The sequence below is a fragment of the Pseudomonas sp. 300 genome, from assembly GCF_055803035.1.
Window position 1 is genome coordinate 33,422 of record NZ_JAVLRV010000003.1, and the last position, 57,671, is coordinate 91,092.

Annotated in this window: 46 protein-coding genes; 33 read left to right on the forward strand and 13 right to left on the reverse strand. The window is 58.0% G+C overall.

What is annotated here, in order from left to right; all coding sequences use genetic code 11:
• Window positions 1-297 precede the first annotated feature (297 nt).
• Window positions 298-927 carry a response regulator gene (locus tag Q7W83_RS25555; protein ID WP_003210977.1) on the reverse strand — a complete coding sequence of 210 codons (630 nt, stop codon included), beginning with the start codon at window positions 925-927 and terminating at the stop codon, window positions 298-300.
• Window positions 928-3,327, reverse strand: a complete 2,400-nt coding sequence (locus tag Q7W83_RS25560) for a PAS domain-containing sensor histidine kinase (RefSeq protein ID WP_150634276.1) — start codon at window positions 3,325-3,327, stop codon at window positions 928-930.
• A 71-nt stretch (window positions 3,328-3,398) separates the two neighbouring features.
• On the opposite strand from Q7W83_RS25560, the gene Q7W83_RS25565 reads away from it, so the two are divergent.
• Entirely contained in the window at window positions 3,399-4,391 is a 993-nt protein-coding gene (locus Q7W83_RS25565) for an alpha/beta hydrolase family protein (RefSeq protein WP_150654015.1), read from the forward strand.
• 52 nt (window positions 4,392-4,443) lie between these two features.
• Here the strand turns inward: Q7W83_RS25565 and Q7W83_RS25570 are convergent, their stop codons facing one another.
• From Q7W83_RS25570 to Q7W83_RS25580, 3 genes are read right to left on the reverse strand one after another with little or no spacing between them, the layout of a single operon-like run.
• On the reverse strand, window positions 4,444-5,211 hold the full coding sequence (locus Q7W83_RS25570; RefSeq protein WP_150634287.1) for a DnaJ domain-containing protein: 768 nt from the start codon (window positions 5,209-5,211) through the stop codon (window positions 4,444-4,446).
• Window position 5,212: 1 nt separating this feature from the next.
• Window positions 5,213-5,884 (reverse strand): N-acetylmuramate alpha-1-phosphate uridylyltransferase MurU, encoded by a 672-nt coding sequence (gene murU / locus Q7W83_RS25575; protein WP_150634278.1) that lies wholly within the window; start codon window positions 5,882-5,884, stop codon window positions 5,213-5,215.
• Window positions 5,881-6,900, reverse strand: a complete 1,020-nt coding sequence (locus Q7W83_RS25580; protein WP_150634279.1) for an aminoglycoside phosphotransferase family protein — start codon at window positions 6,898-6,900, stop codon at window positions 5,881-5,883. Before Q7W83_RS25580 ends, murU begins: the two co-directional genes overlap by 4 nt.
• Window positions 6,901-7,030: 130 nt before the next feature.
• On the opposite strand from Q7W83_RS25580, the gene Q7W83_RS25585 reads away from it, so the two are divergent.
• The 11 genes from Q7W83_RS25585 (at window position 7,031) to Q7W83_RS25635 (ending at window position 21,221) form a co-directional block, all read left to right on the forward strand.
• A complete protein-coding gene (locus Q7W83_RS25585) occupies window positions 7,031-9,829 on the forward strand; it encodes an LPS-assembly protein LptD (protein ID WP_150634280.1) in 2,799 nt (932 codons plus the stop codon).
• Complete coding sequence (surA, locus tag Q7W83_RS25590; RefSeq protein WP_150634281.1) at window positions 9,810-11,126, forward strand: peptidylprolyl isomerase SurA; 1,317 nt, start codon at window positions 9,810-9,812, stop codon at window positions 11,124-11,126. Before Q7W83_RS25585 ends, surA begins: the two co-directional genes overlap by 20 nt.
• Complete coding sequence (gene pdxA, locus Q7W83_RS25595; RefSeq protein ID WP_473657761.1) at window positions 11,123-12,112, forward strand: 4-hydroxythreonine-4-phosphate dehydrogenase PdxA; 990 nt, start codon at window positions 11,123-11,125, stop codon at window positions 12,110-12,112. Before surA ends, pdxA begins: the two co-directional genes overlap by 4 nt.
• A complete protein-coding gene (gene rsmA, locus Q7W83_RS25600) occupies window positions 12,109-12,927 on the forward strand; it encodes a 16S rRNA (adenine(1518)-N(6)/adenine(1519)-N(6))-dimethyltransferase RsmA (RefSeq protein ID WP_150634283.1) in 819 nt (272 codons plus the stop codon). Before pdxA ends, rsmA begins: the two co-directional genes overlap by 4 nt.
• A gap of 123 nt (window positions 12,928-13,050) precedes the next feature.
• Window positions 13,051-13,431 (forward strand): Co2+/Mg2+ efflux protein ApaG, encoded by a 381-nt coding sequence (gene apaG, locus Q7W83_RS25605; RefSeq protein ID WP_150634284.1) that lies wholly within the window; start codon window positions 13,051-13,053, stop codon window positions 13,429-13,431.
• Entirely contained in the window at window positions 13,431-14,312 is an 882-nt protein-coding gene (locus Q7W83_RS25610; protein ID WP_150634285.1) for a symmetrical bis(5'-nucleosyl)-tetraphosphatase, read from the forward strand. The genes apaG and Q7W83_RS25610 overlap by 1 nt, the downstream gene beginning before the upstream one ends.
• A 33-nt stretch (window positions 14,313-14,345) precedes the next feature.
• On the forward strand, window positions 14,346-14,675 hold the full coding sequence (gene glpE / locus Q7W83_RS25615; RefSeq protein WP_150634286.1) for a thiosulfate sulfurtransferase GlpE: 330 nt from the start codon (window positions 14,346-14,348) through the stop codon (window positions 14,673-14,675).
• Between the two features lie 296 nt (window positions 14,676-14,971).
• Window positions 14,972-16,894 carry a PrkA family serine protein kinase gene (locus Q7W83_RS25620; protein WP_084318392.1) on the forward strand — a complete coding sequence of 641 codons (1,923 nt, stop codon included), beginning with the start codon at window positions 14,972-14,974 and terminating at the stop codon, window positions 16,892-16,894.
• Between the two features lie 203 nt (window positions 16,895-17,097).
• Window positions 17,098-18,369 (forward strand): YeaH/YhbH family protein, encoded by a 1,272-nt coding sequence (locus Q7W83_RS25625; protein WP_007980218.1) that lies wholly within the window; start codon window positions 17,098-17,100, stop codon window positions 18,367-18,369.
• Window positions 18,366-19,928 (forward strand): SpoVR family protein, encoded by a 1,563-nt coding sequence (locus tag Q7W83_RS25630; protein ID WP_150654011.1) that lies wholly within the window; start codon window positions 18,366-18,368, stop codon window positions 19,926-19,928. The genes Q7W83_RS25625 and Q7W83_RS25630 overlap by 4 nt, the downstream gene beginning before the upstream one ends.
• Before the next feature lie 63 nt (window positions 19,929-19,991).
• Window positions 19,992-21,221 carry a multifunctional CCA addition/repair protein gene (locus tag Q7W83_RS25635; protein WP_150654010.1) on the forward strand — a complete coding sequence of 410 codons (1,230 nt, stop codon included), beginning with the start codon at window positions 19,992-19,994 and terminating at the stop codon, window positions 21,219-21,221.
• 95 nt (window positions 21,222-21,316) lie between these two features.
• Here the strand turns inward: Q7W83_RS25635 and folK are convergent, their stop codons facing one another.
• Together folK and folB are read right to left on the reverse strand one after the other, a co-directional pair.
• Window positions 21,317-21,835: a 2-amino-4-hydroxy-6-hydroxymethyldihydropteridine diphosphokinase gene (gene folK, locus Q7W83_RS25640; protein WP_150633677.1), complete on the reverse strand. Its 519-nt coding sequence runs from the start codon at window positions 21,833-21,835 to the stop codon at window positions 21,317-21,319.
• Window positions 21,826-22,182: a dihydroneopterin aldolase gene (gene folB, locus Q7W83_RS25645; RefSeq protein ID WP_008027044.1), complete on the reverse strand. Its 357-nt coding sequence runs from the start codon at window positions 22,180-22,182 to the stop codon at window positions 21,826-21,828. The genes folK and folB overlap by 10 nt, the downstream gene beginning before the upstream one ends.
• A 74-nt stretch (window positions 22,183-22,256) precedes the next feature.
• On the opposite strand from folB, the gene plsY reads away from it, so the two are divergent.
• Window positions 22,257-22,826 carry a glycerol-3-phosphate 1-O-acyltransferase PlsY gene (gene plsY, locus Q7W83_RS25650; protein ID WP_150654008.1) on the forward strand — a complete coding sequence of 190 codons (570 nt, stop codon included), beginning with the start codon at window positions 22,257-22,259 and terminating at the stop codon, window positions 22,824-22,826.
• A 23-nt stretch (window positions 22,827-22,849) separates the two neighbouring features.
• Here the strand turns inward: plsY and tsaD are convergent, their stop codons facing one another.
• Complete coding sequence (gene tsaD / locus Q7W83_RS25655) at window positions 22,850-23,875, reverse strand: tRNA (adenosine(37)-N6)-threonylcarbamoyltransferase complex transferase subunit TsaD (RefSeq protein ID WP_150633679.1); 1,026 nt, start codon at window positions 23,873-23,875, stop codon at window positions 22,850-22,852.
• A 199-nt stretch (window positions 23,876-24,074) separates the two neighbouring features.
• On the opposite strand from tsaD, the gene rpsU reads away from it, so the two are divergent.
• The 9 genes from rpsU (at window position 24,075) to Q7W83_RS25700 (ending at window position 41,147) form a co-directional block, all read left to right on the forward strand.
• Window positions 24,075-24,290, forward strand: a complete 216-nt coding sequence (gene rpsU, locus Q7W83_RS25660) for a 30S ribosomal protein S21 (protein WP_002551877.1) — start codon at window positions 24,075-24,077, stop codon at window positions 24,288-24,290.
• 481 nt (window positions 24,291-24,771) lie between these two features.
• Window positions 24,772-26,751, forward strand: a complete 1,980-nt coding sequence (gene dnaG / locus Q7W83_RS25665; RefSeq protein ID WP_150639137.1) for a DNA primase — start codon at window positions 24,772-24,774, stop codon at window positions 26,749-26,751.
• Between the two features lie 67 nt (window positions 26,752-26,818).
• Window positions 26,819-28,666, forward strand: coding sequence for an RNA polymerase sigma factor RpoD (gene rpoD, locus Q7W83_RS25670; RefSeq protein WP_473657774.1), 1,848 nt, complete (start codon window positions 26,819-26,821; stop codon window positions 28,664-28,666).
• A gap of 121 nt (window positions 28,667-28,787) precedes the next feature.
• Window positions 28,788-32,534 carry a bifunctional diguanylate cyclase/phosphodiesterase gene (locus Q7W83_RS25675; RefSeq protein ID WP_150639136.1) on the forward strand — a complete coding sequence of 1,249 codons (3,747 nt, stop codon included), beginning with the start codon at window positions 28,788-28,790 and terminating at the stop codon, window positions 32,532-32,534.
• Between the two features lie 675 nt (window positions 32,535-33,209).
• Window positions 33,210-34,625, forward strand: a complete 1,416-nt coding sequence (locus Q7W83_RS25680) for a tyrosine-type recombinase/integrase (protein WP_473657777.1) — start codon at window positions 33,210-33,212, stop codon at window positions 34,623-34,625.
• A complete protein-coding gene (locus Q7W83_RS25685) occupies window positions 34,618-37,860 on the forward strand; it encodes a hypothetical protein (RefSeq protein WP_473657779.1) in 3,243 nt (1,080 codons plus the stop codon). The genes Q7W83_RS25680 and Q7W83_RS25685 overlap by 8 nt, the downstream gene beginning before the upstream one ends.
• On the forward strand, window positions 37,857-38,525 hold the full coding sequence (locus tag Q7W83_RS25690; RefSeq protein WP_473657782.1) for a hypothetical protein: 669 nt from the start codon (window positions 37,857-37,859) through the stop codon (window positions 38,523-38,525). The genes Q7W83_RS25685 and Q7W83_RS25690 overlap by 4 nt, the downstream gene beginning before the upstream one ends.
• The gene (locus Q7W83_RS25695; protein WP_473657784.1) at window positions 38,512-38,985 is read left to right on the forward strand and encodes a hypothetical protein; all 474 of its coding nucleotides are present in this window, start codon (window positions 38,512-38,514) and stop codon (window positions 38,983-38,985) included. Before Q7W83_RS25690 ends, Q7W83_RS25695 begins: the two co-directional genes overlap by 14 nt.
• Window positions 38,982-41,147, forward strand: coding sequence for an AAA family ATPase (locus tag Q7W83_RS25700; protein ID WP_473657787.1), 2,166 nt, complete (start codon window positions 38,982-38,984; stop codon window positions 41,145-41,147). Before Q7W83_RS25695 ends, Q7W83_RS25700 begins: the two co-directional genes overlap by 4 nt.
• 501 nt (window positions 41,148-41,648) lie before the next feature.
• Here the strand turns inward: Q7W83_RS25700 and Q7W83_RS25705 are convergent.
• The 3 genes from Q7W83_RS25705 to Q7W83_RS25715 all read right to left on the reverse strand — a co-directional run bounded on the left by Q7W83_RS25705 (window position 41,649) and on the right by Q7W83_RS25715 (window position 43,496).
• Window positions 41,649-41,954: a helix-turn-helix domain-containing protein gene (locus Q7W83_RS25705; protein ID WP_150633683.1), complete on the reverse strand. Its 306-nt coding sequence runs from the start codon at window positions 41,952-41,954 to the stop codon at window positions 41,649-41,651.
• Window positions 41,947-42,312, reverse strand: a complete 366-nt coding sequence (locus Q7W83_RS25710) for a type II toxin-antitoxin system RelE/ParE family toxin (RefSeq protein WP_473657790.1) — start codon at window positions 42,310-42,312, stop codon at window positions 41,947-41,949. The genes Q7W83_RS25705 and Q7W83_RS25710 overlap by 8 nt, the downstream gene beginning before the upstream one ends.
• Window positions 42,313-42,848: 536 nt before the next feature.
• Complete coding sequence (locus Q7W83_RS25715; RefSeq protein ID WP_150639153.1) at window positions 42,849-43,496, reverse strand: zinc metalloprotease; 648 nt, start codon at window positions 43,494-43,496, stop codon at window positions 42,849-42,851.
• A 239-nt stretch (window positions 43,497-43,735) separates the two neighbouring features.
• Between Q7W83_RS25715 and Q7W83_RS25720 the strand changes: the two genes are divergently transcribed.
• The 10 genes from Q7W83_RS25720 to Q7W83_RS25765 all read left to right on the forward strand — a co-directional run bounded on the left by Q7W83_RS25720 (window position 43,736) and on the right by Q7W83_RS25765 (window position 54,696).
• On the forward strand, window positions 43,736-44,197 hold the full coding sequence (locus Q7W83_RS25720) for an Lrp/AsnC family transcriptional regulator (protein WP_008067391.1): 462 nt from the start codon (window positions 43,736-43,738) through the stop codon (window positions 44,195-44,197).
• A 218-nt stretch (window positions 44,198-44,415) separates the two neighbouring features.
• The gene (locus tag Q7W83_RS25725) at window positions 44,416-46,098 is read left to right on the forward strand and encodes a flavin monoamine oxidase family protein (RefSeq protein WP_150633686.1); all 1,683 of its coding nucleotides are present in this window, start codon (window positions 44,416-44,418) and stop codon (window positions 46,096-46,098) included.
• A gap of 12 nt (window positions 46,099-46,110) precedes the next feature.
• A complete protein-coding gene (locus Q7W83_RS25730) occupies window positions 46,111-46,905 on the forward strand; it encodes a carbon-nitrogen hydrolase family protein (protein ID WP_473657792.1) in 795 nt (264 codons plus the stop codon).
• Between the two features lie 48 nt (window positions 46,906-46,953).
• On the forward strand, window positions 46,954-49,380 hold the full coding sequence (gene pqqF, locus Q7W83_RS25735; RefSeq protein ID WP_473657794.1) for a pyrroloquinoline quinone biosynthesis protein PqqF: 2,427 nt from the start codon (window positions 46,954-46,956) through the stop codon (window positions 49,378-49,380).
• 155 nt (window positions 49,381-49,535) lie between these two features.
• A complete protein-coding gene (gene pqqA, locus Q7W83_RS25740) occupies window positions 49,536-49,610 on the forward strand; it encodes a pyrroloquinoline quinone precursor peptide PqqA (protein WP_473658389.1) in 75 nt (24 codons plus the stop codon).
• 72 nt (window positions 49,611-49,682) lie between these two features.
• The gene (pqqB, locus tag Q7W83_RS25745; protein ID WP_150639131.1) at window positions 49,683-50,594 is read left to right on the forward strand and encodes a pyrroloquinoline quinone biosynthesis protein PqqB; all 912 of its coding nucleotides are present in this window, start codon (window positions 49,683-49,685) and stop codon (window positions 50,592-50,594) included.
• A gap of 138 nt (window positions 50,595-50,732) precedes the next feature.
• Window positions 50,733-51,485 (forward strand): pyrroloquinoline-quinone synthase PqqC, encoded by a 753-nt coding sequence (gene pqqC / locus Q7W83_RS25750; RefSeq protein WP_150633690.1) that lies wholly within the window; start codon window positions 50,733-50,735, stop codon window positions 51,483-51,485.
• Window positions 51,482-51,757 carry a pyrroloquinoline quinone biosynthesis peptide chaperone PqqD gene (gene pqqD / locus Q7W83_RS25755; RefSeq protein ID WP_150633691.1) on the forward strand — a complete coding sequence of 92 codons (276 nt, stop codon included), beginning with the start codon at window positions 51,482-51,484 and terminating at the stop codon, window positions 51,755-51,757. Before pqqC ends, pqqD begins: the two co-directional genes overlap by 4 nt.
• Before the next feature lie 4 nt (window positions 51,758-51,761).
• Window positions 51,762-52,904 carry a pyrroloquinoline quinone biosynthesis protein PqqE gene (gene pqqE, locus Q7W83_RS25760; protein WP_191623747.1) on the forward strand — a complete coding sequence of 381 codons (1,143 nt, stop codon included), beginning with the start codon at window positions 51,762-51,764 and terminating at the stop codon, window positions 52,902-52,904.
• Window positions 52,870-54,696, forward strand: a complete 1,827-nt coding sequence (locus Q7W83_RS25765; protein WP_473657798.1) for a S9 family peptidase — start codon at window positions 52,870-52,872, stop codon at window positions 54,694-54,696. Before pqqE ends, Q7W83_RS25765 begins: the two co-directional genes overlap by 35 nt.
• A 104-nt stretch (window positions 54,697-54,800) precedes the next feature.
• On the opposite strand, the gene Q7W83_RS25770 is transcribed toward Q7W83_RS25765, so the two are convergent.
• Both Q7W83_RS25770 and Q7W83_RS25775 read right to left on the reverse strand, forming a co-directional pair.
• Window positions 54,801-54,959 carry a YqaE/Pmp3 family membrane protein gene (locus Q7W83_RS25770; RefSeq protein ID WP_007904205.1) on the reverse strand — a complete coding sequence of 53 codons (159 nt, stop codon included), beginning with the start codon at window positions 54,957-54,959 and terminating at the stop codon, window positions 54,801-54,803.
• A 207-nt stretch (window positions 54,960-55,166) separates the two neighbouring features.
• Complete coding sequence (locus Q7W83_RS25775) at window positions 55,167-56,450, reverse strand: aspartate aminotransferase family protein (protein WP_473657802.1); 1,284 nt, start codon at window positions 56,448-56,450, stop codon at window positions 55,167-55,169.
• 169 nt (window positions 56,451-56,619) lie between these two features.
• On the opposite strand from Q7W83_RS25775, the gene Q7W83_RS25780 reads away from it, so the two are divergent.
• Complete coding sequence (locus tag Q7W83_RS25780; protein ID WP_150633695.1) at window positions 56,620-57,540, forward strand: LysR family transcriptional regulator; 921 nt, start codon at window positions 56,620-56,622, stop codon at window positions 57,538-57,540.
• The last annotated feature ends 131 nt before the right edge of the window (window positions 57,541-57,671 follow it).

Genomic DNA, 57,671 nt, shown 5'->3' on the forward strand with positions numbered 1-57,671 from the left:
GGAGAGAATCGCCTCAGCCGGATGGAAGGTTGGGGGTAGGGATTGCCCTACAAGGATGGCGGGAATGGATAGGTCGACGGCGAGTGTTCAGCTGCAAGCCACAGGAACGGGTAAAAGCTGCTTTTAAGGATGTCGCAAATGGACATGTCACCGCGGTCCTGTGGGAGCGAGCTTGCTCGCGATTGCGGTGTGTCAGTCGACCTGCGCTTTGAATGATCCATCGTCATCGCAGGCAAGTCGAATCGTCGCACCGCCGCTCCCACAGGGATTTGCAGTGAGGTGATGGAATCGGGTGCGTTAGAGCAGTTTGTGTTCCATCGCGTATTTCACCAGTTCGGCCAGAGAGGTGATGTTGAGCTTCTGCATCAGCCGCGCCTTGTGGGTGCTGATGGTTTTGCTGCTCAGGGCCAGTTGCTGGGCGATGTCGTTGACGTTGGCGCCTTGGGCCAGGCGTTCGAACACCGAGAATTCACGCTCCGAAAGCAACGAATGCAGCGGACGCGAATCGGTCAGGCCGACCTCGAAAACCATGCGGTCGGCCAGGTCCGGGTCGATGTAGCGACCGCCCGCCGCGACCTTGCGGATTGCCGTCAGCAACAGCGCCGGGTCGCTGTCCTTGGTCGCGTAACCTGCCGCGCCGACCTTCAACGCCCGGGCGGCCATTTGCGCTTCGTCGTGCATCGACAACACCAGGATCGCTGGCGGATTGTTAAGGGCGCGAATCCGCGGAATCGCTTCCAGTCCGTTAACCCCGGGCATGGAAATGTCCAGCAAGACCACTTCGCAGGGAACATGGCGCAGGGTTTCGAGCAACTGCTCGCCATTGCTCGCCTCCCCTACCACCAGCAAATCCTTGGCGAGCCCGATCAATTGCTTGATGCCTTCGCGGACGATGGTGTGGTCTTCGGCTACCAGTACACGGATCACTTACTTCTCCTCATCCAGCGGAACTCGCACGCTCAGGGTCGTGCCTTCACCAGGTTCACTCTCAAGCGACAATTGCCCGCCCATGATCAACACCCGTTCGCGCATGCCGACTACCCCAAAGGATGTCGACCTACCCGTCGCGGGGACAAATCCTACGCCATCATCGCTGACGGTCAGGCACAACTCGTCGCCTTCCAGCGTCAACGTCAGTTCGACAGTATGCGCCTGGGCATGGCGCATGACATTGGTCAGCGCTTCCTGAAGGATCCGGAACAGGCCAATCGCCTTGGCATCACTGAGTACCGGCAGGTTCTCCGGCACCTGCACCAGACACGGGATCTGCGTGCGAGCCTCGAATCGGCGAGCCTGCCACTCGATGGCCGAGGCGATCCCGGCATCGAGAATCGGCGGCCGCAGCGCCGTGGCCACGTCGCGTACCAATTGGAACAACTGCGCGATCAATCGCTTCATGCTGTTCAAGCGTTCGTTCAGACCGGGGTCGAGCTGGGCGTAGGCCAGTTCGCACATGGAGGTTTCCAGTTTGAGCACGGTCAACATCTGACCCAGTTCGTCGTGAACTTCCCGGGCGATGCGGGCCTTTTCCTCTTCCCGCACGCTCTCAAGGTGCGCAGACAACTCACGCAACTGCTCGCGAGAGCTGGCCAGTTCCAATTCGATGCGTTTGCTCTCGCTGATGTCCCAGACGATCCCGTCCCAGACATAGGCGCCGTCTTCAAGTCGACGGGTGATGGCCTTGATTTCGGCCCAGCGTTGTTCGCCGGCCCGGGTGAGAATCCGCCCCTGCCACGACCAGTCACTGTCGGTGTCCAGCGCATGGTCCTGGGTTTGGTGATAACTGGCCTTGTCGTCCGGGTGCACCAGGCTGCGCAGGCCTTTGTCGCGATGGGCCAGGGTGGCCGGTGAGTAACCGACCAGGCTCTCGCTGCCTTCACTGATGTAGGCAAAGTCGATCTGCCCCGTCACCGGTGCCCGCTCCAGACGAAAGACCAGTCCTGGAACGTTGGCGGCGATCCCTTGCAGACGCGCTTCGCTTTCCTGCAGCGCGGCCAATGCACGCCGGCGGTCGGTGACGTCATTGAGGTAGACCACCAGGTATTCGCTGTCGCGAAATCGCAAAAAGCTCAGCGAAACATCCACCGGCAAATTGCTGCCATCCGCCCGTACACAGTTGGTTTCGAAACTTTGCGGGCCATCCTCGCTGGCCCGGGCGCGTTTCCACAGGTTCAACCAGCGATCCATGTGCAAGCCGGGCTCGAAGTCGATCAGCGGCCGATCAATGATCCCGCCCGCCGGATAACCCAGCATGGTTTCGGCCGCGCGATTGGCGTAGCGCACATGGCTGTCCCAGTTGACCCAAAGGATGCCGACAGTGCTCTGATCGATGGAAAACTGGGTGAGGCGCAAGGCTTCTTCGCTGGCGGCACGCAGGGCAATGTCTTCGCGCGCGGCCCGCAAACGATGCTCAAGACTGTGCTGCTGCCGACGCTGCCAGAACACGATGGCCATGCTGCTCAGCATCAGCACCGCCAACAACAGACAGAGGTTTTGCCAGAAACCCGGGGATTCGGTGAGGCGCGGGTACTTGGGTTGCAGCCATTGGTTGTGCAGCTGCTCCAGGTCCTTGGCCGGGATCGCCCTCAGCGCGCTTTCGACGATGCCGGCCAGTTCCGGCCAATCCCGGCGCGTGGCCACCCGCAACAGTTGCGGCAAGCCGATATCACCGACCACCACCAACCCGGCAAACTCCGGTTCGACGGATAAACGTCCCAATTGCGCTTCGTCGACCACGGCGTAACTGGCTTGCTGACTCAGCAACAATTGCAAGGCCTGGCGCTCGACCGGCACGCCCTGGAGGTTCAGGTGCGGGTAATTGCTGCGCAGGTAATCGGCGGTGGCGCTGGGCATGCGCACGGCGACGCGGGTCTGGCTGTCGAGTTTTTCCAGCTCGACCACGCCGGCGCCCTTCTGGTCGCTGACCACCAGTTGCGGCACCCGCATGTACGGATCGGAAAACTGCCACAGGCGCAGGCCACCGGGGGTTTGCGCCAGTCCCGGGGCGATGTCGATTTCACCTTCGCGCGCAGCGGTTTCCAGTTGCGCAAGGTCTGGATAGTTACGCCAGCTCAGCTCGACCTTGAGCGCTTTGGCCAGCCATTTCATCAGCTCGACGTTAACCCCGGACAGCCGCTGCAATCGGCGATCATATTGAGCATAGGGCACTTGCAACACCAATCCGACGCGCAGTTCAGCATGTTGCGCCAGCCATTGCTGCTGGCTCGCAGACAACTGCGCGACATGCACCGATGGCGCAGGCGCCGCCCAGCCCATCAAGGGAAACCACAAACAGCCGATAACCCACAGGCAGCAAAAACGCATCATTGAAGTCTCACACTGACAAATACTGACCAACCCATTAGGCTGCCGGAACCACTTCTGGCCTGGAATATCCGATGCCCCCTGTCTACCGCCTGGCACTGCCAGCATTGTGCCTGTCGCTGATCCTGCCTTGCGCCTTTTCCGTCAAGGCCGCTGACCCGGCACCGGCTGCCGCGGAAAAATCCGCAGGCGAAAAACCGGTCGAACGTCAGCCACTGCTTGAGCGTAGTCAGGAAGAAGCGACGGCACTTGAGCGAAAAATTCCCGCTCAGGAACAGCAACAGCTCCAGGCCGGCAGCGACACTTTTCTGGCCTTGTGGAAACCGGCCAATACCGCTGACCCCAAAGGTGCGGTGATTATCATCCCCGGCGCTGGCGAAACTGTTGACTGGCCGCAGGCAATCGGCCCTTTGCGGCGCCAATTGCCAGACGCCGAGTGGAGCAGCCTGAGTATCACCTTGCCAGACGTGCAAAGCGATGCCATTGCGCCACGTATCGTCGCAGTGACGCCGTCGCCCAAAGCGCCTGATGCTGGCAGCAAGGATTCGACCACGGCGGCCCCCATCGAACAGGCGGCGGGCGGTGAAGCGGAGGTGGTCGACAAGGCCATTGCCGAAACCAGTGATGAACAGGCCAAAGCCGACGCTGAACGAATTTTCGCACGCATAGATGCGGCTGTTGCCTACGCCGAACAGCAAAGCGCTCGCAGCATCGTGGTGCTGGGTCATGGCACCGGCGCTTATTGGGCCGCGCGGTATCTGAGCGAGAGGCAGCCATCGCAAGTCGAGAAGTTTGCGATGGTCGCCGCGCAGACGCCCGTGGCAGCAAAGCCTGGCCTGGCTGAATTGACGCCGACACTGAAGCTGCCCACCGCCGACATTTTCTATAAGGACAAGCCGCTGGACCGCAACGCGGCACTGGAGCGCTTGCAGGCCAGCAAGCGCTTGAAGGCTTCGGCGTTCAGTCAGGTATCGCTCAAGGCGTTGCCGGGTAACTCGCAAGCGGAGCAAGAGCAGCTGGTGCGTCGGGTGCGGGGTTGGTTGAATCCCAAGCCCGAGGCGAACTGATAGATCGAGTTGCCCGCGAAGGCGTCAGCGCTGTGGATACATCACTCACCGGCTAGCGAAAATCCCGCCGCTGACGAATCAACGTATAGGCGTTATGCAATTCGCGCGTCTTGTCCGTGGCCTCGCGCACCTGCAACGCCGTCGCACCGCTGCCGGCAATTTTGTCCGGATGATGACGACTCAGCAGGCGTCGATAGGCGCGCTTGATCTGCGCCGGTTCCGTGGTGGCGGACACCCCCAGCAGCGACAACGCTTCCTGATAAGAGATGGCAGTGCCAACCGATGGTCGCTTGTGCGGCTCATAGTCAGCCGCCAGCGCCTGCACCTGATACGACGTCCAACCCAACCATTTACCCCATTGGCCAATCAGTTCGCGCTCGGCGTGACCCGCTCGACCATCGGCCCAAACCATTCGCCAACAGGCGCGCAACACGCCTTCCGCCGCATGGGGTTGCGCGCTCAAGCGTCGCAGATAACCGCGCAACCGGTCGTGGCCCGATTTGCCGCGGTTGAATGCGGCAATCGCCCGGCGCTTGGCCGGCTCGGTCATTTCCAGTGCCTGCATTTCCTGGCGCGCCTGCAGGATATGCCCCTCAGCCACTCGTCCATCGCATTTGGCCAACCTCCCCAGCAACACAAACAACAGCTCATCGTTGCGCAGCATCGGTTTACCACCGAGCTTTTCCCGCAGATGCCCCCACGTCTGCAATTGCAGACGCCGATCCAGCGCCTGCCCTAGCAAGGCGCCGAGCATGGCCCCCGGAATGCTGGCAATGGCAAAGCCCGCTCCGGCTCCAATCAGAGTCCCTGGCCACAGCATCTCAGCGACTCGCTTCAATCAGAGTTTCAACTTCCGCCAGACGCTCGTGAGTTCCGACATCCACCCACCGACCGTTCAGCCGTTCACCCGAGACCTGTCCATCGGCCATGGCCCTACGCAGCAGCGGTGCCAGCTTGAACGCTCCGGCCGTGCAACCGTCGAACAACTGCGGATGCAACACCGCTATGCCGCTGTAAGTCAGAGTCGGCGTATCAGGCTGGCCATCGTGCACTTGCCCGCCGACCAGCGTGAAATCGCCCGCTGGATGGTGGTTCGGGTTATCCGCCAACACCAGGTGCGCAAGACCGTTGATGGGCTGATGCAACACGCTGAAGTCGTAGTCGGTCCAGATATCACCGTTGACCACCACAAACGCCTCATCGCCCAACAACGGCAATGCGCGGAAAATCCCCCCACCGGTCTCCAGCGGCTCACCTTCGGGCGAGTATTGGATACTCACGCCAAAACGCGAACCATCGCCCAGATAGTCTTCGATCTGCTGCCCCAACCAGGCATGGTTGATCACGATGTCGGTAAACCCGGCCGCGGCCAGCGCGCGCAGGTGATACTCGATCAGCGGCACACCTCCAGCGCGGACCAGCGGTTTTGGCGTGGTCAGGGTCAGCGGACGCATGCGCTCGCCTTTGCCTGCAGCCAGAATCATCGCCTTCATGCATTCGCTCCGGCACGCAGACTCAGCAGCAACACATCCAGCTCAGCCAGTTCAGGACGGCGGGCGATCACGGCATCTATATAAGCAAAGAAGCGCGGCACGTCGGCGAGGTAACGCGGTTTGCCATCGCGATGGCAGATGCGGGCGAAGATGCCGATGACTTTCAGGTGACGCTGCACGCCCATCAGGTCGCTGGCGCGCAGGAAGTCGTCGAAGTCCGGTTGAACCGGAATGCCCAGATCGCCCGCTTGTTGCCAGTAATCTTCCAGCCAACCGCGCACACGCTCCTCGGGCCAGCTCAAGAAAGCGTCCTTGAACAGGCAGGTCACGTCGTAGGTCACCGGGCCGTAAACCGCGTCCTGGAAATCCAGAACGCCGGGATTCGGCTCGCTGAGCATCAGGTTGCGCGGCATGTAGTCGCGATGCACCAGGACTTTGGGCTGCGCCAACGCGCTGTCGATCAACAGCTCCGTCACGTTCTGCCAGAGCATTTGCTGTGCCGAGTCGAACTCGACGCCCAACTCACGCTTCACAAACCACTCGGGGAACAATTCCAGCTCGCGACGCAACAGCGCCACGTCATAACTCGGCAGCGGTGCAACCATCGGCAACTGCTGAAAAGCCAACAGTGCCTGTAGGGCATCCTTGAACAAATCGTCGGCATTTTCGCTGTCGATGACGTCCAGATAAGTCTGGCTGCCCAGGTCATTGAGTAAAAGAAAACCGCGATCGAGGTCTTCGGCATAAATTTTCGGCACATTTATTCCGGATTTCGCCAGCAAAAAAGCGATATCCACGAAGGGTTTGCAGTTTTCCTGGGGCGGTGGCGCGTCCATTACGATGAAACTTTTGCCGCCGCCTTCCCAACGGAAATAGCGCCGAAAACTCGCGTCACTGCTGGCCGCGGTCAACGTGGCCGGGGGTACAACGCCCCAACTCTGCTCTGCAAAGAGGATCGCCAACTGCTCATCGAGCCAAACTTTCAGGTGTTGCAAACGTACATCTTGGTCAGGCATTGCAAGGGTCTCCGACGGCGCTAGCCGTCAAGCGGGTCATGCTTTATTATCCAGCATCTTTTTCAGACCATCGAGAGGCGTGCGGCCCACACCGCGGGCAGATGGCACGCAGGAAGCCCGGACTAATAAGATGGCATTGAAATCCCCCGCGTTTCGTAAAAAATTTCCGTTGTTGGTAACCGGCAGTCTGCTGGCCCTGCAACCTCTAGCCACTTCGTTCGTGGTCGCCGCGGAACAGTATGACTGCTCAGTCTCTGCTTCGGGTGCCTGGAACTGTGCGCCCAAGACGCCGGCGGCTGCATTGCCACCGCGTCCCGTCCATGACGGCAGCGCAGTCTCCGCGACCGGTGAAGCCCCGACCGAGAGTGGCGCTAGCGAAGATACCGGCGCCAAGCCTGTGCTGGTCACCGAATCCAAAGGCCGCGGTCTGAAGTCCCGTAGCGAAGACTACAGTCACCTCGACTGGGTTCCGCGCGAGAAGCTCACTGCAGCGCAATTGGCCGAAACCGGTCCTTACTGCTCTGGTTCCTATATCGAACCGATTCGTCCTGGCATGAATGACAAGACGAATAAAAGTGACGCCCCGACGTTTGTCGGCGCCAAGGCCTCCCGCTACAAGCAGGACGAACAGGTCGCGACCCTCGCGGGCGACGTGGTCTTGCGTCAGGGCAGCATGCAGGCTGAAGCCGACGAAGCGAACCTCTACCAGGCCGAGAGCCGTGGCGAGCTGGACGGCAACGTACGCATTCGCGACAACGGCGCACTGATCGTCGGCGACCACGCCGAAGTGCAGCTCGACACCGGTGAAGCCAAGGTCGACAACGCCGAATACGTGATGCACAAATCCCGTATCCGCGGTAACGCGCTGTACGCCAAGCGTGCCGAGAACGCGATCATCCGCCTCAAGGATGGTACGTACACCACGTGCGAACCGAACAGTAACGCCTGGCAGCTCAAGGGCAACAACATTACGTTGAACCCGGCGACCGGTTTCGGTACCGCGACCAACGTGACGCTGCGGGTCAAGGACATTCCGGTTCTGTACACGCCGTACATCTATTTCCCGATCGACGACCGTCGTCAATCCGGTTTCCTGCCGCCGACCATCGGCACCGGCAGCGATACCGGCTTCCTGCTCGTCACGCCGTACTACTTCAACCTGGCACCGAACTACGATGCCACGTTGTACCCGCGCTACATGAGCAAGCGCGGCCTGTTGATGGAAGGCGAATTCCGTTACCTGACCAAGTCCAGCGAAGGTCAGCTCGGCGCCGCGTACCTCAATGATGACAACACCGATCGCAGTCAGCAGACCGACTACGAAAAAACCCGCTACATGTACAACTGGCAGCACAAGGGCGGTCTTGACTCTCGCGTTTTCACCCAGGTCGATTACACCAAGATCAGCGATCCGTATTACTTCCAGGATCTGCAGACCGATCAGATTGGTGTGAAAAGCGCCGATTACGTGAACCAGCAGGGCTCGGTGAGTTATCGCGGCGACAGCTATGTCGCTCGCCTCAACGCACAGGCTTATCAACTGGCCACCGTCTCGAACATCACGCCGTACGACCGTTTGCCGCAGCTCACTTTCAACGGTCGTCTGCCGACTCATCCGAACGGCCTGGATTTCGACTACGAAACAGAGATCGTGCGATTTGAGCGAGACCTGGAAACAGGTCAGTTTTCCGATGAAAACGGCGTCCTGTCGCCTCGCCTGGACACCAACGTGACGGGCCTGGCGCGCGCCAACGGTAATCGTCTGAACCTCAAGCCAGGCGTGAGCCTGCCGCTGGACTGGACGTATGGCTTCATCAAGCCATCGCTCAAGTATCAATACACCCAGTACGATCTTGATCTCGATGGCACCGGTAAAAACGATCTACTGACGAACCGCAATAACGCTTCGGCGCTTGGCGAGTCGTTCAGCAGCTCGCAGAACCGCGGCGTCCCGATCGCCAGCGTCGACAGTGGCCTGTATTTCGATCGCAACACCACCTGGTTCGGCAAGAACTACCGCCAGACCCTGGAACCACGCCTGTTCTACCTGTATGTCCCTGAAGAAGACCAGAAGGACATCCCGGTTTTCGACACCGGCGAGTACACCTTCAACTATGCGTCGCTGTTCCGCGACAACCGCTTCTCGGGCTCCGACCGCGTCGGCGACGAGAACAAACTGTCGCTGGGCGTGACCAACCGCTGGATCGAAGAAGACGGCTTCGAACGTCAACGCATCAGCGTCGGCCAGGCCTTGTACTTCAAGGATCGCGAAGTCCAGTTGCCGGGTATCGACGCAAAAACCCGCGACGATGCGAACGCCAACGTTTCTCCGTATGCACTGGAATACGAATACCGTTGGAACCGCGATTGGCGCACGACCGCCGACTACAACTGGGACCCGGACAGCCGCAGCCCTCGCTCGGGCAGCGCGATGTTCCACTACCAGCCGGAAGACAACCCGAACAAGGTCATCAACGCCGGCTATCGCTATCGTAATGACCAGGTCCGTTACGACCAGAACACCGGCAAGTGGTCGGTGGGCGGTGGTGACTACGGCACGCCGGGCACCCCGGGCTATGTGAAGGACTACTACAAGATCCAGCAGCACGACTTCTCGGTGATCTGGCCGATCGTGCCGCAGTGGAACGCCATCAGTCGCTGGCAGTATGACTACAACCGCAACCGTACCCTGGAAGCCTTCGGTGGTTTCGAGTACGACAACTGCTGCTGGAAACTGCGCCTGATCAACCGTTACTGGGTTTCCTACGACGAATTCAGTCAGGAAGCTCCGCAAAACGAAAAAGGCGACCATGGCATCTTCCTACAAATCGTTCTGAAAGGTCTCGGCGGCCTCACCGGCGCCAAAGTAGAGAGCTTCCTCGACAAAGGCATCCAAGGTTATCGTGAACGTGAAGACCAAGCTTTCTGATTGTCTGCGCCCGCTAGTGCTGGGCGCGCTGTTCCTGGGTACTGCGGCGAATGCCGCGGTACAGTCCATCGATAAAGTGGTGGCCATTGTCGACAACGACGTGGTCATGCAGAGCCAACTGGACCAACGTGTTCATGAAGTTCAGCAAACCATCGCCAAACGCGGTTCTGCCGTACCGCCGGCCGGCGTGCTGGATCAGCAGGTGCTCGAGCGCCTGATCGTCGAAAACCTGCAACTGCAGATCGGCGAACGTTCCGGCATCCGCATTACCGATGAAGAGCTGAACCAGGCGGTCGGCACCATTGCCCAGCGCAACAACATGTCGATTGAACAATTCCGCGCCGCCCTGACTCGCGATGGTCTGTCTTATGACGACGCTCGTGACCAGATTCGCCGGGAAATGATCATCAGCCGTGTACGTCAGCGCCGTGTGGCCGAACGTATCCAGGTGTCCGAGCAGGAAGTGAAGAACTTCCTCGCTTCCGACCTCGGCAAAATGCAGCTGTCCGAAGAATTCCGCCTGGCCAACATTCTGATTCCTACACCGGAAAGCGCCAACTCCGACGCGATTCAGAATGCAGCCAAACAGGCAGACGCGGTTTACCAGCAGCTCAAGCAAGGCGCTGACTTCGGTCAGTTGGCAATCGCCAAATCCGCCAGCGAAACCGCGCTGGAAGGCGGCGACATGGGCTGGCGTAAAGCCGGTCAATTGCCACCTCCGTTCGATCGCATGCTGAGCACCATGTCGGTCGGCGAGGTGACCCAGCCAATGCGCACGCCGGGCGGCTTCATCATCCTGAAGATTCTCGACAAGCGTGGCGGCGAGACCCAGACACGTGACGAAGTGCACGTGCGCCATATCCTGGTCAAACCTAGTCCGATCCGCGACGAAGCGAAAACCAAGGCCCTGGCTCAGTCGCTCTACACCCGTATCGAAGCGGGCGAAGATTTCGGCGATCTGGCGAAAAGCTTCTCGGAAGATCCGGGTTCCGCCCTCAACGGCGGCGATCTGAACTGGATCGACCCAAATGCATTGGTGCCCGAGTTCCGCGAAGTGATGGCCAAGACGCCGCAAGGTCAGCTATCCAAGCCGTTCCAGACCCAATATGGCTGGCACGTCCTGGAAGTCCTTGGCCGCCGCGCCACCGACAGCACTACCCAGGCTCGCGAGCAGCAAGCGATGACCGTACTGCGTAACCGCAAATACGACGAAGAGCTGCAAACCTGGCTGCGTCAGATCCGCGACGAAGCTTACGTTGAGATCAAACTCCCTGGTGCAGACCAGGCAGCGCAGTGAAACCCAAACGTTTCGCGCTGACACCCGGTGAACCGGCCGGCATAGGTCCCGACCTGTGCCTGCTGCTCGCCTCGCAAGCCCAGCCACACCCCCTGATTGCCATTACCAGCCGTGACCTGCTCCTTGAGCGGGCCGCGCAGCTGGGCGTGGTCGTCGACTTGCTGCCGGTGACCCCGGGCAACTGGCCGGATGTACCCGCGCCAGCCAACAGCCTGTATGTCTGGGATACACCGCTCAGTGCGCCGGTAATTGCCGGTCAACTCGACAAAGCCAATGCGGCTTTCGTTCTGGAAACCCTGACCCGCGCGGGTCAGGGCTGCATGGACGGACACTTCGCCGGAATGATCACCGCCCCCGTGCACAAGGGTGTGATCAACGAGTCGGGCATCGCCTTTTCCGGGCATACAGAATTTCTCGCCGACCTGACGCATACCGCACAAGTGGTGATGATGCTCGCGACTCGCGGATTGCGCGTGGCGCTGGTCACCACTCACCTGCCTCTGCGCGAAATTGCCGATGCAATCACGCCGGAGCGTCTGGAGCGGGTTACGCGGATTCTGCATGCCGACCTGCAAGAAAAATTCGGCATCGCCCGGCCACGTATCCTGGTGTGCGGGCTCAACCCGCACGCTGGCGAAGGCGGCCACCTGGGCCATGAAGAAATCGACATCATCGAACCTACATTAGAGCGCCTGCGTGGCGAGGGCATGGACCTTCGCGGCCCCCTGCCCGCCGACACTCTGTTCACCCCCAAATATCTGGAGCACTGCGACGCGGTGCTGGCGATGTACCACGACCAGGGCTTGCCCGTGCTGAAATACAAAGGCTTTGGCGCAGCAGTCAATGTGACCCTCGGCTTGCCGATCATCCGCACGTCGGTCGACCACGGCACCGCCCTGGATCTGGCCGGCAGCGGCAACATCGACACCGGCAGCCTGCAAGTCGCCCTGGAAACCGCCTACCAGATGGCCGAGACCCGTTTATGACCGAGCATTACCAACACAAGGCGCGCAAACGCTTTGGCCAGAACTTCCTGCACGATGCTGGCGTTATCGATCGCATCCTGCGCTCCATCCATGCCAAACCCGAAGACCGCCTGCTGGAAATCGGTCCTGGCCAGGGCGCGCTGACCCAAGGCCTGCTGAACAGCGGCGCGCAGTTGGACGTGGTGGAGCTGGACAAGGACCTGATCCCGATCCTCAACCAACAGTTCGCCGGCAAGAGCAACTTCAACCTGCATCAGGGCGATGCGCTGAAGTTCGACTTCAACAGCCTGAACGCCGCGCCGAACAGCCTGCGCGTGGTGGGCAACCTGCCATACAACATCTCCACGCCGCTGATTTTCCACCTGCTGAATAACGCAGGCATCATTCGCGACATGCACTTCATGTTGCAGAAGGAAGTGGTCGAACGCCTGGCGGCTGGCCCTGGCGGCGGTGACTGGGGGCGTCTGTCGATCATGGTTCAGTACCACTGTCGCGTAGAGCATCTGTTCAACGTTGGCCCCGGCGCGTTCAACCCGCCGCCGAAAGTCGACTCTGCCATCGTGCGCCTGGTGCCTCACGCCGTACTACCGCACCCGGCCAAGGATCACAAGCTGCTGGAGCGCGTCGTGCGCGAAGCTTTCAACCAGCGACGCAAAACTCTGCGCAACACCCTCAAGCTGCTGCTGAGCAACGATGAGATCACCGCCGCCGGTGTCGACGGCAGCCTGCGCCCGGAGCAGCTCGATCTGGCCGCCTTCGTGCGCCTAGCCGACAAGCTCAGCGAACAAGTTCTACAGACTCCCGCCGCCGACTGACAGGCAACAAGCGTTATCGGGTAGGACACCAGCCCCCATGTCTGGTTTACTACCCGATACTTGGCCTAGACTGAGTTCAATCAGCTACGCCCCGCGTCCCGCTTCGTTTTTAAGGCCTCTTGCATGTCCGAACCTCGCTATCAGGTCGACGTCAGCGTCGTCACCCGCTATCTGGCAGAACAATCGCAACCCGAGCAAAACCGCTTTGCCTTCGCTTACACCATCACCGTGCACAACAACGGCGAATTACCGGCCAAACTGTTGTCGCGGCATTGGGTGATCACCGATGGTGACGGGCATGTCGAGGAGGTTCGCGGTGCCGGCGTCGTTGGCCAGCAGCCGTTGATCGAAGCAGGCGAGAGCCACACCTACAGCAGCGGCACGGTGATGACCTCCAAGGTCGGCACCATGCAAGGGACTTATCAGATGCTCGCTAACGACGGCAAACACTTCGAAGCCATCATCGCGCCCTTCCGCCTGGCGGTGCCCGGAGCCCTGCACTGATGGCGACGTATGCCGTCGGTGACCTGCAAGGTTGCCTCGAACCCCTGAAATGCCTGCTTGAACAAGTCGCCTTCGACCCTGCCCGGGACAAACTGTGGCTGGTGGGCGATCTGGTCAACCGTGGCCCGCAGTCGCTGGACACCTTGCGTTTCCTTTATAGCCTGCGCGAGTCGCTGGTGTGTGTGCTCGGCAACCACGATCTTCATCTGCTGGCCGCCGGGCATAACATCGAACGCCTGAAGAAAGCCGACACCCTTCGCGAGATTCTCGAAGCACCTGATCGCGCAGAACTGCTGGAATGGTTGCGCCAGCAAAAGCTCATGCACTACGACGAACAGCGCAACATCGCCCTGGTCCACGCCGGCATACCGCCCCAATGGTCACTTCGCAAAGCCCTGAAGTGCGCCGCCGAGGTCGAAGAAGCCCTGCGCGACGACAACCGTTTCGCACCCTACCTTGATGGCATGTACGGCAACGAACCGCTGAAATGGGACAGTGACCTCAAAGGCGTGACCCGCCTGCGCGTGATCACCAACTATTTCACCCGCATGCGTTTCTGCACCAGCGAAGGCAAACTCGACCTCAAGGGCAAGGAAGGCGCCGATACCGCACCGGCGGGTTATGCGCCGTGGTTTAGCTACAAAGAGCGCAAGACCAAAGACGTGAAGATTATCTTCGGCCACTGGGCGGCACTTGAAGGCCAATGCACCGAGCCGGGTATCTTCGCCCTCGACACCGGTTGTGTCTGGGGTGGCTCAATGACCCTGATGAACGTTGACACCCTTGAGCGCCTGCAGTGCAAATGCGACGAACAGGGCCATACCCAGCCGCCAGTCGCCTCCCCTATTCCCGAGCAAACGTCAGCCAGCGCCCAGCGCTAGACTGCACTTTCAGCCGAGCCACAGGAGCCCGCCATGAGCGAATTCAAACGTATCCCCCCAGAACAGGCCCAAACCCTGCGCGAACAAGGCGCAGTGGTGGTCGATGTTCGAGACCCTGCAACATTTGCCGCGCTGCATATTGCCGGTTCGAAGCATCTGGACAACGTGTCCATCTCGGATTTCATCCGAGCCGCCGATCTTGACGCACCGACGGTCGTGGTCTGCTATCACGGCAATTCCAGCCAAAGCGCGGCGGCCTACCTGATCAGTCAGGGCTTCTCCGACGTCTACAGCATGGATGGCGGCTTTGAGCTGTGGCGTACGACTTATCCTTCGGAAACCGCGCAAGGCACCTCCGAATAATTTTTTTGTAACGTGCAAGCCCCGGCCCCCGCGGGCTCGCGCAGTGGCAGACGAACGGTCTGCCACAACTAATTACGTATCTCGCCTTTACCTCCCGAATAAGCAACTATCCTTAAGCGCAGGCCATCCAAAACAGGGGAGAGCCGGTACACCGGCGCGCGGATCATCGGGAGTAGCTTTCGGGGGAGTCAGCTCCGAAAGAGTTCTGGGGGGTAAACAGCAACTGCATATCCGGTTGCTGCCAGCATCGACTGAATGATCCGGCGTCGGCTCCACGTATCGAGCGAGGTGACGTCATGAGTATCTTTAGCCACTTCCAACAACGATTCGAGTCCACACGCCAGGAAGAACTCACGCTGCAAGAGTATCTTGAACTGTGCAAACAGGACCGCAGCGCCTACGCCTCCGCCGCCGAGCGTCTATTGCTGGCCATCGGAGAGCCGGAGCTACTCGACACCTCGACCAACTCGAGACTGTCGCGAATCTTCTCCAACAAGGTGATCCGCCGCTATCCGGCCTTTGAAGACTTCCACGGGATGGAAGAATGCATCGACCAGATCGTGTCGTATTTCCGCCATGCCGCTCAGGGCCTGGAAGAGAAGAAACAAATCCTTTATCTGCTCGGTCCCGTCGGTGGCGGTAAATCGTCCCTGGCCGAGAAGCTCAAACAACTGATTGAGAAAGTGCCTTTCTACGCGATCAAGGGCTCGCCGGTCTTCGAGTCGCCGCTGGGTCTGTTCAACGCCACTGAAGATGGCGCGATCCTCGAAGAAGACTTCGGCATTCCACGGCGCTACCTCAACACCATCATGTCGCCATGGGCCACCAAACGCCTGGCCGAGTTCGGCGGCGACATCAGCCAGTTCCGCGTGGTGAAACTCTATCCGTCGATCCTCAATCAGATCGCGGTGGCCAAAACTGAACCGGGCGATGAAAACAACCAGGATATTTCGGCGCTGGTGGGCAAGGTCGATATCCGCAAACTGGAGGAATACCCTCAAAACGACGCCGACGCCTACAGCTACTCGGGCGCTCTGTGCCGGGCCAACCAGGGCCTGATGGAATTCGTCGAAATGTTCAAGGCGCCGATCAAGGTGCTGCACCCATTGCTGACCGCCACTCAGGAAGGCAACTACAACAGTACCGAAGGCCTGGGGGCTATTCCGTTTACCGGGATCCTGCTGGCTCACTCCAACGAATCGGAATGGCACACCTTCCGCAACAACAAGAACAACGAAGCCTTCATCGACCGGATCTACATCGTCAAAGTGCCGTACTGCCTGCGGGTCAGTGACGAAGTGAAGATCTACGACAAACTTCTGTTCAACAGCTCCTTGGCCAAGGCCCATTGCGCGCCCGACACCCTGAAAATGCTCGCCCAGTTCACCGTACTCTCGCGCCTCAAGGAGCCGGAAAACTCGAACATCTACTCCAAGATGCGGGTGTACGACGGCGAAAACCTCAAGGACACCGATCCGAAGGCCAAGTCGATTCAGGAATACCGCGACAACGCCGGTGTCGACGAAGGCATGAACGGTCTGTCGACCCGTTTTGCGTTCAAGATTCTGTCGAAGGTTTTCAACTTCGATCCGCACGAAATCGCCGCCAACCCGGTGCACTTGCTCTATGTGCTGGAACAACAGATCGAACAGGAACAGTTCCAGGCTGAGACCCGCGAACGTTATCTGCGCTTCCTCAAGGAGTACCTGGCGCCGCGTTATATCGAATTCATCGGCAAAGAGATCCAGACCGCCTACCTCGAGTCTTACAGCGAGTACGGCCAGAACATCTTCGATCGCTACGTGCTGTACGCCGACTTTTGGATCCAGGACCAGGAATACCGCGACCCGGAAACCGGCGAGATCCTCAATCGCGTGGCACTGAACGAAGAACTGGAGAAAATCGAAAAACCGGCCGGCATCAGCAATCCGAAGGATTTCCGCAACGAAATCGTCAACTTCGTACTGCGCGCCCGCGCCAACAACAACGGCAAAAACCCGACCTGGCTCAGCTACGAAAAACTGCGGGTGGTCATCGAGAAGAAAATGTTCTCCAACACCGAGGACCTTCTGCCCGTCATCAGCTTCAACGCCAAGGCGAGCAAAGAGGACCAGCAAAAGCACAACGACTTCGTCACACGGATGGTCGAGCGGGGCTACACCGACAAACAGGTACGACTGCTCTCCGAGTGGTACCTGCGAGTCAGAAAATCACAATAACCCGCTGCCGGTCAGACCGGTTGTCGTCAGCCAGAGACCTGTGTACGCATTTTCTGATACACAGGCCTCTGGAAGGTGTTCGAAAGTCGGTAGCGAGTTCAGGCAGCATCAAAGCGCTTGGGGGAGCGTTGAATGTCCCTTGGCCCTCGGTTCGATGCTGCATCACCGCTCGCCCCTTTCAGGACAGCTTCTAAGGAGCAGTCATGAGCTATGTGATCGACCGACGTCTCAATGGCAAGAACAAGAGCACGGTGAACCGCCAGCGGTTTCTGCGGCGTTACCGTGATCACATCAAAAAGGCAGTCGAAGAGGCGGTCAGCCGGCGCTCCATCACCGACATGGAACACGGCGAACAGATCAGCATTCCCGGTCGCGACATCGACGAGCCGGTGCTTCACCACGGTCGCGGGGGCAAACAAACCGTCGTGCACCCGGGCAACAAAGAGTTCACCAGCGGCGAGCACATCGCTCGTCCTCCCGGAGGTGGTGGCGGCAGAGGTCCCGGCAAGGCGGGTAACTCGGGTGAGGGAATGGACGAGTTCGTCTTCCAGATCACCCAGGAGGAGTTCCTCGAGTTCATGTTCGAGGACCTGGAGCTGCCAAATCTGGTCAAGCGCAACCTGACCGGCACCGATACCTTCAAAACCGTTCGTGCAGGCATCAGTAACGAAGGCAACCCGTCGCGGATCAACATCATCCGCACCTTGCGCTCGGCGCATGCGCGACGAATTGCCCTGTCCGGCAGCAGCCGGGCGAAACTGCGCGAAGCCAAAGAGGAATTGCTGCGACTAAAACAGGAAGAACCGGACAACTTCGGCGATATTCAGGAAATCGAGGCAGAAATCGAAAAACTCAGCGCGCGCATTCATCGCGTACCGTTCCTCGACACCTTCGACCTCAAGTACAACCTGCTGATCAAGCAACCCAACCCCAGTTCGAAGGCGGTGATGTTCTGCCTGATGGACGTGTCCGGCTCCATGACCCAGGCGACCAAGGACATCGCCAAGCGTTTCTTTATCCTGTTGTACCTGTTCCTCAAGCGTAACTACGACAAGATTGATGTGGTGTTCATCCGTCACCACACCAGCGCCCGGGAAGTCGACGAGGAGGAGTTTTTCTACTCTCGCGAAACCGGCGGCACCATTGTTTCCAGCGCCTTGAAGCTGATGCAGGAAATCATGGCCGAGCGCTACCCGAGCAACGAGTGGAACATCTACGCCGCCCAGGCTTCCGACGGCGATAACTGGAATGACGATTCGCCGATCTGCCGCGACATTCTGATCAACCAGATCATGCCGTTCGTGCAGTACTACACTTACGTCGAGATCACCCCGCGCGAACACCAGGCCCTGTGGTTCGAGTACGAGCGAATTGCCGAAGCCTTTTCTGACACTTTTGCCCAGCAACAACTGGTCTCGGCCGGGGATATCTACCCGGTCTTCCGTGAACTCTTCCAGCGCAGGTTAGTGACATGACCGCCAAAGAGCAGAAACGCCAACCCATTTCCACCGGCTCCGAATGGACGTTCGAGCTGATCCAGGCCTACGACCGCGAAATCAGTCGTATTGCGGCTCGCTATGCGCTCGACACCTACCCCAACCAGATCGAAGTGATCACGGCCGAACAGATGATGGACGCCTACGCTTCCGTCGGCATGCCGCTGGGGTATCACCATTGGTCGTACGGCAAACATTTCCTTAGCACCGAAAAATCCTACTCCCGTGGGCAGATGGGGCTGGCCTACGAAATCGTGATCAACTCCGACCCCTGCATCGCCTACCTGATGGAAGAAAACACCATCTGCATGCAGGCGTTGGTGGTGGCCCACGCTTGTTACGGGCACAACAGCTTCTTCAAAGGCAACTACCTGTTCCGCACCTGGACCGACGCCAGTTCGATCATTGATTACCTGGTGTTCGCCAAGCAGTACATCATGCAGTGCGAAGAGCGCCATGGCATCGATGCGGTCGAGGACCTGCTGGACTCCTGTCATGCACTGATGAACTACGGTGTTGACCGCTACAAACGCCCCTACCCGATTTCCGCCGAGGAAGAACGTCGTCGGCAAAAGGACCGGGAGGAGCATTTGCAGAAACAGATCAACGATCTGTGGCGCACCATTCCGAAAGGCGCAGACAAGTACAGCGACCGGGACAATGCACGCTTCCCCGCCGAACCACAGGAAAACATCCTGTACTTCATCGAAAAACATGCGCCGCTGCTGGAGCCCTGGCAGCGGGAGATCGTGCGGATCGTGCGCAAGATCGCCCAGTACTTCTACCCGCAACGCCAGACCCAGGTGATGAACGAAGGCTGGGCCACGTTCTGGCATTACACCCTGATGAACGATCTGTATGACGAGGGCCTGGTCACCGACGGTTTCATGATGGAGTTCCTGACGTCCCACACCAGCGTGGTCTTTCAGCCGGGTTTCGACAGCCCGTACTACAACGGCATCAACCCCTACACCCTGGGCTTTGCGATGTACCGGGACATCCGGCGCATGTGTGAACACCCGACCGAAGAGGATTACCGCTGGTTCCCGGAAATTGCCGGCACCGACTGGTTGTCGTCCATCAAATTCGCGATGAGCAGCTTCAAGGATGAAAGCTTTATCCTGCAGTACTTGTCGCCGAAAGTGATCCGTGACCTGAAATTGTTCAGCATTCTCGATGATGACCAGAAGGACGACCTGCTGGTACCGGCCATCCACGACGAAGATGGCTACCGCACCATACGAGAAACCCTGGCCGCGCAGTACAACCTGGGTAATCGCGAACCCAACATCCAGATCTACAGCATCGACCGCCGCGGCGACCGCTCCCTGACCCTTCGTCACCAACAGCACGACCGCAAACCGCTGGGCGAGTCCACCGAAGAAGTGCTTAAACACTTGCACCGCCTCTGGGGCTTCGACATACACCTGGAAACCCTGCAAGGGGACCAAGTGATGAAAACCCACCACGTACCGCCCAGGAGCGAGCACAGCGAAGGCGATTACGGCCGACTGGACCTGGCCGTCATTCATCTTTGATCCTGTTTGTGCCTCCGGAAGTTCGACGCAACGGTTATTCTGTCGGGCTAACGGAGGTTTTTTATGCAGATTTATAAAGTCGGCGGCGCGGTACGCGATCGGCTGCTGGGCAAACCTGTCACCGATGTCGACTGGGTTGTAGTCGGCGCCACCACCGAAGAAATGCTCGCCAAGGGCTTTCGCCCGGTAGGTGCGGACTTCCCGGTGTTTCTTCACCCGAAAAGCGGTGAGGAATACGCCCTCGCCCGCACTGAACGCAAAAGCGGGCGCGGCTACGGCGGCTTCACCTTTCATGCCAGCCCAGAAGTGACCCTCGAAGAAGACTTGATTCGTCGCGACCTGACGATCAACGCCATGGCTGAAGACGATCAGCAGAATTTGACCGATCCCTACCATGGGCAGCGCGATCTCGAAGCTCGCATTCTGCGCCACGTTTCCCCCGCTTTCGCCGAAGATCCGCTGCGTGTTCTGCGTGTTGCGCGCTTTGCCGCTCGTTATGCGGAGTTGGGCTTTACCGTCGCACCGGAAACGCTGGAGCTGATGCGCCAACTCAGCGAGTCGGGCGAGCTGGAGGCTTTGACCGCCGAACGTAGCTGGAAAGAGATTTCCCGGGCACTGCTGGAAGATCAGCCACAGGTATTTATCGAAGTGCTGCGCGAGTGCGGCGCTCTCCAGGTACTGATGCCGGAGGTCGATGCACTGTTCGGCGTACCACAACCGGAAGCTCATCACCCCGAAATCGACACGGGCGTGCACACTTTGAGCGTGCTTGAACAATCAGCGCTGCACAAACAACCGCTGACTGTGCGTTGGGCTTGCCTGTTGCATGACCTGGGCAAAGGACTGACGCCGAAAGAAGACTGGCCCCGACACATCGCCCACGAACACACAGGCCTGAAGCTGATTAAAGCGGTCAATGAACGCTTCAAGGCACCGAAAGACTGCCAGGAACTGGCCTTGCTGGTGGGCCAGTATCACACCCATGGCCATCGCGCCCTGGAGCTGAAGCCATCGACGCTGCTGGAGCTGCTGCAGAGTTTCGACGTTTACCGTCGCCCGCAGCGGTTTGAAGAGTTTATTGCAGCCTGCGAAATGGACGCGCGCGGGCGCAAAGGGCTGGAACAGAGGAGTTATCCACAGGCGGATTATTTGCGTGGAGCGGCGACTTCGGCGCGAAGCGTGGCGGTACAGCCGTTGCTGGAGAAGGGATTCAAGGGGCCGGAGCTGGGTGAGGCAATCAAGCGTGAGCGGCTCAAGGCCTTGAAGGCTTACAAAGAGGCGGCGTCTGCCTAAAAGCATCGTCGGATCGCCGCCCGGAACAAGCCCGCTCCCACAGGGTTTTCACCGTACCTGTGGGAGCGGGCTTGCCCGCGATGACGTCATCCGCCTTACAACAAATCTGAAGGGGTCAACTGCTGGCCGCGCCACTCAAACGCCACCGGCGCCAACACCTGATCAATCTGCGCTTCGCCCCACAACGTCGCAAAACTTTTGCCTACACCCGGGTGCACGCGATCCGGCGCAATCAGCGACAACGGCCACAACACGAAGGCATTTTTCAGGATCTCTGCGCGCGGCAGAATCAGACCATCGAAGTTGCCCACCAGATCGCCAAACAACAAAACATCGATATCCAGCGGCAAACCCTTGCGGTCCGGCGCATAGCGGCCGTTATCTGCCTCGATGAATTTCAGTCGGCGGTCCAGTTCTATCAGCGGTAAATCGGTGAAAGCCGAGACAACGAAATTGAAGAACGGCCCACTCTTGATCCCCACAGGCTGGCTTTCAAACACCGCCGAGCACCTGATATCCACCAGAAAACCCGCCAGGGCTTCCAGGCCAGCCTGCAAATGGGTTTCGCGCTCGATATTGCTCCCGAGCCCGAGATACACCTGAGTCAGCGACATCCGCGCTCGATCTCCACACCCACACCACCGGTGGCCGCCGGGACTGCACCTGGCTTGGTCAGTTTGAGACGCATCCAGGTGATGTTGAATTCGCTCATCAGCACTTCAACCAGACGCTCGGCAAAGGTCTCGACCAGCTGGAACTGCGCCTGCTCGGCAAAGGCCTGGATGCGCGACGAAACACTCGCGTAATCGAGCGCCAGGGTCAGGTCATCGCCGGCCGCGGCCGGACGGTTGTCCCAGGCGAAGCTGAGATCAAGACGCAAGCACTGTCGGATGCCTCGCTCCCAGTCGTAGGCACCAATCACGGTGTCGACTTCCAGGCCCTCGATAAACACTCTGTCCAAGCACTTTTCTCCGCTGCACGACAAGGGCGCAATGCGCCGTTAGAATCAGGGCGTCCTCGCCCGGAATAGTTAGCATGTTTTGGTTACTGGCGACTCTCGCCTACCTGCTCGGCTCTCTGTCCTTCGCCATTTTGCTCAGCCGCCTGACCGGTAACCCCGATCCGCGAATGAGTGGCTCGGGCAATGCCGGTGCCACCAACATGTTGCGTCTGGCCGGCAAGAAACTCGCCATCCTGACCTTGATCGGCGACCTCTGCAAAGGGCTGCTGCCGGTACTGATCGCCGGTGTTGCGGGCCTTTCGCTGCAAGAACAGGCCTGGATCGGCGTATGTGCCGTCATCGGTCACCTGTTCCCGCTGTATTTTCGCTTTCGCGGTGGCAAAGGTGTCGCCACTGCTGCCGGCATGTTACTGGGGCTTTACCCGCCAGCAGCCCTGCTGGCGGTCTGTGCCTGGCTGCTGACGTTCTACCTGACCCGTACCAGCTCACTCGCCGCGCTGATCGCCACACCGCTGACCCTGCCGTTGCTGGCCTGGCAGGAACCGGCGGCCTTGTTGCCCATGAGCGCGCTCACGGGCCTGATCGTCTGGCGTCATCGGGGCAATCTACGCGACCTGTTTGCCGGGCGCGAACGGCATTTTTAAATACCGGACGTGAGCGCCATTCATCACAGCCCCGACAATTGCTCCATCGGCCAGCGCGCCTGCACGCTGATCGCCAGGCTTTCGTGCTGGCCGGCCTGCAAGCGTTGGCAGCCGGCAAACGCAATCATTGCGCCGTTGTCGGTGCAGAACTCCGGACGGGCGTAAAACACGTCGCCCTTCATGTCGCCGAGCATTTTCTCCAGTGACGTGCGCAACGCCTTGTTGGCGCTGACGCCGCCTGCGATCACCAGACGCTTCATACCCGCCTGTTTCAGGGCACGCTTGCACTTGATGGTCAAAGTCTCCACCACGGCCTGCTGGAACGCCAGCGCGATGTCGCAACGGGCTTGCTCGCTGTCGTCCCCGGCGCTGACGCTCTGCTGCCAGGTGTTCAGGGCGAAGGTTTTCAGGCCGCTGAAGCTGAAAGCCAGGCCCGGGCGGTCGCACATCGGACGCGGAAAAGTGAAACGTCCTGCAACGCCTTGCTCCGCCAGACGAGCGATTTCCGGTCCGCCCGGATAATTCAGGCCCATCATCTTCGCGGTCTTGTCGAAGGCTTCACCGGCGGCATCGTCGAGGGTCTCGCCCAAGAGCGTGTATTGACCGATCCCGTCGACCTGAACCAGCTGCGTATGACCACCCGACACCAACAAAGCGACGAACGGAAATTCCGGTGGCTGCGACTCCAGCATCGGCGCCAGCAAATGACCTTCCATGTGGTGCACGCCGAGCGCCGGAATGCCCCAGGCAAAGGCCAGCGCCTGAGCGCAGGAAGCACCGACCAGCAGCGCACCGACCAGCCCCGGACCCGCGGTATAGGCGATCGCATCGATTTCGGTGGGCACGCAGTCCGCCTCGGCCAACACCTGACGAATCAAGGGCAGCATGCGTTTGACGTGGTCACGCGAGGCCAGCTCCGGCACCACGCCGCCATAGGCGCGGTGCAGGTCGATCTGACTGAACAGCGCGTCGGCCAGCAGGCCGCGTTCACTGTCATATAATGCGACACCGGTTTCGTCGCAGGAGGTTTCTAATCCCAGTACTAGCATGGGTTTGCGCCTTGTTTAGGCTGAATTCGAAGGCGCGCATAATAGTCGCCATGTGATGCCCCGACTAGCGGTTTTCGATCAGAGGCTTTGCATTCCGAGCGATGAGGGGTTAACATCCGCAACCCTTAAAAACCGACGTCTTCAAGTGCTCTTTTGCCGCGAGGATGTTGACCCCGGTAATGAATGAAGGTAGCTCTGGATGCCAGCCGTCAAAGTAAAAGAGAACGAACCCTTCGACGTAGCTCTGCGTCGTTTCAAGCGCTCCTGCGAAAAAGCCGGTGTACTGGCTGAAGTTCGTAGCCGCGAATTTTACGAGAAGCCAACTTCTGAGCGTAAGCGCAAAGCAGCAGCCGCTGTTAAGCGTCACGCCAAGAAAGTTCAGCGCGAACAGCGCCGCGCCGTTCGTCTGTACTAATACACAGACGTTCGTAGCAAGCTTCTGCCAAGCCCGGCCCTCAGCCGGGCTAATGGCATTTGCGGACAACGCTTGATGCTTCACCGTCAAAGCCGCAGACGCGACCGAGACAAACCTGCTTCACAGCGTCAGACCTGGCTCTTTTGCCAGCGGTGCACGTCTTTTCTGACGAGCCTTCCAAGGCTACTGACGAGCACACCCACTGATTCCTCTCACGACGATCAGCCCAAGGCACCTTCTTGCGTGCCCGCTTATGAGCTATCCGAGGCCATCGACAGGCCGCAGCGGATTCAGCGAAACACTTTCAAATAGTCGAATACTGATTGGCATTAACGTCAGTGGATTTTCGGCAGATACACTTCCCGACAGCGATTATGCAGACGACACTGGTCGAGCCGCACATTTTGCGCGCCTCAAACTACGACCTGTATTCGGCCGCCCTTCGTTTCGGGTCCATTTCAGCGCAGATGACGAGACCGCCATGGCCGGGCTAATTCCCCAGAGCTTCATTGACGACCTTCTGAACCGCACCGACATCGTCGATGTGGTCAGCTCGCGCCTGCAACTGAAAAAGGCCGGCAAGAACTACACCGCCTGCTGCCCGTTCCACAAAGAGAAAACCCCCTCCTTCAGCGTCAGCCCCGACAAGCAGTTCTATTACTGCTTCGGCTGTGGCGCTGGCGGTAACGCCCTCGGCTTCATGATGGACCACGACAACCTGGACTTCATCCAGGCTGTCGAAGAACTGGCCAAAGCCGCCGGCATGGAAATCCCCCGCGAAGAAAGCGGCCGGCCGCACAAACCGCGGCAGCCGACCGATTCGCCGCTGTACCCGTTGCTCACCGCCGCCGCCGATTTCTACCGGCAGGCACTGAAAAGCCATCCATCGCGCAAAGCCGCGGTGGATTACTTGAAGGGACGCGGACTGACCGGCGAGATCGCCCGGGACTTCGGCCTCGGTTTCGCTCCGCCCGGCTGGGACAATCTGTTCAAGCACCTGAGCAGCGATACCCTGCAACAGAAAGCCATGGTCGACGCCGGCCTGCTGATCGAAAACGCCGAAACCGGCAAACGCTATGACCGCTTCCGCGATCGCGTGATGTTTCCGATCCGCGACAGCCGCGGGCGCATCATTGCCTTTGGTGGCCGGGTATTGGGCGATGACAAACCGAAATACCTGAACTCACCGGAAACCCCGGTATTCCATAAGGGCCAGGAACTCTACGGCCTTTATGAAGCACGCAAAAACAACCGTAATCTCGACGAAATCATTGTCGTCGAAGGCTACATGGACGTCATCGCCCTCGCCCAGCAAGGCCTGCGCAATGCCGTCGCCACACTCGGCACCGCCACCAGCGAAGAGCACTTGAAGCGACTGTTTCGCGTCGTGCCCAACGTTTTGTTCTGCTTCGACGGCGACCAGGCTGGCCGTAACGCCGCATGGCGAGCATTGGAAGCCACCCTGCCCTGCCTGCAAGACGGGCGGCGGGCGCGCTTTCTGTTCCTGCCCGAGGGCGAAGACCCGGACACCCTGGTCCGCTCCGAAGGCACTGATGCTTTCCGCGCGCGAATCAACCAGCACGCGCAGCCGCTGGCCGACTACTTTTTTCAGCAACTGACCGAGGAGTCGGACCCGCGCTCGCTCGAAGGCAAGGCCCACATGGCCACCCTCGCGGCGCCGCTGATCGACAAAGTCCCGGGCGCGAACCTGCGCATCCTCATGCGCAAGCGCCTGAGCGAAATCACCGGGCTCAGTGGCGAGGCCGTGAGCCAACTGGTGCAAAGCGCACCCCAGGACGCGCCACCGGCCTATGACCCAGGCATCGATTACGACGCGATGCCGGATTACAGCGACTACCATCAGCCGCAGGCACAAGAGATGTACGCGCCGCAGCAGGAATGGACGCCGAAGAAACCCGGCGCCGGCGGCAAGAAATGGGACAAGAAACCGTGGGACAAGAATGGCAAGCGCGGCGGTGATCGCGATCAACAGAGCGCCCCGCGCACGCCGATTGCCGTGGAAGCCCCGACCCTGATTGCGCTTCGTACGCTCATTCATCACCCGGAGCTGGCTGGCAAGGTCGAAACCGCCGATCACTTCGCCAATGAGAGCAATACCTACGCGCAATTGCTGGTGGCCCTGATCGAGGCCGTGCAAAAAAATCCTAAGCTAAACTCAATTCAGTTAATGGCCCGTTGGCACGGGACTGAACAGGGGCGCCTTCTCAAAGCCTTGGCCGAAAAGGAATGGCTGATTGAAGGCGATAACCTTGAACAACAGTTTTTAGACACCATTACTAGGCTATCAACCGGTCAACACACCGATAGCCTGGAAGCACTTATCAGAAAAGCAAGGCAGCCAGGATTGACCGCAGAGGAAGCAAATCAGATCGCAAATCAGATGCGCGACCTATTAAAACGCAATATGGCTACACCAAACCCGACCTCAACTGGCGCGTGAGGTCATAGCTCAGGTATAATCCTCGGCTTGTTTTTTGCCCGCCAAGACCTTCAGTGGATAGGGTGTTATGTCCGGAAAAGCGCAACAGCAGTCTCGTATCAAAGAGTTGATCACACTTGGTCGTGAGCAGGGTTACCTGACTTACGCGGAGGTCAACGACCACCTGCCGGAGGATATTTCAGATCCGGAACAGGTGGAAGACATCATCCGCATGATCAATGACATGGGGATCAACGTATTCGAGGTTGCGCCAGATAAGGATTCCCTTATGCTGGCCGACGCCGATACCGACGAAGCCGCGGCCGAAGAGGCAGCAGCAGCGTTGGCAGCGGTCGAAACCGACATCGGTCGCACCACCGACCCGGTGCGCATGTACATGCGCGAAATGGGTACGGTAGAGCTCCTGACACGTGAAGGCGAAATCGAAATCGCCAAGCGTATTGAAGAGGGCATCCGCGAAGTGATGGGCGCAATCGCGCACTTCCCTGGCACGGTTGACCATATTCTCTCCGAATACACTCGCGTCACCACCGAAGGTGGCCGCCTGTCCGACGTCCTGAGCGGTTATATCGACCCGGACGACGGCATTGCGCCGCCTGCTGCAGAAGTGCCGCCGCCAGTCGATCCGAAAGCCGTGAAAGCGGACGACGACACCGACGACGATGACGCCGAAGCAACGGATGACGAAGAAGAAGCCGAAAGCGGTCCGGATCCGGTCATCGCGGCACAGCGTTTTGGCGCTGTCTCCGATCAGATGGAAATCACCCGCAAGGCGCTGAAAAAGCACGGTCGTGGCAACAAGCTGGCCATCGCCGAGCTGTTGGCCCTGGCTGAGCTGTTCATGCCGATCAAACTGGTGCCGAAGCAATTCGAAGGCCTGGTCGAGCGTGTTCGCAGTGCCCTGGATCGTCTGCGTCAGCAAGAGCGCGCGATCATGCAATTGTGCGTGCGTGATGCCCGCATGCCGCGTGCCGACTTCCTGCGCCAGTTCCCGGGCAACGAAGTTGACGAAAGCTGGACCAACGCACTGGCCAAAGGCAAAAGCAAATACGCTGAAGCCATTGGTCGCCTGCAGCCGGACATCATTCGTTGCCAGCAGAAGCTGACCGCGCTGCAAACCGAAACCGGTTTGACGATCGCCGAGATCAAGGACATCAACCGTCGCATGTCGATCGGTGAGGCCAAGGCCCGCCGCGCGAAGAAAGAGATGGTTGAAGCGAACTTGCGTCTGGTTATCTCCATCGCCAAGAAGTACACCAACCGTGGCCTGCAATTCCTCGATCTGATCCAGGAAGGCAACATCGGTCTGATGAAAGCGGTAGACAAGTTCGAATACCGCCGTGGCTACAAATTCTCGACTTATGCCACCTGGTGGATCCGTCAGGCGATCACTCGCTCGATCGCCGACCAGGCCCGCACCATCCGTATTCCGGTGCACATGATCGAGACGATCAACAAGCTCAACCGTATTTCCCGGCAGATGTTGCAGGAAATGGGTCGTGAACCGACCCCGGAAGAGCTGGGCGAACGCATGGAAATGCCTGAGGACAAGATCCGCAAGGTATTGAAGATCGCTAAAGAGCCGATCTCCATGGAAACCCCGATCGGTGATGACGAAGACTCCCACCTGGGTGACTTCATCGAAGACTCGACCATGCAGTCGCCAATCGATGTTGCTACCGTTGAGAGCCTTAAAGAAGCGACTCGCGAAGTCCTGTCCGGCCTCACTGCACGTGAAGCCAAGGTTCTGCGCATGCGCTTCGGTATCGACATGAATACCGACCACACCCTTGAGGAGGTTGGTAAGCAGTTCGACGTGACCCGTGAACGGATTCGTCAGATCGAAGCCAAGGCGCTGCGCAAGCTGCGCCACCCGACGAGAAGCGAGCATCTGCGCTCCTTCCTCGACGAGTGATCACAAAACCCCCGGCCCAGGCCGGGGGTTTTGCTTTATGCAGATTAAATCCCCCGCACTTCCCTCCCGCTGAATTGCCCGTCTACACTCGAACCATTCCCCGAGCCATAACGAGACCGTTATGCCCAGACTGCCGACCGTGCTTTTTTTGCTGTCGCTGATGACCTGGACCGCAACGGCTGGCGCGCTGACTCTGACCGACGAAGAACGTAGCTGGTTGACGGCCCACCCGGATTTGCGCCTGGGTGTCGATGCGTCATGGCCACCCTTTGAGTTTCGCGATGATCAGGGCCGCTATCAGGGCCTTGCGGCGGACTACATCGACCTGATTCGCCAACGCCTGGCCATCAAGCTTACGCCCATTGAACCTGTGAGCTGGACGGCCGTGCTTGAGCAGGCCAAACAAGCGAAACTGGACCTGTTGCCGGGCATCATGTCGACCCCGGAGCGTCAGAATTACCTGTCGTTTACGCGCCCCTATCTGGACTTTCCGATCGTCATACTTGCCCACGTCGGAGGCGCTCAACCGCGCAAACTCGAAGACCTGTACGGCTTGAAAATCGCCGTGGTGGAAGACTACGCGCCCCATGAACTGCTGCGTACCCACCACCCCGACCTGAACCTGGTGGGAATGCCCAACGTCAGTTCGGCCTTGCAGGCTCTGGCGACCGACGAAGTGGACGCGGTGGTCGGCGATCTCGCTTCCAGCGTCTGGAGCTTGCGTCAGCTCAAGCTCGACGGGCTCTATGTCAGCGGCGAGACGCCCTATCGCTATCAACTGGCAATGGGCGTACCTCGTGACAACAAGATTCTGGTCGGCATCCTGGACAAAGTCCTGGCAGACATGACGCCGGCAGAAATCAGCGCCATCCAGGAACATTGGGTCGGTAACGTCCTCGATCATCGAACCTTCTGGTCCGACCTGATCGTTTACGGCCTGCCGGGTTTGCTGTTGCTGATCACCGTGCTCGCGGTGGTCATCCGGATCAATCGCCGATTGAGCTCGGAAATTGCCCGCCGCGTCGACCTGGAACAGGAACTGCGCAGCAGCGAATACCATTATCGCGGGTTGGTGGAGAGCCTTTCGGCCATCGCCTGGGAAGCGCGAATCACCGATTTCACCTACAGCTACGTGTCGCCCCACGCCGAAGAATTGCTCGGTTATCCCCTGTCCCATTGGCTGATTCCGGGGTTCTGGCGCAACATCATCCACCCCGCAGACCTGACCCGCGCCCAGACCTTCTGCGATCACGAAGTCCTGGCGGGGCGCGATCACAGCCTCGATTACCGGGTCATCACCGCCGACGGCCGCTGCCTGTGGGTGCGTGACATCGTCAGCCTTATCGAGCACGGTCATGAACCGGTGATGCGCGGGTTGATGATCGACATCAGCGAAGCCAAGCGCACCGAAGAGGCATTGCGCCTGTCGGAGCAGAAGTTTGCCTCGGTGTTCCAGCAATGCCCGGACATTCTGGTCATCGCGCGGCTTTCGGATGGCTGCCTGCTGGAGGTCAACGAAGCGTTCGAGGAACAGATTGGTCTCAAGGCTGAAGAAGTCATCGGTCAGACCGCCACCGACCTGAACATCTGGGGCATCCCCGGTGTCGGGCCGGGCTTGTTGCAGCGCTTGCAGGCCGGCAGCATTCGCAACCTGGAGATGCCCTTTCGCCGTAACAATGGCCAGGTGTTTACCGGCCTGATCTCCGCCGAACCCTTCGACCTCGACACCACCCCGGCGCTGGTGGTGGTCGTGCGCGACATCAGTCAACTCAAGGAAACCCAGCAACAACTGCAAACCTCCGAAGAAAAATTCGCCAAAGCCTTCCACGCGTCCCCCGACGGTTTGCTGCTGTCCCGGCAGAGTGATGGCTTGCTGCTTGAGGTCAACGAAGGCTTCAGCCGCATTACAGGCTTCAATAGCGCGATGTCCGTGGACCGCTCGGCGTTGGAGTTGGGGATCTGGGTCAATCTCAACGAACGCAAACAGATGCTCGACCTGCTGCACCGCGATGGTTTTGTCCGCGACTTCAGTTGCCACATCCGCCGCAGCGACGGGCAGATCCGCCTTTGTGAAGTGTCGAGCCGTCCACTGCCGATCGGCGACGAAGATTGCATGCTGACCATCGCTAGAGACATCACCGAGCGCCACCTGATGCAGGAAAAACTGCAACAGGCCGCGACCGTGTTCGAGAGTACCGCCGAAGGTGTATTGATCACCGACACCCAGCAGCACATCAGCGCGGTCAACCGTGCGTTTACCGAAATCACCGGCTACAGCGAAAGCGAGGCCCTGGGCCACACCCCTCGCCTGCTCGCCTCAGGCTTGCATGACAGCGCTTTCTACGCGGCCATGTGGCACCAACTGACCGCCGAAGGGCATTGGCAGGGCGAGATTTCCAATCGGCGCAAAAACGGCGAGTTGTACCCGAGCTGGCTGACCATCAGCGCAGTGCGTAACCGCGACAAGTTCATCACCCACTTTGTCGCCGTATTCGCGGACATTTCCAGCCTCAAGCACGCGCAGGCCAAACTCGATTACCAGGCGCATCACGACCCGCTGACGGGCTTGCCGAACCGCACGCTGTTCGAGAGCCGACTGCTGACTGCACTCAACAACCAGCAGGAAAACGGCGGCCAGGGCGCCGTGCTGTTTCTCGATCTTGACCGCTTCAAACACATCAACGACAGCCTCGGCCACCCGGTCGGTGACCTTCTGCTCAAGGGCATCGCCGTGCGCCTCAAAGACCAGTTGCGCGACATCGATACCGTGGCGCGCCTCGGTGGAGACGAATTCATCATCCTGCTGCCCGGCTTGCAACAGTCGAGCGACGCCGACAACATCGCCACCAAACTGCTCAACTGCTTTTCTGCGCCATTCCAGGCTGGCGAGCACGAGTTCTTCATCAGTGCCAGCATTGGCACCAGCCTCTACCCCAAGGACGGCTGCGACGTCGCCACACTGGTCAAAAACGCCGACGCGGCGATGTACCGCTCCAAGGCTAAAGGCCGCAACCGGGTCGAAAGCTATACCCGCGACCTGACCGCTCAGGCCAGCGAGCGCGTCGCACTGGAGCACGAACTGCGCCGCGCCATCGAGCGTAATGAACTGTTGCTGCACTACCAGCCGAAAATCAGCCTGGTCGACAATCGTCTGGTGGGTGCAGAAGCCCTCATTCGCTGGCATCACCCGACCTTCGGCGCCGTGCCGCCAGAGCACTTCATACCCTTGGCCGAAGAGAACGGGATGATTCTGCAAATCGGCGACTGGGTGCTCGAGACCGCATGCCGGCAGATGTACGAATGGAATCTGACTTATGAATGCCTCGGCCCTTTGTCGGTCAACCTCGCCGGCGCACAACTACGCCAGCCCAACCTGCTCGGCCGGATCGAGCAACTGCTCAAGGACAACGGTCTTCAGCCCGGATTATTGCAACTGGAGATTACCGAAAACTTCATCATGAGCCAGGCCGAGGAAGCGCTGGCGGTGCTACATCAACTCAAGCACCTGGGTGTGCAACTGGCCATCGATGACTTCGGCACCGGCTATTCATCCTTGAGTTACCTCAAGCGCCTGCCGCTGGACATCCTCAAGATCGACCAGTCGTTCGTCCGCGGCCTGCCGGATGATCCCCACGATGCGGCGATCGTTCGTGCCATCATCGCACTGGGCCGCAGCATGCAATTTACCGTGATTGCCGAAGGTGTCGAGACCCTGGCGCAGCAGCAATTTCTCGCCGAAGAAGGCTGCGAACAGATTCAGGGCTACATCGTCAGCCTGCCCTTACCACCGGACGAATTCGCCGCGACGTTTCTTCGTATAGCCGTATCGGATTTTTCGGATAGCACAGCCGAGAAACCGTCGTTATAATCCGCGGCCTACTGAGGGCCTATAGCTCAGTTGGTTAGAGCAGAGGACTCATAATCCTTTGGTCCACGGTTCTTATGTGGTACGCATCTTGGTGTGGTATTTGGAACCGGTTTTTGATAGCTTTACGCGACGTTTTAGGGCCTCTAGCTCATGTTGGTTAGAGCAGCGGACTTAACGGCTCAAAGCCTACCCCCTTCACAGGGCACGGCGATGAGCAAATGGGTTGCCTTGGGGTAAGTTAGCTCTGCTCTTTGGTAGAATCGCTCAAATTCGGGGAAGCCTCTGCGTCAGCGTGGTAATCCCGAGCCAAGCCTCGCGAGAGGAAGGTGTAGAGACTGTACGGGCGAGCCGTAAAGGCAAGAGACAGTCCAGACCACAAACCCGAAAGGGGCAGCGAAAGCTGTAGCTGGTAAGCATAATCCGTTGGTGCCCGGTTCGACTCCGGGGAGGCCCACCAAATCCAAAAGCCAGACCGTAAGGTCTGGCTTTGTCGTTTCTGCTCCGAGCAAATTCAGCGCTCGCCTAATGGGCTCTGCTCGCCACTCAAGGTTAGCAATGCTTGAGCCTTTAACCCTGGCGAAAGACTCCCGAAAAATCCGTCCCTGAAAATTTTTATTGACACTGCAACCACCACACCTAATGCTAAAAAAAGTGTGGTATTTGGAAGTGGTGCGAGTGAAAAATTTCATCTTGGTTGATGCCCCTGTGACGAGCGAAGGTAGGTACCTGCTGATCCATCTTGACGCGCACGTCACCGACCAGGCACGAGCGTTCGAACCCTTCACTCATTTCGCGAAATGGATGGCGGGTCATGGCTTCGCTACCAGCACTGAGAAGCTCTATGCAGAGCATGTCGGTCGCTTCATCGACTACGTCTACGAAGCCTCAAGAACCCAATTCCCTCCGGATGTGGATCTCACGGTGGAGACTGTTATCTACAGCTATCAGGCTTACCTGCTGTTCGGTCAGGGCGCTACCAACCCCATTGCACGCAAGCTGGCCGAATCCCTTGGCAAAGAGAAGCTCACTAGCAACATCTCGCTTTCACAGACGATTGAGTCGTCCATCACCTGGTTTCTTCGGGTATCGGAAGAAAGAAACAAGATTGCCCCTGACCAGCTGTTCAGCCCTTTCTACCTGAACCTGAGGGAGTACCGAAGCCAGCGCGAGGCATCTGCCCAAAAGGCCAAATCCTGGCTAGCAACTGTTATTCGTGACTCCCTCAGCTCTGTTGTCCCTAAGCGAAAGAAAGACAAGCTGTTTCCTCAGGCGAAGCGCAGGGATAGGAAGAATGACAAACGCCCCTTCAAGACCATTGCATTCCCTATCGAACGAGCAGTCAGCTTTGTTAGACAGCCGAAGCCTCCGAGGTCACAAACCTTTTATCGAGACATGACCCTGTATGCATTGCTGGCAGCAACTGGCGCTCGCACAAGCGAAGTCCTACAGATCAGGATGTGTGACATCGATGTCGACGAATTATCGGTATTTCTTCGCGATCCATTCGCAAGGAGCTCCCCTGGATTAACCGAAGAAGAGCACGAACGCCTCTCCTGGAAGGGGCGCGACACGGAGATGACCTTCCTGATTGAGCCATTCGCGACCATATTCTGGCAGCATCTTGAAAAGTACCTAACACTCGAATACAACTCCAGCGCTGGTCACGACTTCTTGTTTCAAAACTCTGACAGTAGGCCGTTTTTTGCTAGCGATAGGAGTAGCCGAGAGAAGACTTTCAAAAATTATGCTATGAAGTCTGGGTTATCGAATGCAACTGGCATCAGCCCGCATTCGCTCAGGCATATGTACGGCACCTACACGCTGAACTACATGCCGGTTCCGGGCCGCGACCTACCTGGCCTACCCATCACGTATGTGAAAATTTTAATGGGCCACTCCAATGTCACATCGACAATGAAGTATGCCAAGCAAGATACCGACATGGTCGAGGCTTACCTGCAACACGCGAATCAATATATAACTCAGCGAGGCGAGGAGTCTTTCATGACAATTCGCCAGGAATTCCATTCTAGACAGCTTGAGGTATTACAGAAAGAAGTTGATAGAATTAACGGAGATAAAAATGATTAATCTCACCAAGGATATCCTGATCATCAAGTCCGGCGAAGACTTGGAGAGATGCATCAAAAATGCGATTACAAAAGCAAAGGAATGCATCTGCGAAGAACTCTTCAACACCGGTTACATATCTCCGAACAAAATCACAAGCTCTACTCGCAACGAATACTATAATGCTTCGATCTTGAGGTGGTTTGAAGATCACCTCAGCGATACTAACGCACCAGCGTATGATGAGACCTGGATTAGAAATGCTCACGCGTGCTCCAGAAAAACACCAGAAGCCAGCCTTGCGAAGGAAGTCGTTGCGAAGAGCGCCCATAACTGGCTAAACAAATCTTCACTTCAGAGGCTAACAAGAGACTGCCTGTTGATCTTGCACTTCCTTTGGCAAGAGAAGGCTGTATTGCTACCAGCAGACATGAAGAAGCCTATCATTGGGGACAGTGAAGGAAATTCAAACTTCTTCGAATTTGCTGCATCATCCTACACTGAAGTTCTGGCACTAGTCAGCGCACCATTCGTTTCTCATGTCACCTACGAGAATATTCCCGACATAACAACAGTAATGAATCCTAGCGCCGTTAGAAATTTCGAATGGTATGCATGGCGCTTGATTCGTTGCTCGAACTGGCATCGCATTGAAGATATAGATCCTGACGATATCTCAGAGATGGTGGAGCACATTCTTCAGACAAAGAAAGGCAAAACAGGCTGGTTTGCATATCCAATAGCACCAACTGCGTTCTGGGGCTATGTTCAACAGCTATATCCCGAGCGCTGTAAGGGTGGTTTAATTAGCAAACCCATCAAGAACGTCATGCACGCCAATAGAAAGTCGCTTGAGTCTGGAGAGTTTTTCTATCCTCCCGAGCACAAGAATGTGGTGGACGCTTGGCTTAATTATCAAGGCAAATTCGTTGCCCTTCTAAAGTCTCGTGGCCAGAAGACCTACAAAGAAACAGAAAAATGCTACAGCATTCTGAACACGTATCTATTCGATACCTATCCTGCGGCTACGGGCATGCCTCCTCCGCACCCCAGAGAACTAAACCGAGAGCACATTGAGGGTGTAGGATTCGATGGGCTTCTTAGTTTCCTCAGAAAAGGTCGTTCGGCCTCGACCCTAAAGCAGCTATTATACAAAATTGATGCACTTTTCAACTACATTGCTGTTCATGCAAGCGCGAATAGCGACTTAACTGGTTTCGTTAACCCTATATCGGATATCGACTACCCGGTAGTTAAGAGAAGATCTGGATCAAGCAAGCCGGCTTTTGGGTCTGAGCACTTCCCCTACCTCCTGCAGTATTCTTATGCGATCGAATCGTTCGGAACCTTTCTCGCAGAAAGAGTGCATGATGAGCAGATAAGCTTATACGACCAAAAGTATAGGGCGGACATTGACACAGACTACTGGCATCAGAGTCACAAAATCATACAGACAGAAAAGTATGGTTATGTGCCAGTTGTGTTCTATCGAAACCAGTCCTTTGACGCATCCCAGCCCAAGTCGAAATCAAATAGGCCAATTGGCTATGAGGCTCTGCGCCTCTTGCCTAGGTTTACGATCCCCATGATGGATTATACTTGCAGCGCCAGTGGCGTGACTGTTCACTACCCGCAATTAAACTATATCCGACATAACGTCGTTGCGTTAGAGACGGGCATACGCAGCATGCATATTCGCTGGTTAGACAAGCGTACTTATAGCATGCATGTAGACAGATCTATGCGACTAGCTCCCCTGTGCAAGCTTCGGGTCAACACTGACAAGTGCAATGATGCCTGGGATGCCACCGTCTCTAAAAATGTTATTGAGGTTTTGGATCGACAGCGAGAAATGCTGACGTGGTTTAATGATCCAGCTCTTGACGCTGAAGTTTGGTATGACCACCATGAAGAGAGTCCGTTTGGACAAATCGTAACCCTGTTCCCCAAGGGCGGAGAGCCAGGAGTGCTCCACCCTGGGTCGTACGCAAGATACTTTAGACGATTAATTTACTCATTCGATTTATTTTGTCGATTCCAGCTTGGCATCGACCCGACAAACATGATGCCGGAGGCTCTTGAAGACTACGAGACACTCGACGAGCCTTTTGATTATTTGTCAGCCATCAGACTCGAAAGGGTAGCCTGCAAGTTAATCGAGCATACTCCCCACTCCTGTCGGGTTTCGGTTGTATCTGAGTACATTAGGGTACTGCCACCTCACATCATCGGTGAATTCATCACGGGGCAGGCCACCGAACAGCATGTAATGTATTACGCCAAAGTAGATCCCGCATATTTGAAGTCAGTCGCTCAATATCAAAAGATGAGTATCGAAAATGGCTGGTTAGTTGAGCGCCCAGCGATGTCATCCATCAAGGCCGAAGATGTGACATCAAAACTCCAACAAGCGTTTCGCAAGGACATACACGCATCTTTGATTGACTTTGGAGCGATTTCATTTGACCGCGAACATAACGATGAGGTGCTTTCGGGGATCAAAGCGGCAAAGCAGCGTCCCATCGATTCGCTGGCATTCATGCCGACTCATATTTGCCCGTTCGGCAATGCCTGTACATCAGATGTGATTCGAGATCTAGGCGCTGTACCAGGATCAGTGATGCCGTGCGGCGGCTGTTATTACTCTATCAAGACCGTCGACCATCTTCCCAGAATCCATGGCCATATTCGTGTCCTGACTGACGAGTGTAGCGAGCTGGAAGCCCACATTTCAGAGTCCAAGAAGAATGGAGCATCGCCTGAGAGCCTTGTTCCTACGGCCAATCGCAGGAAATTTCTTGCTTCGGAAATCATCTCCTGGAGCGTCACTGCTCATTGCCTTGAGCAAATGCACAACGACATCAAAACTCGATCTACGTTCTTGATAGAAAAGCCAGAAATCGTCTCTGAGCACCTCCAGCGGTTGGATCTGACTGACCAAGTGCTGACCAACCTGATCGCCCGCACTACGGAAGCAAAAACTCATGCGGAATATTTTACTCCGCAGCTGAGACAACAAATCATGGTTGCAAGAAACAAGCTGCTCGCATTCACAGGTGACTTTAACCGTATGCTGCAGGATGCTCCCATAGGATTTACGCTGATTGACGAGTTCCGAGGCTTGATCAGATCCACCTGTGAAGCTCTTGGTCTCTCCCTGCATGACCTGGGTGAAGCTATGAGCAAGCCTATGCCCCTTGAACGCCCGAATGCGATTCTCAGACTTGTGTCGAACCCTGGGAGTGTCCCAGCGTGAGTAAAGGTGCTAAACCAGGGCAGAATCGATTTGCAGGCTCTCAAAAGCGTAAGCGAGACTACAGGATCGCCAGAATCAAAGACGAGGTTATACCCCAACTTAAAGCTTTCGCCGGTAAGGTGTCATTCGATGGAGTGACGCCATTCTCTAGGTTTTGCGCCGAGCTTTATAATACTGACCTGCCTGTAAACGAGAAGAAAATTGGCTACAGGACTTTGGTACAAAGCAGCGACTATTGGTCGTTGATCGGGCCAATCTATTACAAACACTGGGATCCGTCTGGCAACCTAGAATCCAAGAAGGAGATGCTTGTAGGGAAGTTATCTGCCCAGCGAGCAGACCAACTAGGTACCGAAGTAGAAAGGCTGAGAAAGGAAAATGATGCTCTTCGATCAGCGCTTCGAAGTCATGGCGCTACGCCAACTCCACTGCCTGAGACGAAGCCCGCAGATCAAGGCTTCATGTCTAAGTTTGACAAAACCTGTCGTGCCCTCAAGCTAGTACTTGATGCCAGCGATGGGATGTTCGCGGTTGACCTTAGCGCCCAAAAAATCATCTGCGCCTTCAACGACCTTGAACCACTGGAAGGGCTTGTTCCCAAAGAGCTTGCCGAGCCATTTGTCGCCTGGATAAATGCAAGAGAAAAGAATCATGGCCAGCAATGATCCGAAGCGCACACCCTTTGAGCGATACCGAGACTATGTCACGCAATTGGAGCAGGAAGGTAAAAAGTTTCCTGTGAATCAGTTTGGTGACGTTAACTTCAGTAGGATTGCTGATGATTGCGGCAATCGCCGGCAGTGGTTTTCAGAAAGCGCAAAAAAGGTTTTCTGCCCACTAGGCGATACTCTTGAACAAGTGATCGCCAAGGACATTCGCAGGATTGGTAGCGAGGTTTATGCACCCAAAGATCCTGAATCTGCTCTCGTAGAAATGGCAGATTCAAAGAGCAAGGAGGCCAGCCGGCTTAGATCCATGCTGGAGCAAAAGTCGAAGGAGAACGAATTGCTTCGAGAACAGGTAGAGCGGCTGTCCGCTGAAGTGCGCATGCTTCGCTCTACTGCAGCGGAGGTCAGCAGCCAGCAGGAGCTTATGATCGACTCTGGGCGGTCGTTCATCTTATGAGCAGCCTTACCGGTGTGGTTCAAGTCAGCTCAGTGAAGCCCGGCAGCATCGGGGGAGCCATCTTCTCTGGTCGTATCGTCGGCGAGAGAAAAGTCTTCACGTGCAAAGCCAGCTACAAAATAATCACTCGTGTCCCCCAACCAGGCGAATGCTGGCAAATAAAGGGGTCGATTGTAGGCCACGATCAGTTCAGGGATTTTGTGCAGGTCGAAAGCTGCCACATTGTTAACTTGCCAGTGGCTGCATATGTCGAGCGCCTGCTCATCAAGCATCCTGCATTTCGTGGACTAGCATTTGGAAAGGCCAAAGTGGGCAAATTGGTTAGGGTTTTCGGTGCAGAAAATCTTGCTCAAATTCTAACTGCAGGGAAAGTGAGTCACTTAGCTGAAGTGATCAATCCTGACTTAGCCCAGAAGCTCGTGGAGGCATGGGGATCTCTGCAGAACGAAATTTCAACCATTCAATTTCTGATGGAGCATGATTTCGATCCAGGACTTGCAAAGAGCATTCTCAAGGTGTGCCAGACAGACACCGTTGAACGGCTAAAGCGCAACCCTTACAGTCTGGTGGCGTTTCATGGAGTTCATCCGAACCTTTGGAAAACGGTTGAAGCTGCAGCCTCCAAACTGGGGATCACTACAGATGATCCTCGCAGGCTTTCAGGGATAGTCGAGTACCTGCTGTACACCCGCCTCGATCAGGGACACACAGCATGCTCGCTAGACGATCTGAAGGCGCTACTGAGGCAGAGAATCCCATCTCCTGAGCTAGTCGACCTATCAATAACTTTCGCTCTTGATAGGCGAGCTGTATGCACCAAGAGACTGGGCGGTGTGCCTTTCATACAGCCGCTAGGTGCCGCTCTGGTTGAGAGCCAGCTTGAGCAGCGTATAGCCACCTTATCATCTGCCCAGATGTCTCTCCTCCATGGTTCGCCCCAAGAACTTGCCAAGGCCACTGAAGACTACTGCGCACGAATGGAGGCCTCCTATGGCCACTCCTTCACGCCAGACCAAAAGGGCGCTGTGCTAATGGCACTTACTAGCCGAATCAGCACGCTCACTGGGTTCGGAGGCACAGGAAAGACAACTGTATTGAAGGCCATTGTCGATATCGCTTCGGAGTACCGCCCGGTACACGTCTTGGCGTTGAGCGGCAAAGCTAAGGAGCGAGCCAGGGAGGCGATTGACCGAGACACTCATACGATCCACAGCTTCTTGATCAAGATCAGCACAGAGTCGTCTGGACTTAACAGTGGTGGCGACCCGCTTGTGGTCATCGACGAAGCCAGCATGGTCGACATCGCACTGATGCTCAAGCTACTCAACGCCTTCGCCAGAAAGGAGCTTTCACTTCTCCTGGTCGGCGACACTGGTCAGCTATCCCCGGTGGGGTACGGCATCTTCTTTCACGCGCTGGCCAAGTCGAAGGCAATACCATCAACCCACTTGACCAAGGTACATAGGACAGTTGGCGATAGTGACCTGCAGAAGACCTCCATGGAAATACGTTCAGGTCAATTGAACACTCTCCCAATATGGAACGGTGAGCGTGACGGGGTATTTCTCATCCCCTGTACCACCACAAAGGATTTGCTTGGCCACCTGACTCGAATAAAGCAGATCATCCCCGATGCTCAGATATTGACGCCTCACATGTCTGATCGCATGCCTGATTCTGGCCATAAAATTAACAACCATCTGCAAAGCGTCCTTCAACATACAGACGAGACGCCTGGCATCAAGATGGGCAATTTCTGGCTGCGCGTTAACGATCCAGTCATCGTTAGCCAGAACAGCTACGAACATAACCTGTTCAACGGAAACACTGGTGTGATGTCCGGAATGACAGTCATTAATGGGGAGAGCGCTGGCATCTTCAACATCAATGGACTCGAAGTAGTCCTTTCTCGGATGGAGTTGTTCCTGCTAGGTATGAAGCTTGCTTATGCCATCTCAATCCACAAGGCCCAGGGCAGCGAGTATCAAACATCCATCATCTGCTCGCTCAGCCAGAGCGAATTCGTGGAGCGAAGCATGCTGTACACGGGCATCTCCCGATCCAAACGCCTAGCCTTGATTCTGAGCACCCAAACGCTTGTACAGCAAGGCGTGGCTCGACCAAACCGCAGCGATACCCTGTGCGTCGGACTTTCGATTTGATTCTCCAGCCCCCTGCCCAACCTCGGAACTGAATTGTCAAAAAAATCACGGAGTGTCTGCCAAGCGAAGCGGGTAGAAACCGTTATTTTTATTGACAACACCCTGCCCAGCGCAGCGACAGCCTCAGCTCTGGAAGTGGTTAGGCTCTGCCTGACCGCTTCCCGAGCCCCTCGGGCGGCGTAGAGCGGGGTCTGGGGCAGCGCCCCAGGATGTTGCTGTGGTGGCTTCGGACACGCCAAAAAAGCGTTAGCTACAAATACAACACCAGTGTTGCATTTGTAGAAATCGCATGGTAGCTTTAATTAATGGATAGATATGCCGGTGCTGCTTGCTTTTCTCGATACCTGCAACCGGACGGACAGTGTCCAATCGGACATTTTCTATACCACATAACGGTTCAAGTCCGTGTGGGCCCACCAAACAAAAAAGCCGCGCTGAATGCGCGGCTTTTTCGTGTCTGATGGAACAACTCGATCGCGACACCAGCGTGCCTAGTTCGACTCAGTTGGCGAAATTCTCGATCCTGACCTGGCCCTCGGGAAAGGTCGCGATTATTTCCAGTTCGCCACCCATGGCGCGGATGTAGTTTCGCAAGGTACTGATGTACATGTCAGTGCGCCGTTCCATTCTGGAAATGGCGGCCTGATTGACATGTAGAGTCTTGGCCAACGTTTCCTGGCTAAGCTCTTGAGCCTTACGAAGCTCGTGCAGGGGCATTTCCTTGAGATGCTGCCGGAACAGCAGCTCTGCGTCAGCTCGCGACTCCGGCGTCATGCGCGCTTGGAGTTCAGCAAATTTTTTAGCCATCGTTACGGCCCTCTTTACTCAATATTTCCAAATGCTCGTCATACAATCTTTCCGCCAGCGGGACATGCACTTCATACCAACGATTCTGACCGGTTTTGTTACCTCCGATTAAAAGCAACGCGCACCGGCGTTGATCAAACGCATAGAGCACGCGATAGGGTCGCCCCGCTTGCTGGACCCGAAGCTCTCGCAAATGTCCAAATCGAGAGCCCTTGATGTCGGTGCTATGGGGATAACCCAAATCCGGCCCGAAGACCCCAAGTAAATCAACGCTGGCGGACACCGAAGCTTGCTCCTTCGCATCCAAACCTTCCCACCAGCCTTCAAATTCGTCGGTGTATTCAACTTCCCAACCCATACCAATATGCCACCCAAGGAATATGATCTCAAGGGAATAACTCTAGGCATTGGCAGTCACGCGACCACCTTGGTTGCCAATGAAATTGTTAAGGGCGGTTTCTAGCGGGGTGTAGGTTTTCGGCTTGTGGCGTTTGGTTTTGTTTACTTCAGGTGGCGCAATATCGGATGACGTCCGCAGACCTTGTAGGCAAACTCCGAATCGTCCGTTTTGGGCACTTTGATGCCTGTTGCGCTTTTCTTCGACGGGATAGTCTCCGGACGTCGCTGATCATTCAGCGATCGGGCTTGGAAACCCGTCGAAATTACTCGCAACAGCGCCACTTCTCGATTGCAAAGGCTTTCCTGGCTTGAGCTCTTGAGTTATGACGGCTGTGCGCGGGACGTCTTCGGGCGTGCCGGTTTCCTAATTTCCCGGTTTTCCAACCTGCGCACAGCTGTCACCCATTCGCTTGGAATCCCAGGGCATAGCGGCGGACTGATCGTGAAATGAGCCTCGATAATTCGGGGCTATCTCATCAGAGATCGACCGGTGCGCTAAGCCCAAACACCCAACGCTGGAATGGCCCGCACTGGCCGCAATCGCTCAAGCATTTCGCGCGTGAAAACCACCTCATACGTATCCGCCGCCCTACCCCACTGCTCAACGATGACCATGCCGTCGACCAGCACGCGTCCCAATTCAGTGATCGTATCGGCCAGATCTTCGACGATTTCTTGGGTCCGGCCCCACGCGCGATCAGTCATCACTTGGAGTTCAGCCGCAATACGCTCAGAGGACGCGGGATCCGTATCGGGACAGGTGATATTGCGCAGCAAATGCTGAAGCTCTTTTACTTTTGCGTAATCCTGTTCCGCCCCCAGCGCGCCTTTCAGGATGGCTACTGCTTTAGACTTGTCGACGTGTTTCCCGGACAACTTTGTCGAAGTTAATGTCTGCCCCATGGCACCGGCCAACAGGACCATCATCCGGGCCTCCAAATGCGCTTTCATGGCTTCCATCGACGAAATCGGGCGCGCCAGGGTTATCGAGGCGCCCCCTTGATGCCGCAAGTCCATGGTCACCGACAGGGTCACGCCGCCCGTTGCAAACCCCAATGCGCGGGCCACGACGTAGTGGCCCATTTCGTGATGGGCGATCTGTAATGCGTGATCCCGTACAACGGAAGGCATCCTGTTCGTCATGTCCATCGCCTCACATCCCTCGATAGCCCATTCGACTATGCCTGACGGTTTGCGTCCACCCTTCCAGCGTTGCGCGCCGGTGTCGGTGTCCAGTGCGAAGACTTTGCCGTAGACGGTGCAGGTGTAGGCCGTCTCGCAGGTGAAAATGCCTGAACGGTACTGAGGCTAGACCAAACATCCTGCATGCGATTGGTGCTGTAACATGCGGACCCATTGATGTGTGTTGCTGGAGACAACCTTTGCCTGACACTCGCCCGCCTGTGCTTGACGAAATCGACCGCCAATTGATCGCGGCCCTGCAGATCAACGCCCGCGAAAGCGTGGCCATGCTCGCCCGACAATTGGGCATCGCCCGCACCACCGTGACATCGCGGCTGGCACGACTGGAAAAGGCCAGGGTCATCACCGGTTACGGCGTTCGGTTGGGTCAACGGGTGGTGGACGGCGGCTTGCAGGCGTACGTCGGGATCACGGTGCAACCGCGCTCAGGCAAGGAAGTGTTGCGGCGGCTGAGTGCGATGGCACAGGTGCAGCAGTTGTGTGCGGTCAGTGGCGAATTTGATTATGTGGCGTGGTTAAGGACTGATTCGCCGGAGCAACTGGATCAGTTGCTGGATCAGATCGGGAGTGTGGATGGTGTGGAGAAGACGACCACGTCGATCATTCTCAGCAGCAAGATTGATCGCGGTCAGCCGGTTTGATTTAACCCGGAACGCTTCGGTGTCTGGCCGGGCCTCTTCGCCGGCAAGCCCGCTCCCACATGGACATTGTGTATCGACAGTTCGTCGTTTTGATCCATTAATTAGCAAAACGACGACACATTGCGTCTTATTAACGTGTTCTACGCTCTCTAGAATGGCTGCCATCTTTTCCTATACTCAGACGCGCACCCCGCGTCCGGTCGCCAGCAAGGTCAGCCATGAACAAGAACAATCGCCATCCTGCAGACGGTAAAAAACCAGTCACCATTTTCGGCCCGGACTTTCCATTCGGTTTTGACGACTGGATCGAACACCCAGCCGGCCTCGGCAGCATTCCTGCGCACAACCACGGCGCCGAAGTGGCGATTGTCGGCGCAGGCATCGCGGGATTGGTGGCTGCCTATGAACTGATGAAACTGGGCCTCAAGCCCGTCGTCTACGAAGCCTCGAAATTGGGTGGCCGCCTGCGTTCCCAGGCGTTCAACGGGACCGATGGCATCGTCGCCGAACTGGGCGGCATGCGCTTCCCGGTGTCGTCCACGGCGTTTTACCACTATGTCGACAAGCTCGGTCTCGAGACCAAACCCTTTCCCAATCCGCTGACGCCTGCCTCTGGCAGCACCGTGATCGACCTGGAAGGCAAAACCCACTACGCACAGAAACTGGCGGATCTTCCTGCACTGTTCCAGGAAGTGGCTGACGCTTGGGCGGATGCCCTGGAGGCCGGCTCGCAGTTCGCCGATATCCAGCAAGCTATCCGCGACCGCGACGTGCCGCGCCTCAAGGAGTTGTGGAACACCCTGGTTCCGCTGTGGGACGACCGCACCTTCTACGACTTCGTCGCCACCTCCGAAGCCTTCGCCAAGCTCTCGTTCCATCACCGCGAAGTGTTCGGCCAAGTCGGTTTCGGCACCGGCGGCTGGGACTCGGACTTCCCGAACTCGATGCTGGAAATCTTCCGCGTCGTAATGACCAACTGCGACGATCACCAACATCTGGTCGTCGGCGGCGTCGAACAAGTGCCGCAAGGCATCTGGCGTCATGTGCCGGAACGTTGCGTGCACTGGCCCGAAGGCACCAGCCTCAAGTCGCTGCACAGAGGCGCGCCACGCTCCGGGGTTAAAAAAATCGCTCACGCCGCGGACGGCCGTTTTGCAGTCACCGATAACAACGGCGACACCCGCGAATACGCCGCCGTATTGACCACCTGCCAGAGCTGGTTGCTGACCACGCAGATCGAGTGCGACGAAACGCTGTTTTCGCAAAAGATGTGGATGGCCCTCGACCGCACCCGCTACATGCAATCGTCGAAAACCTTCGTGATGGTCGACCGCCCGTTCTGGAAGGACAAGGACCCGGAAACCGGTCGCGACCTGATGAGCATGACCCTCACCGATCGCCTGACCCGTGGCACCTACCTGTTCGACAATGGCGACGACAAACCGGGCGTGATTTGCCTGTCGTACTCGTGGATGAGCGACGCGTTGAAAATGCTGCCGCACCCGGTGGAAAAACGCGTCGAACTGGCCTTGAACGCGCTGAAAAAAATCTACCCGAAAGTCGATATTGCGGCGCGAATCATCGGCGATCCGATCACCGTGTCGTGGGAAGCCGACCCGCATTTCCTCGGGGCTTTCAAAGGCGCACTGCCCGGCCACTATCGCTACAACCAGCGCATGTACGCACACTTCATGCAGGCGGAGATGCCGGCCGAACAACGCGGGATTTTCATCGCGGGCGACGACGTTTCGTGGACGCCGGCGTGGGTCGAAGGCGCGGTGCAGACCTCCCTCAATGCGGTGTGGGGCATCATGAAACACTTCGGCGGTGAAACTCACGCCGAGAACCCGGGTCCAGGAGATGTGTTCAACGAGATCGGTCCGATCGCCCTGCCCGAGTAAAAGGAGTTCCAAATGCGCGTAGCCTTATACCAATGTCCACCGCTGCCCCTGGACGTTGCCGGCAATCTGCAACGCCTGCATCAACTGGCGCTGGAAGCGAAAGGCGCCGATTTGCTGGTGCTGCCGGAGATGTTCCTGACGGGCTACAACATCGGTGTCGATGCCGTCAGCGTGCTGGCGGAGGTGCACAACGGTGAGTCGGCGCAACAAATAGCGCGCATTGCCAAGACCACGGGGATCGCCATTTTGTATGGCTACCCCGAGCGCACCGAGGACGGGCAGATCTACAACGCCGTGCAACTGATCGACGCCAATGGCGAGCGCCTGTGCAACTACCGCAAGACTCATCTGTACGGCGACCTCGATCACTCGATGTTCAGCGCCGGGCAGGATGATTTTCCGCTGGTGGAGCTCAACGGCTGGAAACTCGGTTTCCTGATCTGCTACGACGTCGAGTTTCCGGAAAATGCGCGGCGCCTGGCCCTGGCCGGCGCCGAGCTGATTCTGGTGCCGACAGCGAACATGATTCCTTACGACTTCGTCGCCGACGTCACCGTGCGCGCCCGCGCCTTCGAAAACCAGTGTTATGTGGCGTACGCCAATTACTGCGGCAACGAAGGCGAGATCCACTACTGCGGCCAAAGCAGCATCGCCGCACCGGATGGCAGCCGCATCGCCCAGGCCGGTCTTGATGAGGCACTGATTGTCGGTGAGCTGGATCGCCAGTTGATGGTCGATTCACGCGCGGCCAATCGCTACTTCCTCGATCGCCGCCCGGAGCTTTACGGCGAGTTGAACAAGCGCTGATCGACCGTTATCCGCTAGCATTAGCGCTTCCCTGTTCTGGAAGTGCTCATGCCTGCGCTGAATCCCCCTCGCCCTCACACTGAAATCCTGGCCAACGGCTTGCGGGTGACGCTGCGTCATGCCCCGAATCTGAAGCGTTGTGCGGCCGCGTTGCGGGTCGCTGCCGGCAGTCATGATGTGCCGCTGGCATGGCCCGGCCTGGCGCATTTTCTTGAACACCTGTTGTTTCTCGGTACCGAGCGTTTTCCTGCGGAACAAGGGCTGATGGCCTACGTGCAAGGTCATGGCGGGCAGGTGAATGCGCGGACCAGCGAGCGCACCACCGACTTCTTTTTTGAACTGCCGCCTCAGGCATTCAGCGGTGGGCTGGAGCGTCTGTCGGACATGCTCGCTCACCCGCGTATGAATCCGGACGATCAGCAGCGGGAACGGGAAGTGTTGCAGGCAGAGTTTGTTGCCTGGTCGCAGGACGCGACGGCACAACAGCAACTGGCGCTGTTCGATGGACTTTCGCCAACTCACCCGTTGCGCGGCTTTCATGCCGGCAACCGCGACAGCCTGCCGGTGCCGAAGCCAGAGTTTCAGAATGCGTTGAAAGATTTCCATCAACGGTTTTATCAGACCGGGCAGATGACGCTGAGCCTGGCCGGCCCGCAAAGTATCGAAGAGCTGAAGCAAATGGCACTGAGTTTCGGCGCGGCGATCCCCGTGGGAGCAATCGTCCCGCAACAGGCGCCTGTGCCGCTGATGGAATCTTCGGGCGCGAGTTATCAACAGCTGAACGAACGCAGGCTTGATCTGCTGTTTACCTTCGAATCGCTGCCCACTTCTTCGACCGAAGCCATGGCGTTTCTGTGCCATTGTTTGAACGCCTCGAAACCCGGCGGGCTGCTGGCTGAATTGCGCGCACGCGGCTTGGCTGAGCACTTGAACGCTGAGCTGCTCTACCAATTTGCCGGACAAGCCGTGCTGCACGTTGAATTCACAACGACCGCATCGGCGAGCGTGCTGCACGAGAAGCTGCTGGATTGGCTGGGCTTTTTTGCTTCGCAGCAAGACTGGGCCGCTCTGCGTGAAGAGTACGCGGTCGTGCTTCAGCGCCAGCAACAAATCAGCGGTGCGCTGCAACTGGCCCGACTCGACAGCGAACAGCTGGAAACAGGCTTGTCCGAGCAAGGCGTTGCAGCGCTCAAGGGCATCCTGAAGAAAATCGGCGCTGTGGATAACTTCAGCGGTGACTGGCAACTGCCGGCACCGAATCCTTTCTTGCGCACCGAAGCGCCGCCGCAAAACGCCGGGCTGATTCGCGGGCAAACCAGCAAGCACCGTGGCTTGCGCACATTTGCCCAGGACCGTTCGCGCAGCCGTCGTGAAAGTTCTCCAATGCAATTCAGCCAGGCTTTGCCGGATAACACCGCTGAAGGCGCGATTTATTTGCGTTGGCGGCTCGAGGCCGAACCTCATCGGCACCTTCAACAGCGTCTGGAAAACAGCCTGCAGCCACTGCGCGAGGAAGCGCGTCAGGCAGGCGTCGACTTTTCCTTCAGCGCATCGGGCAATGAATGGCTGCTGAAGATGACGGGGCTGCAGGAACCGATGCCGAGCGTTCTCGCACATGCACAGAAAGAGCTGACACAACCTGCCAGCGATTTCTCACAGGAAGAACCGAAAAGCCCTGCGTTGATCCCGATTAAACACCTGCTCAAGGCACTGCCCAATCTTCTCCTTGAGCGCAGCGGTGTCTCTGAAGACCTGCAGCAGCTATGGTCAAGTGCGCGCTGGGACGGTCTGGCAACAGGCCTTTCAGCACACACTCAAGCAGCCATGGGTTTGGCCCTGAGCCGGGTGCCAGGCGTTGCCGACACCCAACCGTCCACGCCGGTCTCGATCAACTCGCAGCGACTGTGGACAACGCTCGACACCGACTCCCGCGAACATGCGTTGTTGCTGTTCTGTCCGACAGCTACCCAGGACATCTGCGACGAAGCCGCCTGGCGTTTGTTGGCGCTTGTCTGTCAGACGCCGATCTATCAGCGCCTGCGCGTGGAGCTGCAATTGGGTTACGCGGTGTTCAGCGCACTGCGTCAGATCCACGGGCAGACCGGAATCCTGCTTGGCGTGCAGTCTCCGGGCACCTCGCCATTGAAGTTGCTGGAACACATGGAGTGCTTCCTGAGCGACCTGCCCGGATTGGTCGAAGGGATCGACGAGGCGGCGTTCATCGCCCAGCGCCAGGCGTTGGCCGATCAATTCGACATAGCCGCCTTACCCTTGGCCCAGGCTGCCGAACTGCTCTGGCAAGGCACGCTGGCCGGCCGCTCGTCGGATTACCTGTCGCAGCTGACCTTATCGATTCTGGCCACCGACCGCTCCGCCCTGCTGGCCGCCGCCTATCGACTGAAGAACGCCGAAGGCGGCTGGCGCGGTCTGGCCAGCAGTTCGGAACCGCAAGCACCTTGGCAAGTGACAAAATGATCATTACCGCTGCTGCAATTAGCTTTTTCCGAGATTACAGGCCAATCGCTCTGTAATTTTGAGTAACATAGCCACCTAACTATCTGAACATCTCCGGCTGGAGGTGGACTATATGTATAGATCTCAACCGTCCCATCACCTGAAGGAGCGCTCCCATGTCCTGGGCCAAACCTGCTTACACCGACCTGCGTATCGGCTTTGAAGTCACCATGTACTTCGCAAGCCGCTAAGTTTGTCCTGCCGTTCAGCGCCTCGGTTTGCCGAGGCGTTTTTATTTTCAGCGTTGAAATGATGGAGCACCCATGTTTGTCCAGATTCTAGGTTCCGCCGCTGGCGGCGGTTTCCCCCAGTGGAACTGCAACTGCGTGAACTGCGCGGGTTTTCGCGACGGGAGCCTGAACGCCAAGGCGCGAACCCAATCGTCCATCGCGATTTCCGATGACGGCGTGAACTGGGTGCTGTGCAACGCCTCGCCGGACATCCGTGCCCAGCTCCAGAGTTTCACCCCGATGCAACCGGGCCGCGCCCTGCGCGATACCGGCATCAGCGCGATCATCCTGATGGACAGCCAGATCGACCACACCACCGGCCTGCTCAGCCTGCGCGAGGGTTGCCCGCACAACGTCTGGTGCACCGACATGGTCCATGAAGACCTGAGCACCGGTTTCCCATTGTTCACCATGCTGACCCACTGGAACGGCGGGCTGAACTGGAACCGCATCGAGCTCGACCAAAGCTTCACCATCCCGGCGTGCCCGAGCCTGCGTTTCACCCCTCTGCCGCTGCGCAGCGCTGCGCCGCCGTATTCGCCGCACCGCTTCGACCCGCATCCGGGCGACAACATCGGGTTGATCGTTGAAGACCTGAGTACCGGCGGCAAGCTGTTCTACGCGCCGGGCCTGGGCAAGGTCGACGCGCCGCTGCTGGAGATCATGGCCGGCAGCGACTGCCTGCTGGTGGACGGCACGATGTGGGACGACGACGAAATGCAGCGCCGTGGCGTCGGCACCCGCACCGGCCGGGAGATGGGTCACCTGGCGCAGAACGGCCCCGGCGGTATGCTGGAAGTGCTGGAACAGTTGCCCAAGCAGCGCAAGGTGCTTATCCACATCAACAACACCAACCCGATTCTCGATGAGGATTCACCTGAGCGTGCCGAGCTGGTTCGGCGTGATGTTGAAGTGGCGTATGACGGCATGAGTATTGTGTTGTAGGGCATCGAGACCGCTGCACGGTCTATCGCCAGCAGGCTGGCTCCCACAGGGGAATGCGATCAACTGTGGGAGCCAGCCTGCTGGCGATGAGGCCGATCCAGACGCCACAAAATCCACCGGCTGCACCCGGAGACCGAAATGACTGACACCGCAATGTCCCCCGCCGAATTCGAAGCGGCCCTGCGCGCCAAGGGCGCCTACTACCACATCCATCACCCGTACCACGTGGCGATGTATGAAGGCCGGGCGACCCGCGAGCAGATCCAGGGCTGGGTCGCAAACCGCTTCTATTATCAGGTGAACATTCCCCTGAAGGACGCCGCCATCCTTGCCAATTGCCCGGACCGCGAGATCCGCCGCGAGTGGATTCAACGCCTGCTCGACCATGACGGCGCCCCCGGTGAAGACGGCGGTATCGAAGCCTGGTTGCGTCTGGGCCAAGCCGTCGGCCTCGACCCGGATCAACTGCGCTCCCAGGAACTGGTGCTGCCCGGCGTACGTTTCGCCGTGGACGCCTACGTCAATTTCGCCCGCCGGGCCAATTGGCAGGAAGCCGCCAGCAGCTCACTGACCGAGCTGTTCGCGCCGCAGATCCACCAATCGCGCCTAGACAGCTGGCCGCAGCATTACCCGTGGATCGACCCGGCCGGTTACGAATATTTCCGCACGCGCCTGGGCCAGGCGCGCCGCGACGTGGAACACGGTCTGGCGATCACGTTGCAGCACTACACGACGCGGGACGGCCAAGAGCGCATGCTGGAAATTCTCCAATTCAAACTGGACATTCTTTGGAGCATGCTCGATGCCATGAGCATGGCCTACGAACTGAAACGCCCGCCGTATCACAGCGTGACCGAGCAACGGGTCTGGCATAAAGGAATCACCTTATGAGTTTCGATCGCAGCAAGACCCCGACCTGGCGCCCCGGCTACCGTTTTCAGTACGAACCGGCGCAGAAAGGCCATGTGCTGCTCTACCCGGAAGGCATGATCAAGCTCAATGAAAGCGCCGCGCTGATCGGTGGTTTGATCGACGGTGAACGTAATGTCGCGGCGATCATCGCCGAACTGGACGCGCAGTTCCCCGGCGTGCCGGAGCTCGGTGACGACATCGAGCAATTCATGGAGGTCGCCCGTGCTCAGCACTGGATCGAACTTGCCTGATTCCGTGTCAGACACGTTACCGCCCAAACCGGAAATCGGTCTGCCGCTGTGGCTGCTGGCGGAACTGACCTACCGCTGCCCGTTGCAATGCCCGTACTGCTCCAATCCGCTGGATTTCGCCGAGCAAGGCAAAGAGCTGAGCACCGAGCAGTGGATCAAAGTGTTCCGCGAAGCGCGGGAAATGGGCGCCGCGCAGCTGGGCTTTTCCGGCGGCGAACCGCTGGTGCGCCAGGACCTCGCCGAGCTGATTGCCGAAGCGCGCAAGTTGGGTTTCTACACCAACCTGATCACCTCCGGCATCGGCCTCACCGAGCAGAAAATCAGCGACTTCAAGAAGGCCGGCCTGGACCATATCCAGATCAGCTTCCAGGCCAGCGACGAGCAAGTGAACAACTTGCTGGCCGGCTCGAAAAAGGCTTTCGCGCAGAAGCTGGAAATGGCTCGCGCGGTAAAGGCTCATGGCTATCCGATGGTGCTGAACTTCGTCACCCATCGGCACAACATCGACAAGATCGACCGGATCATCGAGCTGTGCATCGCCCTTGAGGCGGACTTCGTCGAACTCGCCACCTGCCAGTTTTACGGTTGGGCGCAGCTCAATCGGGTCGGACTGTTGCCAACCAAGGAACAACTGGTCCGCGCCGAACGCATCACCAACGAATACCGCGCCAAACTCGAAGCCGAAGGGCATCCGTGCAAGCTGATTTTCGTCACGCCGGACTACTACGAAGAACGCCCGAAAGCCTGCATGAATGGCTGGGGCAGTATTTTTCTGACAGTCACGCCAGACGGAACTGCGCTGCCGTGTCATGGCGCCCGACAGATGCCTGTACAGTTTCCCAACGTGCGCGATCACAGCATGCAGCACATCTGGTACGACTCGTTTGGCTTCAACCGCTTTCGCGGTTACGACTGGATGCCCGAGCCATGCCGCTCGTGCGACGAAAAAGAGAAGGACTTCGGCGGCTGCCGTTGCCAGGCATTCATGCTCACGGGTGACGCCAGCAACGCCGACCCGGTGTGCAGCAAGTCGGAACATCACGGCGTGATTCTCAAGGCCCGCGAAGAAGCCGAGCACGCGACCCAGACCATCGAACAACTGGCCTTTCGCAATGAACGAAACTCCCGCCTCATCGCAAAAAGCTGACCCCTTCAGCGCCGCCAAAGCGGTCGCTGCCGGTGTCGACTTTGCCGAACTACAGGTTGGCCAGCATGGCCTGTTCTGGAACGAGTACCGTCCCGAGGACGCCGCTTGCCGCATCTGGCATTGGCGCGATGGCCAGGCGCACTGCCTGACGCCGGTGGGTTTCAGCGTGCGCAGCCGGGTGTACGAATATGGCGGCGGAGCGTTCTGTCTGACAGATGACGGGGTGGTTTTCGTCAACGAGACGGATCAGCAGTTGTATCGCCAATCGCTGGCAGGCGAAACGCCCGAAGTGCTGACATCCGGTGAATGCCGCTACGGCGATCTGCAGTTTGCCAACGGGCAAGTGTTGGCCGTTGAAGAACATTGGGATCGGCATCGTCTGGTGGCCATCAACCTGGTGGACGGCGTACGTCATCTGTTGGCCGAAGGTGCGGACTTTTATGCCGCACCGACGTTGAGCCCTGACGCTCAACGGTTGGCCTGGATCGAGTGGAGTCGCCCGGACCAACCATGGACCGCGACTCGCCTGATGGTTGCCGACCGCCAGAGCGATGGCCGTTTCGCTCAAGCCCGTTGTGTGGCGGGCGATGGTGTTCAGGAGTCGCTGCAACAACCGCGATTCGATGACAGTGGTCGTCTGTATTGTCTGACGGATCGTGGCGGCTACTGGCAGCCGTGGGTCGAGTCGTCCAATGCGTTGCGTCCGCTGCCCGGCGCTGCGGCTGATCATGGGCCCGCGCCCTGGCAGTTGGGGGGTTGTACTTGGCTGCCCTTGAGTGAAAACAGCTACCTGGCCAGTTGGACCGAAGACGGATTCGGCCGACTGGGCATTGGGGGTGACACCACAGAAGACTTCACCGGGGACTACAGCCGATTCCGACATCTCGCACTGGATGATCAATTCATCTACTGCATCGCCGCTTCGCCGGTCAGCTCGTCAGCCGTGATCGCCATTGACCGCAAAACCCGACAGGTCAGGGTCTTGGCCGGGGGAGTCGCACCATTACCCGCCGAGAAAATCAGCGTCCCGCAAACCTTGCGCTACCCGAGCGGTGCAGGCGAGGCTCACGGTTTTTTCTACCCGGCGATGACTGGCGAAGCAAAGCCGCCGCTGGTGGTGTTCATCCACGGCGGCCCGACATCGGCGTGCTACCCGATGCTCGATCCGCGCATCCAGTACTGGACACAACGCGGCTTCGCCGTGGCCGACCTCAACTACCGAGGCAGCAGCGGCTACGGCCGCGCTTACCGCCAGGCGTTGCATTTGAGTTGGGGTGACGTGGATGTGGAAGATGCCTGCGCGGTGGTCGCCCATCTCGCCGAACGCGGATTGATCGACGGTGACCAGGCATTTATTCGCGGTGGCAGTGCCGGCGGCTATACCACGCTGTGTGCGTTGGCGTTTCAGCAGGTCTTCCGTGCGGGCGCCAGCCTCTACGGCGTCAGCGATCCCGTCGCACTGGGCCGCGCGACCCACAAGTTTGAAGGCGATTATCTGGATTGGCTGATTGGTGATCCTGAACAGGATGTCGAGCGCTACGCCGCACGCACGCCATTGCTGCATGCGAGCAACATCAGCGTGCCAGTGATTTTCTTTCAGGGCGAACTGGACGCCGTGGTCGTGCCGCAACAGACCCGCGACATGGTCGAGGCGCTGCAGAAAAACGGCATTCTGGTTGAAGCACATTATTACGCAGACGAACGTCACGGCTTCCGCAAGGCCGGCAATCAGGCCCACGCGCTGGAGCAGGAATGGTTGTTTTATCGGCGGGTGATGGCGCTCGAAAGCTGAAACCGCGTCGCTTCAATCGCCGGCAAGCCAGCGCCTACAGGACCTGTGAGATCCCTGCAGGAGCTGGCTTGCCGACGAAAGCGATCTATCTGACACCGTGACACTCAACGTTTGGCGATGATGTAGACCGCATGCACGATCCCAGGAATGTAACCGCACAACGTCAGCAGAATATTCAGCCAGAACGCGCCAGCGAAACCGACTTGCAGAAACACACCCAGTGGCGGCAATAGAATGGCGATGATGATGCGAATGAAGTCCATGGGGCAGCTCCTGAGTTGAAGTGGGCTCGTGTGAGCCTTACTGCTAATCGACCAACACCGTTCGTCAGGGTTCAGTGCGAATGCTCACTGAATACCGATATCCAAATGAATCTGTGGACAAAAAAACGCCCCACGTCAAAAGAATCAAACGTGGGGCGATGCGTTATACCGCGAGACGGTTCGGGAATTCGTGTAGGGCGGTTCTGATCAGACGGCAATCCCTTTGCGGCATTGCAGTTGTGCGGTACGCACTCGGGAAAAGGCGCGGGCCAGGCGCAGGAGCATTTCGTCGATGTTCGCCTTGCTGACGCTGAGCGCCGGGGTGAAACGCAGGCAATCGGCTTGCGGGGCGTCGAGTAGCAGGCCTTCGTACAATGCGGCCTTGACCACGGCTTCAGCCGAATCGTCGGACAGGGTCAGCCCCCAGAGCAAGCCCTGACCACGCAGTTCGCCGTGGCCATAGCGATGAGCCAGACGTGCCAGGCCTTCGCGCAAGTGCTGGCCGGTTTCCCTGACATGTTCGAGAAAACTCTTGTCCTGCACGCTATCGAGCACAGCCAGACCCGCAGCGGTCATCAGCGCATTGCCATGATGGGTGCCCGTCAGCTCGCCGACGTCGAAACAACAAGCCTTGCCTCGCGCCAGCAGCGCCGCCAAGGGCACGCCACCGCCAAGGCCTTTGCCGAGGACGACGATATCGGCGCGCACGTCGTAGGACTGTTCCGCGAGTAAGGTGCCGAGGCGACCGAGACCGGTTTGCACTTCGTCGAAGATCAACAGGATACCGAGCTCACGGCACAGGCGTTCGACACCCTTGAGGTAATGTTCGGTGGCGGGGATTACCCCGGCTTCGTTCTGGATCGGTTCAAGCATGATCGCCACGGTCCGGGCGTCTACGGCGGCGTGTAGCGCGGCCAGATCATTGAACGGCACATGGCTGAAGCCCGGAAGTTGCGGCTCGAAGCGGTTGGTCAGCCTGGAACTGTCCGACGCCGGAATCGTCCCGAGACTACGACCATGGCAACCGTTGTTGGCCACGACGATTCGCGATGCACCACCGCGATGCTGCTGGCCCCACTTGCGCGCCAGTTTGATCGCCGCTTCACAGGCTTCGCTGCCACTGTTGAGCAGGTACGCCTGGTCACTGCCGGTGCTGACGCAGAGCCGCTCGGCGAGGTTGAGCATGCCGCGGTTATACAGGCCGAAGCCGGGGTTAATCAGCGATTGAGCCTGCGCCGTAATCGCATTGACCAGTACCGAAGGGCTATGTCCGAGGCTATTGGCTCCGCCACCCTGTGAAAAATCCAGATAGGCGCGGTCGTCGCTGTCCCACAACCAGGAGCCCTGACCGCGCACAAAGATCTGTTTCGGCCGCTCGACACTGGGCATCAGGCATTCGCTGGAAAGATTGTCACTTCGGGACGGCAGGAAAGTGTCCTCGCCCAAGTCATCAAGGCTGGGAGCGTTGCGCCGTAAGTTGAACAAATTCATCCGAAAAAACCTCGTTCGAGGTGTTTTGCCTTACCTATGTAAACACTCTCGGCGTAAACGGTAGTCATCGCGCTCTATGGCCCTGCAAGCCTTGTGAATGCGGTTAGACTAGGCTCATGCAAGGCCTTGAGCCATTTCGATTTCCCAGTATTTTCAATAAGCAAAACTTATGGATTTCAAACAACTGCGTTATTTCGTCGCGGTCTACGAAGAGGGCCATGTGGGCAGGGCCGCCGAGCGGCTTTCAATCTCCCAACCGGCACTCTCCCAACAGATTCGTCAGCTCGAAAAAGATCTCGATGTGAGCCTGTTCGAGCGCAGTAGCAAACGCTTGCTGCCGACCTTGGCCGCTCACACGCTGTACAACCACGCCCTGCCCTTGCTCGATGGCCTGCAACGGGCGCGTGAAGCATTGGGCACCTTCAAGGGCCAAGCGCTGCGCACCCTGGCCATTGGCGTGCTGCAAACCGTCCACACCAGCCTGGTGCCGCAGATGCTTGAGCGCGTGCGCAAGGCGCAGCCGCACTTGGTGGTGCAGATCTATGAACTGACGGGACTGGAGATCGAACGGCGGCTGCTCAATGGGTCGCTGGACATCGGCATCAGCTACCTGCCACCCCGTCAGCCGGGGCTGCACGGCGTGATGCTGTATGAAGATGAACTGACACTGGTCATCCCGGCGGATCACCCGCTGCGCGAATTCAAGAAAGTCTCCATGAGTCAGGCCGCCGAGTTGCCGATGTTGCTGCTGGGTGAAGAGTTTCAGGTGCGGCAGATCTGGCAGACGCAACTGGCCAGCCTGGGTCGACGCCCGCAAGTGCAGGCTGAACTGAACAACATGGCGGGGATTCTCGACAGCCTGCCGCACACCCGGTTGGCAACCGTCCTGCCCGGGCGCTCGCAGAAGCTGCTGGACAACAACGAACTGCTCTGGAAACCGCTGACCGAGCCACGGGTGCCATTGAAAGTCGGGTTGGTGTGTCGCGATGTGCAACGGCAACAAGCATCACTGGCCCTGTTGCGGACCTTGCTGGAAGAAGTGATGAATGGACCGAACGAAGGCTCGACACCCCTGAATGGGCTGAGCTGACTACTTTTCTGCGGGCAAAAGAAAACCCCGCCGAAGCGGGGCTTTGCAGACTGTTTCCCTGACATCCATTTCGCTCCGCCGTCCTGGCAGAATCCTACGTGTCCGTGTTGTTGCTTTGCGCTTCCTGCGCG

Excerpts from the sequence above, each read along its gene's own strand:
- Q7W83_RS25770 (WP_007904205.1), bottom strand. The coding sequence starts at position 54,959 with ATGGACTTCATTCGCATCATCATCGCCATTCTATTGCCGCCACTGGGT.
- pqqC (WP_150633690.1), top strand. The coding sequence starts at position 50,733 with ATGACTGACACCGCAATGTCCCCCGCCGAATTCGAAGCGGCCCTGCGC.
- Q7W83_RS25625 (WP_007980218.1), top strand. The coding sequence starts at position 17,098 with ATGAGCTATGTGATCGACCGACGTCTCAATGGCAAGAACAAGAGCACG.
- Q7W83_RS25780 (WP_150633695.1), top strand. The coding sequence starts at position 56,620 with ATGGATTTCAAACAACTGCGTTATTTCGTCGCGGTCTACGAAGAGGGC.
- Q7W83_RS25685 (WP_473657779.1), top strand. The coding sequence starts at position 34,618 with ATGATTAATCTCACCAAGGATATCCTGATCATCAAGTCCGGCGAAGAC.
- Q7W83_RS25700 (WP_473657787.1), top strand. The coding sequence starts at position 38,982 with ATGAGCAGCCTTACCGGTGTGGTTCAAGTCAGCTCAGTGAAGCCCGGC.
- glpE (WP_150634286.1), top strand. The coding sequence starts at position 14,346 with ATGAGCGAATTCAAACGTATCCCCCCAGAACAGGCCCAAACCCTGCGC.
- Q7W83_RS25570 (WP_150634287.1), bottom strand. The coding sequence starts at position 5,211 with ATGCTGTGGCCAGGGACTCTGATTGGAGCCGGAGCGGGCTTTGCCATT.
- tsaD (WP_150633679.1), bottom strand. The coding sequence starts at position 23,875 with ATGCTAGTACTGGGATTAGAAACCTCCTGCGACGAAACCGGTGTCGCA.
- Q7W83_RS25705 (WP_150633683.1), bottom strand. The coding sequence starts at position 41,954 with ATGGCTAAAAAATTTGCTGAACTCCAAGCGCGCATGACGCCGGAGTCG.
- Q7W83_RS25630 (WP_150654011.1), top strand. The coding sequence starts at position 18,366 with ATGACCGCCAAAGAGCAGAAACGCCAACCCATTTCCACCGGCTCCGAA.
- Q7W83_RS25620 (WP_084318392.1), top strand. The coding sequence starts at position 14,972 with ATGAGTATCTTTAGCCACTTCCAACAACGATTCGAGTCCACACGCCAG.
- Q7W83_RS25710 (WP_473657790.1), bottom strand. The coding sequence starts at position 42,312 with ATGGGTTGGGAAGTTGAATACACCGACGAATTTGAAGGCTGGTGGGAA.
- Q7W83_RS25725 (WP_150633686.1), top strand. The coding sequence starts at position 44,416 with ATGAACAAGAACAATCGCCATCCTGCAGACGGTAAAAAACCAGTCACC.
- dnaG (WP_150639137.1), top strand. The coding sequence starts at position 24,772 with ATGGCCGGGCTAATTCCCCAGAGCTTCATTGACGACCTTCTGAACCGC.
- Q7W83_RS25715 (WP_150639153.1), bottom strand. The coding sequence starts at position 43,496 with ATGACGAACAGGATGCCTTCCGTTGTACGGGATCACGCATTACAGATC.
- Q7W83_RS25560 (WP_150634276.1), bottom strand. The coding sequence starts at position 3,327 with ATGATGCGTTTTTGCTGCCTGTGGGTTATCGGCTGTTTGTGGTTTCCC.
- Q7W83_RS25635 (WP_150654010.1), top strand. The coding sequence starts at position 19,992 with ATGCAGATTTATAAAGTCGGCGGCGCGGTACGCGATCGGCTGCTGGGC.
- murU (WP_150634278.1), bottom strand. The coding sequence starts at position 5,884 with ATGAAGGCGATGATTCTGGCTGCAGGCAAAGGCGAGCGCATGCGTCCG.
- Q7W83_RS25775 (WP_473657802.1), bottom strand. The coding sequence starts at position 56,450 with ATGAATTTGTTCAACTTACGGCGCAACGCTCCCAGCCTTGATGACTTG.
- plsY (WP_150654008.1), top strand. The coding sequence starts at position 22,257 with ATGTTTTGGTTACTGGCGACTCTCGCCTACCTGCTCGGCTCTCTGTCC.
- pqqD (WP_150633691.1), top strand. The coding sequence starts at position 51,482 with ATGAGTTTCGATCGCAGCAAGACCCCGACCTGGCGCCCCGGCTACCGT.
- Q7W83_RS25675 (WP_150639136.1), top strand. The coding sequence starts at position 28,788 with ATGCCCAGACTGCCGACCGTGCTTTTTTTGCTGTCGCTGATGACCTGG.
- Q7W83_RS25580 (WP_150634279.1), bottom strand. The coding sequence starts at position 6,900 with ATGCCTGACCAAGATGTACGTTTGCAACACCTGAAAGTTTGGCTCGAT.
- Q7W83_RS25610 (WP_150634285.1), top strand. The coding sequence starts at position 13,431 with ATGGCGACGTATGCCGTCGGTGACCTGCAAGGTTGCCTCGAACCCCTG.
- pqqF (WP_473657794.1), top strand. The coding sequence starts at position 46,954 with ATGCCTGCGCTGAATCCCCCTCGCCCTCACACTGAAATCCTGGCCAAC.
- Q7W83_RS25565 (WP_150654015.1), top strand. The coding sequence starts at position 3,399 with ATGCCCCCTGTCTACCGCCTGGCACTGCCAGCATTGTGCCTGTCGCTG.
- folK (WP_150633677.1), bottom strand. The coding sequence starts at position 21,835 with ATGTCGCTGACTCAGGTGTATCTCGGGCTCGGGAGCAATATCGAGCGC.
- Q7W83_RS25585 (WP_150634280.1), top strand. The coding sequence starts at position 7,031 with ATGGCATTGAAATCCCCCGCGTTTCGTAAAAAATTTCCGTTGTTGGTA.
- Q7W83_RS25695 (WP_473657784.1), top strand. The coding sequence starts at position 38,512 with ATGGCCAGCAATGATCCGAAGCGCACACCCTTTGAGCGATACCGAGAC.
- pqqB (WP_150639131.1), top strand. The coding sequence starts at position 49,683 with ATGTTTGTCCAGATTCTAGGTTCCGCCGCTGGCGGCGGTTTCCCCCAG.
- Q7W83_RS25765 (WP_473657798.1), top strand. The coding sequence starts at position 52,870 with ATGAACGAAACTCCCGCCTCATCGCAAAAAGCTGACCCCTTCAGCGCC.
- rpsU (WP_002551877.1), top strand. The coding sequence starts at position 24,075 with ATGCCAGCCGTCAAAGTAAAAGAGAACGAACCCTTCGACGTAGCTCTG.
- rpoD (WP_473657774.1), top strand. The coding sequence starts at position 26,819 with ATGTCCGGAAAAGCGCAACAGCAGTCTCGTATCAAAGAGTTGATCACA.
- apaG (WP_150634284.1), top strand. The coding sequence starts at position 13,051 with ATGTCCGAACCTCGCTATCAGGTCGACGTCAGCGTCGTCACCCGCTAT.
- rsmA (WP_150634283.1), top strand. The coding sequence starts at position 12,109 with ATGACCGAGCATTACCAACACAAGGCGCGCAAACGCTTTGGCCAGAAC.
- Q7W83_RS25730 (WP_473657792.1), top strand. The coding sequence starts at position 46,111 with ATGCGCGTAGCCTTATACCAATGTCCACCGCTGCCCCTGGACGTTGCC.